This window comes from Clostridium sp. SHJSY1, from assembly GCF_031626875.1.
Lineage (GTDB): Bacteria > Bacillota > Clostridia > Clostridiales > Clostridiaceae > Clostridium.
On record NZ_JANDMF010000001.1, the window covers coordinates 115344 to 173014 of the forward strand.

The window sequence follows — 57671 nt, forward strand, 5'->3', positions numbered from 1 at the left end:
TTTTTCTTTTTCAATTCTTGATTATAAAAATAAAAACGGGCTTAAAGCCCGTTTTTACTTTTATTTATATTATTCTGCAGATGCTAATCTCTTGTAACTTTCTAGTCTTTCTATTGCATCTTGATGAGTCTTTTCAAATAATGCTTCTGCTGCTTCTGGGAATGCTTTAGCTAATGAAGAATATCTAACTTCACCCATTAAGAATTCCTTGAAGTCTGCTGTTGGTTCCTTAGAATCTAATGAGAATGGGTTCTTAGTTCCCTTTAATTCTGGATTGAATCTGTACATTTGCCAGTATCCACATTCAGTAGCTCTCTTAGCTTCTAATTGGCTGTTACCCATACCAAGTTTTAATCCATGGTTGATACATGGAGAATAACCTATGATTAATGATGGTCCCTTGTAAGCTTCTGCTTCTGCTATAGCCTTAAGAGCTTGGTTCTTATCTGCTCCCATATTAACTTGAGCAACATATACATATCCATAGCTCATTGCCATCATACCAAGATCTTTCTTCTTAGTCTTCTTACCACTTGCAGCAAACTTAGCTATTGCAGCAGTTGGAGTAGATTTAGAAGATTGTCCACCTGTATTTGAGTAAACTTCTGTATCAAATACGAATATATTTACATCTTCTCCTGATGCTAATACGTGGTCAACTCCACCGTATCCGATATCGTAAGCCCATCCGTCTCCTCCAAAGATCCATTGAGATCTCTTAACGAAGAAGTCTTTTTCTTTTAATATTTCCTTAGCTTCTGGAGTATTAACAGCTTCTAAAGCAGCTTCTAATCTTTCAGCTCTAGTTCTAGTTCCTTCACCATTGTCGATGTTAGCTAACCAATCTTCAACAGCAGCCTTAGCTTCACCATCTAAACCAGCAGCTAATGCTTTTTCACAGTTTTCTGCTACTCTTAATCTTATAGACTTAACTCCTAAGTACATTCCTAATCCATATTCTGCATTATCTTCGAATAATGAGTTAGCCCAAGCTGGACCATGTCCATTATGGTTCTTTGTATATGGAGTTGAAGGAGCAGATCCTCCCCAAATTGATGAACATCCTGTTGCATTAGCAATCATCATTCTGTCACCAAATAATTGAGTTATAAGTTTAGCATATGCAGTTTCTCCACATCCTGCACAAGCTCCTGAGAATTCAAGTAATGGTTGTTCAAATTGACTTCCTTTTACTGTATTCTTGTTCATTGGATTTGCTTTAGTTTTTACTTCATCTATAGCATAATCCCAAGCTTCCATTTGAGCCGCTTGTGTATCTTGTGGTTTCATAACTAATGCTTTTCCTGGAGCTGGACATACTTGAGCACAGTTTCCACAACCTGAACAGTCTAATGGAGTAACTGCCATGAAGTATTGTAATGGCTCTTCAGTCTTTAATGCCTTAGCTGGAACAGCCTTTAATGATTCAGGAGCATTCTTAGCTTCTTCATCAGTTAATAATACAGGTCTGATTGCAGCATGTGGACATACGAATGAACATTGGTTACATTGTATACACTTGTCTGATTGCCATTCTGGTACATTAACAGCGATTCCTCTCTTTTCGAAAGCTGCAGTACCTGCTTCGAAAGTACCATCTTCCATACCTACAAAAGTAGAAACTGGAAGAGCATCTCCTTCTTGTCTGTTCATTGGAATAACTATATTCTTAACGAAGTCTGACTTCTTCTTAGTATCAACAACTTCTTTATCTACAGCTGTTTTCCAAGATTCTGGTATATTAATTTCAATGATTGATTCAACACCTCTATCAATAGCAGCGTTGTTCATATCAACAACTTTTTGTCCCTTCTTACCGTATGAAGAAACAACGGCGTCTTTTAAGTATTTTATTGCATCTTCTAATGGAATAATCTTAGCTAACTTGAAGAATGCTGATTGCATTATCATGTTAATTCTTCCACCAAGTCCAATTTCTTGAGCTATAGCAACAGCATTTAATGTGTAGAACTTAATGTTGTTGTTTGCTATGAAGTTCTTATATGATGCTGGTAACTTTTCTTCTAAATCTTCTGGAGTCCAGATAGTATTTAATAAGAAAGTTGAACCTGCCTTTAATCCATCAAGTACATTGTATTTGTGGATATATGATTGGTTAGAACATGAAACGAAGTCAGCCTTATTAATTAAGTATGGTGACTTAATTGCTTTCTTACCAAATCTTAAGTGAGATACTGTGATTCCTCCTGATTTCTTTGAATCATAGAAGAAGTATCCTTGAGCATACATATCTGTATGGTCTCCAATGATTTTTATAGCACTCTTGTTAGCACCAACAGTACCATCTGATCCTAATCCCCAGAACTTACAAGCTGTAGTTCCTTCTGGTGTAGCATCTATATCTTCATGTACTTCTAATGATGTATTTGTAACGTCATCAACTATACCAATTGTAAATCCATTCTTTGGTTCTTCTTTTGCTAAGTTTTCATAAACTGCAGCAATATGTCCTGGATTTGGGTCCTTAGAACCTAATCCAAATCTACCACCAACGATTAATGGAGCATTTTCTTTTCCATAAAATGCATTCTTAACGTCTAAGTATAATGGTTCTCCAGCAGAACCTGGTTCTTTAGTTCTATCTAAAACAGCAATTCTCTTAGCTGTGCTTGGAATAGCATTTAAGAATTTTTCAGTTGAGAAAGGTCTGAATAATCTTACCTTAATAACACCAACTTTTTGTCCGTTAGCATTTAAATAATCAATTGTTTCTTCACATACGTCTGTAGCAGAACCCATAGCTATTATTACTCTATCAGCATCTGGTGCTCCATAGTAATCGAAACAGTGATATTCTCTTCCTGTTAATTTAGTAATTTCAGCCATATATCCTTCAACGATTTCAGGAACTGAATCATAGAACTTATTAACAGATTCTCTTTCTTGGAAGTAAATATCAGCATTTTGTGCTGTACCTCTTGTTACAGGATGATTTGGATTTAAAGCTCTAGCTCTGAAAGCATCTAATGCTTCATAATCAACTAACTTAGCTAATTCATCATATTCTAAAACTTCAATCTTTTGAATTTCATGAGATGTTCTAAATCCATCAAAGAAATTACAGAAAGGAATTCTTGACTTAATTGCAGTTAAATGTGCAACTGGAGCTAAGTCCATAACTTCTTGAACTGATCCTTCTGCAAGCATTGCAAAACCAGTTTGTCTTGCAGCCATAACGTCTTGATGATCACCAAATATGTTAAGTGATGAAGTTGCAAGTGCTCTTGCTGATACGTGGAATACTGATGGAAGCATTTCTCCTGCTATCTTATACATGTTAGGAATCATTAATAATAATCCTTGTGAAGCAGTGAAAGTTGTTGTTAATGCTCCTGCTTGTAATGAACCATGTACTGCACCAGCAGCTCCTGCTTCTGATTGCATTTCCATTACTCTTACTGGTTGTCCAAAAATATTCTTTCTTCCTTGAGCTACCCATTCATCAACGTGTTCAGCCATTGGTGAAGATGGTGTTATAGGATAGATTGCTGTAGCTTCTGTAAATGCATAAGCAATATGAGCTGCTGCAGTATTTCCATCCATAGTTTTCATTTTTCTCATCGCGTAGACCCCTCTTTCAAAATTTAGAATTAATTCACAATATAACATTCAATTTTAAATATAATTAAACATATTAATCATAACGCTATTGTGAAATTTTTAACGTTTAGTTAATTTGATATTATAAACCTACCAATTACATTATATATCACTGATTTTATTTTGCAAGGTTATTTGTTAATCAAAGACAAATTAGGAATAATGTAAATTTTCAGTCATTTTACTTCTTAGTATCTATAACTGACATAATAACTTGAATTACAGCATCATTTCCAACATTATCTTTTCCCTTACTCATATTCCTAACCAACTCTTTTCTCTTTTCTTTAAGTTCTTTTACCTTTCCAATAAATGTATCTTTAGTTATATCTTCTTCTTCTATGACTAAAGAATATCCTTCTTTTTCAAAAGACTGTGCATTTAAAATTTGATCCCCTCTACTAGCCTTTTTTGATAAAGGAATTAAAAGTGTTGGTTTTTTTAATGCTAAAAATTCAAATATAGAATTAGCCCCTGCTCTAGATACTATGTAATCTGCTGATTTCATCAAGTGAGGAAGTTCTTCACTAACATATTCAAATTGGACATAACCATTTACATCCTTTAAATTTTCATCTTTATTTCCTTTACCACAAATATGAATAATATCATATGACTTTAATAACTCTTGTAAGTTTTCTCTAATCACATCATTTACAATCTTTGAACCTAGGCTTCCTCCCATGATAAAGATCACTTCTTTATTACCTTCAAAGCCGCATATTTCCAAACCTTTTAATTTTGATCCATTAAATATTTCATCTCTTATTGGGCTTCCTGTTAATACCCCTTTATCACCTTTTATATATTTTAAACTTTCTCTAAAAGTAACACAAAGCTTATTACAAAAAGGAGCTGATAATTTATTTGCAAGTCCTGGAGTAATATCTGATTCATGTGCAACTACAGGAATTCCTTTCATAGATGCAGCTATAACTACTGGAACAGCTACAAAGCCACCTTTTGAAAATATTACATCTGGTTTTTCCTTTGATAATATTTTCCTTGCATCAAAAACACCTTTTATTACTTTGAATGGATCTGACATATTTTTAAAATCAAAATATCTTCTTAATTTACCTGAAGAAATTTCAAAATAAGGTATATTATTTTTTGTGACTATTTCCTTCTCTATACCATCTTTACTTCCTATATATTTAATTTCAAAATCATTTTTTTCTAAACTAGGTATCAGCGCTAAATTAGGTGTAACATGTCCTGCTGTACCTCCACCAGTCATGATTATTTTATACTTACTCAAAACTATCACTCCTTAAAATCAACTCATTCTGTAACGATTTTCATATTTTCTTTAGTAATTAATGAAATATTTCTCCCTTCTATGTAAATATATACTATACTAAGTTTTATAAAAGACTTTATTTTCTCTAAATTATATTATGATATCTATTACATTTTAACTATCATATAATATTATATTTGTAAAAAATAAAATTTCAAATTTAAAATTGTATATTATAGAAATATTTTCATAAAAATCATAAAAATCTATGTAGATAATTGAACTTTTTTACTCTCTTTATTGATTATTATCCCCATGACTTCTAATGAATTTATAATTTCTACTTAATTTTCTACTAAATTTCAAAAAATTATAATCTATAAAAAAAAGTATATCATTCACACTAAATAATGTAGCTTAAATAATATACTATATATTCAAAATTAATATCTTATTTTAAAATTTGAATAATCATCCTTTTCAAACACGGAAGGCTAAATAGTTTCCTATGTAACCCTGAAAGCAATCAATTTTGCTTTGGCTCAATATCATAGAGTTCTCTCCTTAGATATTTTTGCACGGATATTATTCAATTATAACTATTTATTCCAACCAAAAAGCATTTTTAAAAAGTTATAAAGTACAAATGAAATAAATGCTGTAGTTATATAAAGTTGAATTCCTGATACTTCTTTAATAATACTCCCAACTATTTCATGTCCTTGTACAGTTAAAAATGATGATACCTTAGTTGAAGCTACTGTACCAATTGCCATCGAGAACGTAATACCTGCAAAACCTGGATAAAATGAATACGAAAAGAATTTTGGTATTTTTATAATTACAAATATTACTGCTGAAAATACACATGCATATAGTAAATATATTATTATTAGATTAGGTTCTTTAAAATAATTTAAATATCCAATTACACACAAACTTGATGGTGCAACTAAAATTGCTTGAGTATGATAAAATATATCTTTAATTGGCGCTGTTATTAACCTATATATCATAAATGGAATTATAAGCAAAAAAACAACTATTCCATAATATACAATTATTTTTCCTACTATTGGTTCATTCATAGGTACTCCAATAGATGTAGATACCATTATTCCATTATAAGTAACAAACCAACTAGGAACAAAAGTATCTTTATTTATACCTTTAATAACATTTTTGTATGTAAAGACTAAAATATGTATAACATGAATAACAATTCCACTAAACCACATAGTCTTTCCTACAACTGGATTATAATCAAAATAGTAACTTCCTAAAATCATTAAAATCATGCAAAAAGCAGCATACAAACTAGCTGGTACAGTATTAGTATATTCATTTTTGCATGTATTAAAATAAAATATAATTTTTATTATATATATTATTAAAACAATTGTTGCTGCCCACATTGAAGCATGTCTTATCCAAGTGTATCCTAAATTAAAATATACATTTGATAGAGATGCAGTCCCTAAAATTGCTGGAAGAATTGGAACAGGCAAGTTTTCTAATCTTTGAAAAAGTGATTTTTTTTCCATCTAATATCTCCTTATCTTCTATCCTATATTTATGTTATTTAAAGCTTATTGCTCCCATTGGACACTTCTCAACACACATAGGATTAGGTTCATTATTTTCTGTTCTATGGACACACATATTGCATTTCATAATTTCCTTTTGTTTAATAGAATCACTTTTCAGTGCATCAAAAGGGCAGGCCTCTATGCATTTATTACAACTTACACAAAGTCCTTTGTTGTATTCAACCAACCCATTTTCCTTATTTTTAGACATTGCCCCATTAATACATACATCAACACATTTAGGCTTATCACAATGGTGACAAAAAATAAGCTTAACATTATTTTCACTATCTCTAACTATACGATTTCTTGAATCACAACTTTCATTACTAACCATACAAGCTGTAACACAAGTTAAACATCCTACACATTTACTTTTATTCGCTTTTATTCTCTTCATAAATTATCTCCTCCAACTTGAATTTTAGAAATATTAATTGGAGTTGTCTTATATGAAGGCTCTTTAGAATATGAATCATATAAAGATGGTGTTAAATTATTGCACTCCAAATAGTGAATAGGTGCATAAAGTTCATCATACTTAACATTATCTGTAACTTTAACTTTAAAATCAGAAAAATTACCATTAACAGAAGAAACTTTAATTTTTTCATTTTCTTTAACATCAATTTCCTCTGCAAGTTTAGTATTTATATAAATGTATGCATCCTTAATGTTAATATCTTCAACAACAGCTATTTCTCTTGTACGTGTTTGTGTATGCCATTGTCCAATGCTTCCTCTTCCTGTATTTAAAATATATGGAAATTCTTTCGTAACTGCCAATGGATTTTTACGAACTTCTTCAAATACAAATTTAGCTTTTTGGGAAGGTGTGTAGTACTTATTATCTTCATACAATCTTCTCTCATCTTCTTTAAGCATTTCTCCTTCTCTAAAAGGCCATTGAATTCCATTAGAATTTACTAATCCATCATATGTAACACCTGTCATATCACAAGGCATATTTCTAGAACATTCTCTCATTAAATTAAAAGCATCCCTAGGAGTTTTCCACTTTTCTAGAAGTTCTCCCATTCCTAATGCCTGTCCAATTCCATAAATAACCTCATAATCACTTCTTTCATTTGGAGATTTTTCTAGTACTGGACGTAAAGCAGATATTCGTCTTTCTGTATTTATTAAATTTCCTTCTTTCTTAATTCCTGAAACTACTGGAAGATACATATCACAATCTTGAGAACTATCAGTATTACCATAAATATCTTGGACCACAAAAAATTCCAACTTTTCCATAGCCTCTTTAAACTTACTATTATTTGTCCATGAATGACGTGGATTTGTACAAATAACCCACAATCCTTTTATTTCTCCAGATATAATTTTTTCAATAATTGCGTTGTAGGTTAATGTTGGTTTATTGGCAAGAATGGATTCATTAACTCCAAGAACTTCAGCTATTCTTTCACGTCTAACCATATTATCAAAATCTCCCCCACCAAAAAGAGATGCTGTATTACTATATGCTCTTGATCCCATTGCATTGCATTGTCCTGTAAGAGAATTTGCTCCAGTGCCTGGTTTTCCAATATTTCCTGTCATTAATGCTAAATTAATTATAGCTTGAGCTGTTCTAACAGCTTCATATCCTTGATTAACACCCATTGTCCACCAAAAAGAAACTCTTTTTCCCTTATGAATTAATTCTACAAGTTCTAAAATTGCTGATTCACTAACACCAGTTTCTTTACTTGCAGTTTCTATATCGTACTGTTTAACAAATTCCTTAAAATCTTCAAATCCTTCTGTATAGTTACTTATGTACTCATTATCTATGTATCCTTTACTAATAAGACTATTAGCTATGGAATAAAGCAATATTAAATCTGTTTTTCCTTTTATGCCATACCAGTAATCAGCATTTTGTGCTGTTTCTGATTTTCTTGGATCTATAACTATTAATTTTTTATTTTTATTATTTTTTATCCTATCCCAAAATACAGGATGTGCTATTACAGGATTAGCACCAATTAATATTATAGTATCAGATAATTCTGCATCCTTTAATGTATACGGAGGGGCATCAAACCCAAAACTTTGTTTATGAGCAACTACCGATGTAGACATACATAATCTTGTATTTCCATCAACATTAGTTTTCAAATAATTCCTCATTACATGTCCAAATAAAGCAAACTCTTCTAGAACTAACTGACCAGTACTAATAGCTGCAATACTTTCTTTCCCATGCTTTTCTTGTAAATCTAAAAATTTATCTGCAACTACTTTATATGCATCATTCCAAGAAATCCTTTTAAATGTACCATCTTTCTCCCTAATCCTAGGTAATGTAGATTCTTTTTGTACTGTTTGTTGCTTATCTAATGATAATCCTTTTATACAAGCAAACCCATCATTTACTGGATATTTTTTTGTTGGCAAAATTTTAATTATTTTATTCCCTTCAGCATAAAAATCTAAATTGCAAGCTAAGGCACAATAATTACAAGTTGATTGAACCTTTTTCATACTATCCCTCTTTCCTAAATAAGTGTGTTGTTAGTATTTTTTAATTTATCACCTCTTCTGTTTGATAATTTTTTCACTTACTATGGTTTAGTTGTAAAAATTAGCTTTTACTAATAGAATAATTAAAATACAAACCAAACACCGTGATATTAATCACGAAATTGTACAAATAAAGAACTACTTATTAGTTTATTTTTCAGTAAAATATAGTTAAATGACAAAAAGTTAACAAAAAAGAGATATTTTCAATATTAAAAACATCTCTTTTTAAATATTAGATTCTCATATTTTTTATGTTTAATTGAATATTTCTTTTCCCCATAAACTCATTTATTCCAGGATAATATACTATATCCATTTTGAAGTTTGAATAGCCATCATCTAGAAGTTTTAAAAATTTTTCTTCTCCAAATCTATTTATAAACTCCTCTTTAAAATATTCATATTTATCAAAATTTACTCCTTCTATATAAGTATTAGTTCCAGGCATGGTAAATCTAAACTTCATAAAGTTCTTTTCTTTTCCCATAAAAAACACCCTACTTACTACTAAATCTTTTACTGCAAATAGAGGACTATTATTTCCTTTTCCAAAAGGCCTTAATTTCTCTATGCTTTCTATTAACTCTTCATCTATCTTATTTAATGGTAACGGCGAATCAATACGAGTCACTGGAACTATATCATCATTCTTTAAAGGGCATTTTTGTATTAAAGCTTTTTTTAGTAATGGTATATTTTTTTCTTGAACAGAAAGCCCTGCTGCCATAGGATGTCCTCCAAACTTTTCTATAAATTCTTTACATTTATTAAGTTCTTCAAACATATTATATCCTTCAATACTTCTAGCAGACCCTTTTGGCATATCTTTTCCTTTTGTTAAAATAATAGTTGGCAAATTATACTTCTCTCTAACTCTTCCTGCTACTATTCCTGCTATACTTTCATGAATCTCTCCATCATATACAAGTATAACTTTTTCTTCTTTATTAAAATTTTTCTCTATGACTTCCATTACTCTTTCTACACTTTCAGATGTTAACTCTTGCCTTATCTTATTTAATTCATAAAGCTTTTTAGCTAATTCTACTGCTCTTTCTTCATCTTTAGTAATCAAAAGTTCCACTGATAAATCTGCTGTTTCTAACCTTCCAGTGGCATTAATAGTTGGTCCAATAACAAAACCAAAATGATATTCATTTATTTCTCTATTTTCAAGTGATGTTTCTTTTATTAATGCCTTAAGTCCTTTGTTATGAGTTTCATTTATTTGCTTAAGGCCTTCCTTTAGTATTATTCTGTTTTCTCCCAAAATTTCTACCACATCACAAACAGTAGCTATAGCTGCATACTGATAGAGTTCTTTATAATCTTCTAAATCTTTTCCCATTTCTGAAAGTAGTCTCAATGCAAATTTTAAAGCTATGCCAGCCCCACAAAGTTCTTTAAATTTATAATTGCAATCATGTTGTTTTGGGTTTACTAAAGCATCTGCCTCTGGAACTATAAATACTCTATTATCCCCCTCTTCTATGTAAGGAATATCATGGTGATCAGTAACTACAACTTTAAGCCCTAACCCCTTAGCTACCTTCACTTGTTCTATAGCAGAAATACCATTATCACAAGTCAAAATAACCTCTGCACCTTCTTCTTTGAGTTTTCTTATTCTATCACTATTTATTCCATAACCTTCTTCTTCTCTATTTGGAATATAATAAGTAAAATTAGCACCTAATTCTTCAAGAGTTTTATATAAGATAGTTGTGCTACATACTCCATCACAATCATAGTCTCCATATATCACAATTTTCTCTCTTGCTAAAATAGCATCTTTTATAATAGATACTCCCTCTCTCATACCTTTCATTGTATTCTCATCTAGTAAATCATTTAAGCTACCATTTAAGAAAAGTGTTGCATCTTCTTTTGAGGCTATTCCTCTATTTGCAAGTAATCTTAATATTAATGGATGTAATTCAATTTCACTTTTTAATATTTCAAATTCTTTTTTTCTATTAATAATCATCCATTTTTCTTTCATTTTACTCATCCTCACTGTTAGATATATAAAAGAAAATAACAAGTCAATACTGTTACTGACTTATTATTTTCTAAAACATATCTTATTTTATTTATATAACATACCACTACTTATTTCTTTATATTTATCATTTCCTAACATCTCTAATAGCTTATATGCAAATTCCATTGCTGTTGCAGGCCCTCTGCTTGTTATTATATTTTTATCTACAACAACTCTATCCTCTTTATAATTACATCCTTTTAGTTCTTCTTCAAAGCCTGGATAAGAAGTTATATTCTTACCATCTATTATTTGGGCTGTACCTAGTACTATTGGAGCTGCACATATGGCTGATACTAACTTATCATTTTCATAAAAATATTTAACAGTTTCAATAACTTTATCATTATTTTGTAAATTTCTCGCTCCTGGCATTCCTCCTGGAAGAACTATTAAATCATAATCCTTTATATCCTCATCTAATGTTTTATCACATTTAACCTCAATATTATGAGCTCCCAAAACATTTATTTTTTCTACTCCAATCATATGGCAGGTAACTCCAGCCCTTCTCATAATGTCAACTACTGTTAAAGCTTCAATTTCCTCAAAGCCTTCTGCTAAGAATACAGCAACCTTCTTCATCTCTATCCCTCCTAAAATTTTATTATATTAGACTTACATTTTTTATTTCATCATCTAATTGCACTATCATTATACTACATCCTCTTCCCGCCCTGTTTTGTAGTTTAATATCTGATAATAGAACCTCATTAGTTTCCTTATTTTTAGTGGATATTTGTAATTTATATTTATCTAACGAAGTTATTGCAATCTCTCCATCTTCTGTTTGTTTCATATTTATGAATGATTTTGCATATATTATCTCATCATCATCTTTAAGGCTTATTCCAGTAACTCCTGAAGCAATTCTTCCCATAACACTTACATTGTTAACTGGGAACTTAATAGCCATCCCCTTTTTAGTAAACATAACTAAATGACCAAGGGTATGATTAGATATATCTACAGAAACCACTTCATCATCTTTATATTTAAATTTGTACCCTTGTTGAATTAAATAATCACCGTTAAATTCTTTTAAATATGTTTTCTTAACAAGTCCTTTTTTAGTAATTGTATATACTGCAAGATTTTCATCATATTCTTTAAATGAATATAATGCAATGACTTTTTCACCTTTTTCAAGTCCATCTACTAAGTTGCTTAATGGTATTTCGTCTTTTATTGCTTCCTGTATTACAAATCCTTGAATTTTTATAGCATTTCCCTTATTCGTAAACATTATAATACTACTGTTTGAATCTGTATTTGCCTTTAAACAATCATTTTTGCTTGATTTTGAAAAACTCTTCAAATTTCCTTTTGCTGTAATACCAATTGTATATTCAACAAATTCCATACTATCAACATATTCTGCACTTATGATTTCATCTCTTGTTGAAAGGTTAAATAGCTGAAGGCCTAATATATTTCGTGGATAATCCTCTAATTTGGGAACTTCTAATGTAAATTCCAATCCTAGTTTTGTAACTACCTTTAAGTATTTTTTATCTTCTGCTTCAAATTCAATTTTTATTACCTTTTCATTAGCTCTAAGTTTACTTGCTTGAATTTTTGAATAGCTACTTTCAAATTTATCTAAAGAACTCTTCTTTATACTTCCCCTATTGGTAATAATTATAATAGATTTATCAGTTGGAAGTTTATCCATAGACATTACTTCAACTATAGATTCATCATCTAAATTTAGAGATTTTATTACAATATCTATTCTCTCTCCCTTTTCTTTCCATCTACCTTCCGGTATGTTTATCCCTCTAACTTTATACATATTTCCTTTGTCAGTAAATAAATGCAGATTATCTTTTGTATTGGATTTTATAAGATATTTAAGTTCATCCCCTTCTCTATATTCTATATCTTCTGGATTTGAATTAGATCTTATATAATTCTTTTGAGGTATCCTTTTTATAAATCCATCTTTTGATAGAGTTATCATAACATCTTCTACTACTAATAACTCTTCCACATCTATCTTAGCTTCACTATCATCTTCAATTATCATAGTCCTTCTTGGATTTTGATATTTCTCAGTTATCTCTTTAAGTTCTTTTTTTATAACCTTTAGAAGTTCTTTATTATCTGATAATATCTTTTTAAGTCTTTTTATAATTTTCTCCAACTCTTTATATTCTTTTTGGAATATTGTTATTTCAAGACCTGTTAATCTATAAAGCATCAACTCTAAAATAGCTGTTGCTTGTGCTTCTGTAAAATCAAATTTTTCTATTAAATTTATTGATGCATCTTTCTTTGATTTAGATTCTCTTATAGTTGATATAACTTCATCTAATATATTTATAGCTTTAATGAATCCTTCAACTATATGAAATCTCTTTTCTGCTACTTCAAGCTCTCTAGTACTTCTACGTGTAACTATTTCCTTTTGATGATTAACATAATGAGTTATTATAGTTTTTAGTCCCATTGTTTGAGGCTTTCCATCAGCCAACGCCACCATATTAAAACTTATGTTACATTGAAGATCTGTTTTCTTAAATAAATATTTTAAAACTTTATCTGCAGTCTCTTCATCAACTGACTTTTTAAATTCAATTACTGCACGAATACCACTTCTATCTGATTCATCTCTAATATCTGTTATTGACTCTAATGCTTTTGCATGTCTCTTATCTCCAGTCATTTCTGAAATTGTTTGAAGTAATCTTGCTTTGTTCCTCTTGTAAGGAAATTCAGTAATTACAATTCCAAGCCTTCCATTTTCTAATTGTTCAATCGAAGTTTTCGCTCTACAAGTAACTTTTCCTTCCCCAGTTTCATAGGAAGACAATAAAGAATTTTGACCAATTAAAATACCTCCTGTTGGTAGATCCGGTCCTTTAATATAATCCATTAATTCTTTAGTTGTTATATCATGATTATCTATATATGCTAAAACCCCTTCAGTAACTTCTCCTAAGTTATGAGGTGGTATATTAGTTGCAAGTCCTACTGCAATACCAAATGTTCCATTTACTAAAAGATTAGGATATCTACCAGGTAATACTTTAGGTTCCATCTCACTATCTGAATAGTTTGGAACCATATCCACTGTATTTTTATCTATATCTCTTATCATTTCCATTGCTATATTTGAAAGTCTAGCTTCTGTATATCTCATTGCAGCTGCACTATCACCATCAATTGATCCCCAGTTACCATGCCCATCCATTAAAGGTTCTCTAGTTGAAAAATCTTGGGCAAGTATTGCCATTGCATCATATACTGAAGAATCTCCATGAGGATGGAATTTACCTAAAATATCTCCAACTATTCTGGCTGATTTATAATAAGGTCTATCTGGATAAGCTTTAAGTAAATAAGCTCCATATAATATTCTTCTATGAACAGGCTTTAATCCATCTCTTACATCTGGTAAAGCTCTTTCTTTCGCGACTTCTATTGCATAAGGTAAGTAATTGTCTGGCATTGCCTCTTCTAGTGGTATCCTAACAATATTGTTATCCTTAGGAATTTTAGTAACTTTCTTTGCCATATTCTGCTCCTTTCTTCCTAGAATTCACCATACTTGTACATATAATTTTTTCTAGGCTCAACAATATCACCCATAAGCAGTGATACCATTCTTTCTGCTTTTGCTGCATCTTCTATAGTAACTTGGAATAAAGTTCTAGTTTCTGGATTTAAAGTAGTATCCCACAATTGGTCTGGATTCATCTCTCCAAGTCCCTTATATCTTTGTATAAGAGCACCTTTACCAATTTTCTTTTTAACCTTTTCTAGATCTTCATCACTATAAGCATACTCATGAATTTCTTTGCCTTTTACAGTTTTATATACCTTATAGAGTGGTGGTTGTGCCAAATATAGATGTCCATTTGCTATTAATGGTCTCATATATCTATAAACATATGTCATCCATAAAGTTCTAATATGATACCCATCAACATCCGCATCACTCATTATTATTATTTTGTCATATCTTAAATCTTCTTCTTTGTAATTATCTAATGTTCCTGTACCTAACGCTGTATTAAATATTTTAAGTTCTTCTGAAGCAAGAACATTTTCAAGCTTTTGCTTTTCTGTATTCATTATCTTACCTTTTGATGGCATTATAGTTTGGAATCTTCTATCTCTTGCTTGTTTGGCCGAACCTCCAGCTGAATCTCCCTCAACTACTATAAACTCATTAACAGTATTGTCTTTATATGTACAAACTGCTACTTTACCAGCTAGTGGTGCTGTACCTTTTCCTATTTTCTTCTTTTCTGCTTCATTAATCTTCTTTATCTTTTCTCTTCTTTGAGCAGCTTGAAGTGCATTATTAATTATGCTTGTTGCTAATTCTTTATTGTCTTCAATCCATTCTAAAAGTTTTGTATATGCTAAGTCATTCATCATAGTATAAGCTTCATTATTTCCAAGCTTTGTTTTAGTTTGACCTTCAAAAACTGGATTAGTTATTTTTATTCTAACGATGGCAGTCATTCCTTCTCTTAAATCGTCACCTTCAAACTCTTTATCTTTCTCTTTTATAAGTCCAAGTTTTCTTGCTCCTTCTTTAAAAGCTCTAGTCATACCAGTCTTAAAACCTGTTTCATGAGTACCTGCTTCTGTTGTTGGTATATTATTAACATAACTTGCTATATTATCTGTTGTAGAATCTGTAAATTGAATACATACTTCTCCATACATCTGAAGATTATTTACAGTTCTATCTCCTTCAAAAAGTATTGGTGTTTCATGAATAGGAGTTTTGCTTTCATTTAAATAATCTATAAAATCTAAAAGTCCTCTTTCAGAATAATATTCCTTTTCAATCTCTTCTTCTTTTCTTTTATCTATAAGCTTAAGTTTTATACCTTTATTCTGGAACGCAAGTTCTTGTAATCTTTCATCAATTACATCAAATTTGAATTCAGTTGTTGAAAAAACCTCTTTGTCAGGCATGAAAGTTATCTTTGAACCTGTTTCTTTTGTTTCACCTATTACTTCTAATTTAGTAACAGGAGTACCTGGCATATCTTTTTTCAAACTTTTATCATATGCATATTCAAATCTTTGACGATATATATTACCATTTTGGTGCACTTCAACTTCTACCCATTTTGAAAGTGCATTGACAACAGCAGCACCTACACCGTGAAGTCCTCCTGATGTTTTGTAGTTTTTATTATCAAACTTTCCTCCAGTATGAAGCTCTGTAAATACCATTTCTACACCACTTTTTTTCTTAATTGGATGTATACCTGTAGGTATTCCTCTTCCATTGTCCATTACTGTAACACTTTTATCTTTATTTAAAATAACTTTAGCTATATCTCCATATCCATTAGTTATTTCATCTATAGCATTATCTAGTATTTCCCACACACAATGATGTAACCCTTTTGAACTAGTTGACCCTATATACATACCAGGTCTTACTCTAACTGGTTCTAATTTTTCTAAAGACGTTAAATCTGTTACATCATACGTCAAATTAATATCCTTTCCCATAACTGTCCTCCAATTTATCTAATGTAAATATTTATCAGTGGCTTTATAGTCTCTAACATAAAATATACTTTTTTTTAGACTGTATGTCAAAATAATTAAGGCGAAGCAATCTAAATAATCATTGCCTCGCCTTTTTATTATATACAATTAAACATCATATATCTCTACATTTCTTACATGTTTTGTTGGGTTCCATTCTTTATTGTTCTTTCTTAGTATTCCTTGTACTGTAATAGGTATCCATGTTAATGTATATATTCCATACAATAAGAATCTAATAAAAAATAATAAAGATTTCTTTCCTAAAATGATTAATGTCATTAAAATGAACGCTCCATAGAATGCTAAATCAACACCAAATACATATGCACCTTGTACCTCTAGATATTTAACTATTAACGGTAACACAAAAATATGGGATGAAAATAACACCATCATAGCAAAAAATCCTTTTGATATTTTCTTATCTAAAATAAGAACAAGCGGTGTCACTATAAACTGTATTAATGCAAATACTTGAAATCCTATATTATTAAAAATATCATTAACCACAAAAATATCACGAGCAGCGCCAATATTACCTCGCATGAAAGTCAAAACAGCTGCTATACCTATAAGCAGTGTTGCAAATGGTTGTAATACATATAATCCAGCATCAAATATGTACCATTTCCTTTCTACAATAGCCTTCTTAAAAAGCTTCATACAATAACGTGATGCTACATCTGTAAAACCTTGCATCCATCTTCTTCTTTGTATCCAAGATTGCTTTAATCCCAATGGTTTTTCATCATAAATCTTTGCATCATGTGCCCATCCTACTTTTTCACCATTCAATACTAATTTACATGTAAATTCTAAGTCTTCTGTTAAACAAGTTGCACCCCAACCTAACTCTTTAAGTGTTTCAGTTGCTATTGCAAATCCTGTTCCTCCTATTTGATTAGATAATCCTATATTATTTCTAGCAAGTTGGAACATTCTATTTTGTGACCAAAACGCTATTGAATATGATGTTGCAATCCATGAATCATTAGGATTTTTGCTATCTATATAACCTTGTACAACTTTGTATCCTTGATTCATTTTTGAATTGATTTCTTTTAAAAAATCTGTATGAACTAAATTATCAGCATCAAATATTGATATTGCATCATACTTCTTATTCATTTTAAATAGTTTACCAAACATCCACTCTAAGGCATAACCTTTTCCTTTATTATCCTTATTAAATCTTTCGCATACAGTAACGCCTTCATATTTTCTTGCTATCTCTGCTGTTTTATCTGTACAATTGTCAGCAATAATATAAATATCAAATAATTCCTTAGGATAATCCTGTTTCTGCATACTTTCAATTAACTGTCCAATTACTACCTCCTCATTATGCGCCGCAACTATCATGGCAAATTTATGGTTAGGTGTATAATCTTTAGTTTCCTTTTTTCTATACAATCCAAGTAAACCTAATATGGCATAATACAACGTAAGCACAAACACAAAAATTTGGAATATAGCTGTAATTGTATTTATAAAATCTCCCATCTTCTTTCACTCCTAATTATTTAATATGACTTAAATTTCATATATTGTTTTTATCCTATTTATGTCATTGTACATCCTTATTAATATAGTGCAAATAGTAAAAAAAATCAAGTAATTAAATCTTAATTTAAAATTAAACTTTTCTTATTATTGTTAGTTTACCTAATATTCCTATCTATATTAATATTATTTCTGGCAGCCTATCTATATTAAAGCATTTTTCTGTTTTTTATGTAAGATATACTATCTAATATATTTGTTGCATACTTGTTACAACTTAATTTTTTTCAATTTAATTATTTGTCATTGATATATCCTTATAATATATATACATAACTTAAATTATATATTCCTTTAACTATAAAATATACAAGAAAACTTTTACAACCCATTCTATCATTTTAGTTTTTATACTTAATTTATTTTTTTATTAAACATATACCAGCAACTATTAATCCACCTATAAAGCCACCTACATGTGCATAATTATCAATATTAGATAAAACTGCAGTTCCTAAATATAGATTAAATGCTATTGTTATTATAATATTCCCAATAACGCCCTTATCCATTCTCTCTCTTTCTTTTATTGCAAATGCTAGTATAGCACCTAAAAGACCAAATATCGCTCCAGAAGCTCCTACCGATAATGAATTAGGTGATAAATAATAACTAAATAAACTTGCTGTTAAGCCTGAAATTATATAAATAATAAGATATTTATATCTTCCATAAATTTCTTCTATTTGTGTTCCAATTGAATATAATGAATACATATTAACTGCAATGTGAATAAGTCCACCATGTAAAAACATACAAGTGAATAATCTCCACCATTGTCCTTGGTTAATTAAAGGTGTATATTTTGCACCTAATATAGCCAATGTATAATCATCAATGCTTAAGTTTTTCACAAAATTTGTTGTCATCAATGCACTTATAATAAATACAACTATATTAATAGCAATTAATGAAACAGTAACAGTATACTTGCTAACATTTCTTATACCTGAATTTTTATTTCTTCTAATAATTTCAGCTGAAATATTTCCAAAGACCTCTAATCCTAAATCACAATAAATTATTCTAGGATTATTAATATCTACAACTACCTTAGAGTAGTTTTTATTATAATCATAAAAACTATTTCCATCACTTAGTACTATAACACTTAATCTAAAATCCAATCCTTTTCCTAGTAAATATTCTCTAGCTTCTTTTTCATCTACATCTGCATTACTATTATCAGTAATAATTACAGCAAGTATTCCTTCTGAAAAGTTTTTAAGTCCAATCCAAATCTCTTTTTTACTATAAATATTTTTACATTGATCCATATAAAAACCTTCATGCCTAGTTAAATATGTAAAAATATTCTTCATATATTTATCCATTTATGCGACCAACTTCCTAAAAATAAAATATTGGATTAATTAAACCATAATAATAAGATTTAATCAATCCAATATTAATTTATAATTGTTCTAACATATCTAACAACTTATTAAATCTATCTAAAGTAGCTTCTATTGGTTTAGGTGTTGTCATGTCAACTCCTGCATCCTTTAATATATCTATAGGATATTTACTTCCACCACTGCTCAAAAATCCTATATATTTATTTACAGCATCTTCTTCTCCATTTATTATAGATTTTGCAAATGCTGATGCTGCAGCATATCCAGTAGCATATTGATATACATAAAAATCAGAATAGAAATGTGGTATTCTTGCCCATTCACTATCTATCTCTTCATCTACTATCATATCTTCCCCAAAATATGTTTGATTAAGTTCATGCCATTTTCTATTGTAATCATCAGCTGTTAGTGGATTTCCATCACTTAAAGCATTATGAGTAAATAATTCAAATTCAGCAAACATCAACTGTCTAAATACTGTAGTTCTTATCTGTTCTAATTCTTGATTAATTAAAAATAACTTCTTATTTTTATCTCGTTCTTTTTCAATTAAATGATTAATTAGCAATGCTTCATTTGTGGTAGACGCTACTTCTGCACAGAATAATGTATATCCTGAATAATAAAATGGTTGCACTTTTCTAGAGTAATATGAATGAATTGAATGACCCATTTCATGAACTAAAGTTGATACATCATTTAATTCATAGTTATAATTTAATAAAACATATGGCATAGTATCATATGCTCCCCAAGAATATGCTCCACCTCTTTTACCTTTGTTTTGATATATGTCTACCCAACCACTTTTTATACCTTCTTTAAATATATTCATATACTCATTTCCTAGCGGTTTTAATCCTTCTTCCGCTATTTGTACTGCTTCTTCAAAAGGTATATCTTCCTTCTCCACTTCAATTATAGGCACATAAAGATCGTACATATGCATCTCTTCTAACCCAAGAAGTTTCTTTTTTACTCTTACATATCTATGAAGCGAAGAAACATTGTTGTTTATAGTTTCAATAGCTTTTTCATAAACTGATAAAGGAATATCGTTTGGACCTAGCGAAGCCGCTAATGGTGAATCATATTTTCTAACTTTTGCACTAAAATTAAAAGTTTTTACAGATGCAGTTAATGATGTAGCAAATGTATTTTCTAGTTTCTTATATTCTTTAAATAACTTTTTAAAAGCATCTTTACGAATCTCTCTATCCTTACTCCTAATAAATGAGGAATAATTACCCTCAGTTAATTCAACTTCATCTCCATCTTCATCTTTTATATTTTCAAAAGTCATATCAGCATTTGTAAGCATATTATGAATGCTTGCTGGAGCATCTAAACAATCTGAAGCTAAAGCTAATAATTCTTCCATTTCTTTTGTTAATATGTGTTTCTTTTCTTTCAAAATATCTTTTAACATAAATTCATATAATTTAAATCTTTCATCACTATTGACTAAATCTTCTATAAATCCATCTTTTAAAGCAAGAATTTCCGGAACAAAGTATGCACTATAACTTCCTAGTTCAGCCATATATGAATCTATTTTATTCATAACACTCTGTGTATTTTGATTTGTAGTATCTTCATCACACTTCATATGTGCATAAACATAAAGTTTTTCAACTTTTCTGGAAATCTTTTCATTTAACTCAAGATATTTTAATATTTCTTCCTTATCTTGAAGTTTTCCTGAAAAGTCCTTAATCTTTGGACTTTCTTCCTTTAAATTTTGAAAATCTCTTTCCCACTCATCCTGATTTTCATAAATCTTATCTAGTTTCCACTTAGCTTCCTCAGGTATTTCTTCTCTCTTCTTTAATACTTTCTCATTCATTTTGGCGCCTTTATGGCTCCCTCCCTTCTATTCTTTATATTCTTCTTCCCTTCCACTAATCGCTTTAAAAACATTCGTCATCTGTTCTTCTATAATACCTACAACTTTATCTATAGTTTCTTTCATTTCTTCACGTTTATCACTATATTGAAATTTTACTATGAATGTTGGATTATATTCTTCTAAATCTTCATCTATTCTAAATCCAACTTCTTCAAATGCATTTTTATTAAACAAATCATATATTGCAGAGTATTCCCATTCTTCTACATCTTTATTTGTATCAAAATATAAATTAACTTCATCTTCTATGACAAATAACTTTTTTATGTATAAAGCTCCTTCATTAACCTCAAAACTTCCTAATTCTCTTGTTATATACCCTGTTTCTTTATCCTTTTCCATTAAAACTAAACTTGAAAAATCCATATTATTCATCCTTTCTCAGTAAGGGACATGAAAATAAATAACAGTTCCAAATTTGCCATGAATATTTTTCATCAGACAATCTGCGCTGACACAGCATGATGGAAAATAGTCTGGCGGATTGACCTGTTATTTTTTTGATTGTCCCTAATATCATTATTGACGTCTATTATCATTATAGAATTTTTTAACTCTTTTAATCAATAGGTGCTTTTTAAAATTGTAAATAAACATTACATATTTATTTAATTGTAAATTTATGGTAATATTTTCTTGAAGTAATTAGGAGGTGTTAAAATGGTCAAAAGAAAGAAAATAAAAAACAAAAGTGAACTCAACAGAATTATGCGATTAAAAAAAACACGAAAAAAAAGAATACGTGCACTTATATTATTAATTGCTGTTATTTTATTATCTACTTATTTACTACGTACATTATATATAAAAAACAAAAGTAAAGACCTTCAATATGCAGTTGAACATTCTCTAACTTCTGGTGACTCTAAAGAAAGACTACTTAGAGTTGATAATATTTCTCTAATATTTGATGATAATAAAAAGGCAATAGTTGAAGTTTCTGGACTTAGCAAAAGTGAACCTCACTCTTCAACAAAAATAAAAGGTACTTTTAAAAGAGGTATGTTAAATTCTTGGGAGTTAGAGGAATCAAAAAAAATTGAAAATGAAACTTAGCAGTTGCAAATTATTTGCATGTAAGTATATAATATAAGTTAGATTATTACGGGAGCTGATTTTGTGATTAAAATTGCTAATATGAATTTTAGCTATGACAAGTCCCAACTACTTTTGAATGATATAAATCTGCATATACCAAAAGGTGTGTATCTTTCAATAGTTGGAGAAAATGGTAGCTGCAAAACCACATTAATTAAACTTATTTTAGGATTACTTACTCCTATTTCTGGTTGTATTGAAGTAAATACTAAAAAAATTTCTTATGTTCCTCAAAGGGTGGATGGATTTAATTCTGACTTTCCTATTTCTGTATTTGAAATATTAAAAGCACATGCTAAAGCACTACATCTTGATGTATCTGAGTCTGTTCTTGATGTATTAAAAAAAGTTAATATGGAACCTTTTAGAGACAACCTTATTGGAAATCTCTCTGGTGGCCAACAACAAAGAATTTTTATAGCTAGAGCACTTATGGGAAATCCTGACTTGATAATACTTGATGAACCATCAACTGGTGTTGATTTTAAAAATCAACAAGAAATTTATTCTATATTAAACTATATCAATAAAGACCTTGGAACAACAATTATTTCTATTGAACACAATATGGATGTAGCTTTAAAATACTCTTCTCATATATTAAAAGTTAAAGAAGGAAAGGTATTTCTTAAAACATGTGAAGAATTTGTAAATGAAACGCCTTTAAGAGGTGCTTGAGATGTTTCAATATGATTTTATGACAAATGCAATTATAGCCGGTGCAATAGTTTCGATTTTATGCCCTATTATTGGTTTATTTATTGTTCTAAGACGTAACTCAATGCTAGGAGACACCTTATCACACTCCTCATTTGCTGGAGTTGCAATAGGCCTAGTTATGGGTGTTAACCCAATTTTATCAGCATTTATTTTTACAACATTATGTGCTGTTCTTATTGAAAGCTTAAGAGGATATTTTAAACAGTATGCTGAACTTGTAATGTCAATAATGCTTACATTAAGTCTGGGAATAGCAATTATATTAATAAGTTCTGGAAAGACTACAACAAAAGTGAACTCAATACTTTTTGGTAGTATTTTAACAATTTCAACTCAAGATTTATTAATAATTTCTATTTCTGGATTAATTTGTTTAATATTATTAGCTATAATATATAACAAATTAATATATGTCATATTTGATGAAGAAGGAGCAAAAACTGCTGGAATTAATGTTAAACTCATTAATTATTTATTCACTATTTTAGTTGGAGCTACAATATCTTTATCTATTCAAATTATGGGTATTCTTGTTATATCTTCTATGATGGTAGTACCAGTAGCAACTGCTATTCAACTTAAAAAGAATTTTAGCAAAACATTAGTCTTTTCAGTTTTATTTGGATTTATAGATATAATGTCTGGATTAATTATTTCTTATTATTTTAATAGTGCCCCTGGGGGAACAATAGCTGTAATGTCTGTAGTAATTTTACTATTAGTTTTAATTATAAAAAACTTTAAAAAAGGAGTAAAATCTAAATAAAATATTTAGATTTTACTCCTTTTTTTCATGTTTACTACATTCTTCACATATACCTGTCATCACCAAATTATGCTTAGTCAAAGTAAATCCAGTTTCACTTTGAACTATCTCTTCTATTTGTCTCATTGGGCAAGGAACCTGAACTTCCTTGTTGCAAATAGTACATTTTAGTAAATGTTTATGTTCTTCTCCTTTAAGTCTATATGAACATATTCCTTCTTTTAATGCAAATTTATCTATTATTTCTTTTTCTTCAAAAAGCTCTAATGCTCTATAAACTGTACTTAAATTAATATCAACTCCATTATTTTTACACTCTTCAAATATAGCATCTGCTCCCATACTTTTATTAGCTTTAGTTAAAACTTCTAAAATGGCTATTCTGCCTTTTGTTACTTTAAGCCCATATCTTTTTAAAAAGTCATTAAACATTATAATTTCACCTACAATTCAAATTGTATAATTCTAACTTCATTATAGCATAATATCTTTATAAGTATCCTTAAAAAAATATCATTTTAATTGAAAATAATATAAGTGAAAATCCTCCAAATAAGCTTGCATACTTTTTAACAAAATTAATTCTACTAATATATCCACTGATAAAAAGTCCTATAGTGCAAATTAATAAAGTTATTAATCCTATCAATATAGTATATACAAATAATATAAATATTTTTTGTATATCATTAAAAATAGTAAATCCAATTACCATAGCATCAATACTTACAGAAATTCCCAGAATTATAATTGCAGCTTTTTTAGCAAGTATTGATTCATCACTTTTTTTCAATCCATCTATTATAATAAGTATTCCTACAATTCCTATTACCACTCCTCCTACTACACTTGAAATAGGAAATATATAATTATTAAAAAAGTAACCTGATATCCCACCTATAAAAGCTAATAAAAATTGAAAAAACGCAAATGAAATTATATATTTTTGCTTGTCTATATTTTTTATATTTCTATTTATTCCCACTCCTAAAGTGACTCCAAAAGCATCCATAGCCAATGCAACACCTATAACAATTACCTCTGACACAACCATCTCTAACCACCTATACATATTTTTCACTCTATTAATAATAGTTTCATTTTAAAATTTTTATGCTTTTTTTTAAAACTCTTTATTAATACTCATTTTTGTTGTATAGTATTAAATAGAGTAGACATTTAAAATATATTGTATATCACATTTAGATGTATAATATAAATATTTAATGTAAAAGGAGCCTGTTATGCCAAATTGTATAATTGCACAATCTGGTGGACCTACTGCTGTAATTAATTCAAGCGTAGTAGGCCTACTAAAAGAAAATCAAAAATCAAACAAATTCGAAAAAGTTTATGGTGGATTAAATGGAATAGAAGGTATTTTAAATGAAAATATCATAGATTTAACAGCTATAAGTATGGAAGATATAGCTAGATTTCAATATACACCTTCATCAGGTCTTGGATCTTGTAGATATAAAATGAAGGATATATCAACATCTACTGAAGAATATGATAAGCTTTTAGATATATTAAAGAAATTAGATATTACAACTTTTTTCTATATTGGTGGTAATGATTCAATGGACACTACTGCAAAACTTGGAAAATACGCAAAAGAAAACTCTCTTGATATAACTTTTATTGGAATTCCTAAAACTATTGATAATGATCTAATGCATACAGATCACACTCCTGGTTTTGGAAGTGCTGCAAAATTTATTGCTACAACTACTTTAGAAGCATATTTTGACTCTTCAGTATATATCAACAACGGAATCTTTATCCTTGAGACTATGGGAAGAGATGCCGGATGGCTTGCAGCTTCAGCTTGCATGGCACAATATAATGGTAAACCTGTTGCTGACTTTATATACTTACCAGAAAAACCTTTTGACATAATAGAGTTTATAGAAGATGTTAGAGCAAAATTTCAAGAACAAAATCAAGTTTTTATAGTTGTTTCTGAAGGATTAAGAAATTCAGTTGGTAGATTTGTAACAGAATTTGATTGTGTTTCTCAAGATACATTTGGACATGCTCAACTAGGTGGTGTAAGCAACTTTTTAAGACAAACTATTTTAGATGCTGGTATATCTACAAGAGTAAAGGCTCTTGAGCTTGGAATACTACAAAGATGTGCAATGCATTCAGCATCTCAAACAGATATAGATGAAGCTTTTAATGCAGGAGCTGAAGCTTTAAGATCTTCAGAACCTGAAAATAACGGGTGCATGGTATCTATAAAAAGAGAATCAAATGATTCATATAAAGTTTCATATGAATTGGTTCCAGCTGATACTGTTGCAAATAATGTAAAATATTTTCCTGTTGATTGGATTAACGAAAAAGGAAATCATATTAACGAAGAGGCCTATGAATATTTTAAACCATTACTTGAAGGAGTTCCTACTTTGTACACATTTAACAATGTTCCACAGTATAAAGTATTTACTAAATAAACCACATATAATTACCAATAAAGATGAGGCTATCCTGCCTCATCTTTATCTAATTCCTCATATTCATATACAAAAGCAGGTAAAATACTATAACTAATTGTAATCCAAATAGCTTCAATTATAAGTTTATTAATAATATCAACAGGTATTATTATAATCAATAGAAAGAACATAAGAAAAATTGATAACATTAAAAGTTTACTTATTATTGTTGCTACCAAAGTTCTTCCACAGTTTGGACAAATAATTTTATCCATAGAATTCTGCCTTAATATATATGATGAATTTATTTCAAATTTGCATCTATCACATACCTTGCCCAATTTCACAGTATCCCCCATACATTACTTGCTTTTTTTAATTATCCTTTCTATACATTCTAAAAAATAGTCTACTTCTGCTTCTTGATTATAAATTCCAAAACTTACTCTTATCATTCCAGGCATATGCTCATTAACATCATGAATAAATGCACTTGCAGATTTTTCACTTATATGCATAAGCCTCCTACAATATGGATGTGCACAAAACCAGCCTTGTCGTACTGAAATTCCATAATATTTTGCCAAAGTCTCTGCAACATCTTGATGATACATAGATTTTATATTAAATACCCCTATTCCCAACCTATCTTCTCTATTTACAACATCTCCATAATTTATAATTCCAGGTATAGAGTTTAGTCCATCTAATAATTTATCTCTTAGTTTTACTTCACTTTCATGAATATTTTTGAATTCTATTTCATCCAATTTACTTAAAGCATTAGATATTGCAATTGCTCCAAAAAAATTTGGAGTTCCTGCTTCTTCCTTTTCAGGACTTTCTAAATATTCAATCTCATTATCCATGACAAATTTAACTGTACCACCTCCTTCATTATCAGGTAAACTTTTATCAAAAACTTCTTTTAAACCTATTATTACTCCTACCCCAAAAGGAGCATAAAGTTTATGTCCTGAAAAAACTAAAAAATCTATACATTCTTCTTCTGTGTTTCCTGACATATCTACTTTTAAATGAGGTATTAGCTGAGCACCATCTACAATTATTTTTGCATCATATTTATGTGCTATCTTAGCTATTGCATGAATATCATTTATATATCCTGTTACGTTTGAAGCTCCTGTTACAGTAATATACTTAACTTTCCCTTTATGATAAACTAATTTTTTTTCAATATCCTCAAGTTTTAATCTACCTAACTTATCTACCTCTATATAATCTATATTCCACCTTCTTCGCCATGGCAAATCATTTGAATGATGTTCCATTCTAGTTGAAAGTATAATATCATCATTCTTATTTTTTAATAATCTTGATAATCTATTTATACCACTTGTTGTATTACTAACATATATTACAGTATATTTATCTTTATCTTTTATATTAAAAAAATCCATAATATAATTTTTAGATTCATAATATAGCCTTGTAGTTATCTCTGCTTTATGGCCAGCACCTCTACCTATAGACCCATAATAATCACTTAATCCTATCATAGTTTCCAATATATTTTTAAATGGTGGAGTTGTAGCCGCATTATCAAAATTTATTGCTCTTATTTTTTTACCATCAACTATATTTACTTTTGAATCTATTCCTAAAAATAACTCATTAATTTTTTCATCCATATGCATCTCCCCCCAATAATATTGTATTCATATAATTCATTTAAGTTCTATGTTCTAGTCACTAACAAAAAAACATATTATTAAAGGTAACAACTATATATATGATTCATATAGTTATAATAAAGTATTTTTTTGGAGGAACATAATGCGACCAGATCAAAAATATATGCCGAACTTTTCCAGACATGATGAAGACGATGATTATGATAAAGACAAAAATGATAATGAGGATATTAACTTAGTTCCATTTAATACACAATTGCCTTATAATGTTCTCACAACTGGTTGGATTCCTGTATTCATTTTTGATAATTCTAAAAATCAAAGCAATATTTCAACTTCTATGTCTGCAACTATTCCTAATAGTCCTATGGGAATTTCTAATCCATTTGGACCACAATTTAATTTTCCAAATCTCTCTAACATAGGTGGAAATAATCTTAATCCTCAAAAACCTAACTATTCGTATGCCCCTATGGGATCTCCTGATGCTGGAAATCAGTTTACAACACCTTACTATACTCCAGCAGGTACTCCTGGATATAACCCTTGGAGCAATATACCTACTGATGACACCATTACTCCTAATAGCAACTTAACTAGTACTCCTATGGAATTATCTGATGACTTTAACACTACAGGTGTTACTCCTCCTGGTGGTTCAACTAATAATCCTTTTGGTGGATTCTCAGGTAGCTTTGAAGGAACAATCACAGGACTTGGTATGAATACTCCTCAAGGTAGCACTCCTGGCGGATTGGGGATGAGTACCCCATTTGGTAATAATTCTGGAGGATTGGGAGGAACTAATAATAACCCTATAACAACTCCTCTTAATGAAAACTTAACACCATATAATCTTAATCAAAATAATTATGGAACTCCACGACAAGATATTGATATTACTGAAATTATTAAAAATTTTGATCTTGATTTAAATGAAGACTTAGATTTAAGTAGAGTTAATTCCGATAAAAGAATAGACGATATATTTTCTAGCATTACTCAAAAACATGAAGAAGTTGTCTCTCTACTAAGAGCATATAATATTCCATTCCCTATAATTAAACTTCTCATTAGAAAAATAATAAAACTTACACTTGCTCATGGTAAAAGAGAAGACGAATAATAAAGAGAAGTAGTCCAATTAAAATTACTTGGACTACTTCTCTCTATTTTAGCCTATCATAGCTAAAATTTTATTAAATAAAACTGGCTTTATCACATCTATTTCTTCAGGTTCTCCCAAAACTATTGAACTATAACACACACTACCTGCTAATTCAAATATCATAAATAATGTTAATTCAGCTTCAATTTCTTCCATTCCCCTTTTTATTAAATTCTCAATAAAAAAATTAACTACTTCTTCAACTTCTCTATTTTCATCTGGATTCCTTAGTGCTCTTTTGAATAATCCTGCAGATAAATTTTTATTTATTAACTTTAACATTAATCTATTTTCTTTAAAATAATTAATTACATAATCAATAAAAAATATTGTTCTATCTTCAAAGGACTCTATTCCTTGCTCTTCAGTTTTAATCATAGCTTCTTTTACTACTTGACTACTCTTTTTTAATATCAATTTATTTATAATATCGTACTTGTCCTTAAAATATAAATAAAATGTTCCTTTTGCCACTCCAGCCTTTTTTACTATTTCATCTATAGCTGTATTATTTGCTCCTTTAGTTGTGAATAATTCATAAGCTGCTGTATATAATTCATCTTCTTTCTTTTTCTTTTTTTCTATTATCTTACTAATAATTTTTTTTTCTTTAGGCATTTTTTCCTCCTACTTTCACTGTTTGTCACTCACTTGCTATACTCTTACTCATTAATTAGTTAATTATTCTAATTTCTTAGAAATTGCTATGACAACAGTTAAATAGTATAATTAACTAAGATATCTGGGTAAAATTTATTTACTTAATTATAGTTTACCCAAAATTTAGCCGGAGGAAAAGTAAATGATTGTTTTAAGTTGTAAAAATATTAGCAAAAGCTACGGAATAGATGAAATTCTTAAAGATGTAAACATATCTATCAATGAAGGCGATAAAGTAGGTATTATCGGAGCTAATGGTGAAGGTAAATCTACTCTATTTAAAATTATTTCTAGGCAAATCAGTTATGATAATGGAGAAATATTCATTGATAAAAATAGAACTGTGGGATATCTTGCCCAACACTTAAACCTTGAAACAGAAAATACTATATATGATGAAATGCTATCAGTATTCTCTGACCTTACAAATTTAGAAGAAAAAATTATATCCTTAGAAAGTAAAATGAACGAACCATATAGTGAAGACAAGGCAGATTATCACAATAAAATAATTAAAGATTATACAACAGCTCAAGAGCTATATTCTAATAGAGGTGGTTATACATATAAAGGAGAAATTAGTAGAGTTCTTAAAGGATTAGGTTTTCTTGAAGAAGATTTTGATAAACAAATTATAAAATTAAGTGGTGGACAAAAAACTAGAGTTGCTCTTTGTAAATTACTTCTTCTATCACCTGATATTTTGCTCTTAGACGAGCCTACTAACCATTTGGACCTTGAAGCTATTGAATGGCTTGAAGAATATTTAAAATCATATAAAGGTACTGTATTAGTTATATCACATGATAGATTTTTTCTTGACTCTGTAACTAACAGAACTTTTCAAGTTATTAATGGTCATGTTAATACATATAATGCACCTTACACTAAGTATTTAGACCTTAGAAAAAAAGATTATGAAACACAATTAAAAGCTTATAACCTTCAACAATCTGAAATTAAAAGGCAAGAAGCAATAATAGAAAAGTTTAGATCTTTTAATAGAGAAAAAAGTATAAAAGCTGCTGAAAGTAGAGAAAAAGTTTTAGATAGGATGGAAAGAATTGATACTCCAGATAAAGAGAGAGATGCATCTAAAATTAAATTTGAAACCTCTGTAAAAAGCGGATTTGATGTCTTACATATAGAAAATTTAAGTAAAAGTTTTGAAACTAAACATTTGTTCTCTAATGTCTCTTTAGATTTGAAAAGAGGCGAAAAATTAGCTTTAATCGGTGAAAATGGCAGAGGTAAAACAACGTTATTTAATATTATAATGAATAAAGTAAAGCCTGATAAAGGAGTAAAAACATTAGGCGTAAATGTGAATTTAGGATACTATGACCAAGAACAATCTAATTTATCAGAAAATAAAACAATTCTTGATGAAGTATGGGATGACTTTCCTGAATTAACAACTTCTCAAATACGTGGAGTCTTAGGGTCATTTTTATTTACTGGAGATGATGTTTTTAAAACTATTGACAAATTAAGTGGTGGAGAGAAATGTAGGATAAATTTATTAAAATTAATGCTTTCAAAATCTAATCTTCTACTACTAGATGAACCTACAAATCATCTTGATATTATGTCAAGAGAAGCTTTAGAAGATGCTATTTTAAGCTATGATGGTACTTTAATTGTAATATCTCATGATAGATATTTTTTAAATAAAGTAATAAGCAAAATCATTGAATTAGAAGAAGATGGTTTATCTGAATATCTAGGTAATTATAATTACTATGTTGAAAAGAAAGCAAATCCTCAAAGATTTGATACCTTAGAAGCAATAGCTGGTGGAAAAACCAAAACTCAAATCAAAGAAGATAAAAAGAAAAAACGTGAAGCTGAAAAAGAGGAAAAGGCAAAAAAATTAAAAATAAAAAAGTTAGAAGAAGATATAAGTAAAGCAGAAACTGCACTTACTGAACTTCAAGAATCTTTATGCTTAGAAGAAATTTATTCAAATCCTAAGGAAAGTGAAAGGGTTAATAAAGAAATTAAGCAAGTTGAAGGCACTATTGAAGAGCTTTATTCAGTTTGGGAAGAACTTAATGAAGAGATTTAATTCACAAAAACTGGATTTGAATTCAAATCCAGTTTTTGTAAATGACAATCTACTATTTTATCCCAGTGGTACCAAATCCTCCACGATCAGCATTACCAAAAGACTCTACTTCTTCAAACTCTATCTCTGGCATAACTTCCATTATTCTAAATTGACCTATTTTATCACCTTTTTTTATCCAGGATCCCTCTATTTCTATCCCATCAGAAGATTTCTCTTTATGTTTACCTTCTAGGCAAAATATAGGCATATGCCACTGATCATTATCTCCTATGTATGTATCATCAACAACACCTACAGAATTAGTTTGTATTATTCCCCATGTTTTAAATGTTGAACTTCTAGGTGCCAAGTGAGCTTCCCAGCTCTTAGGCAATTCTAATGCAAATCCTAATGGAATCATTGCTCTTTCAGATAATTTTACAAATATATCTTTATTGGCATATACATCAATCCAATTTCCTTTTGTGATTTTTTTTAATTTTGTTGCATCTTCAAAATATTTAATTCTTATTTTCATATTGAATATCTTCCATTCTTTTTTTATTTATACTTTTGTATATTTATTTTATTATTATAACAAAAATTTAACTATATGATAATAACCACTATATTCTAATATTAAAAAAAGGTCTATTTTTCATAAACCTTTTTTTAAATCTCTATTTAATAGTATTGATTTTGTTTTATTGTATTTATAACATATATTGTACTTTCTCTATTAAACTTATCTATTTTAACTTCATTCCATTTAATATATGAAGGTTTTTCAAAATAAGTTTTATCAATAAATTCTATAATCCTATAATTACCCTCTTCTACATCACAAAATACAACTTTCCCTTCATCATCTGTTTCTCTTGACTCTACCAGAATAGGGCATAAACCATTAATTTTATAAAGATTTATTCTTACTCCTTTCAATTTTGGATTTTCTCCATCTTTTAAAATTGAGTATACTGTTATTTCTCCACCTTTTTCCTTTATTTCTTTCTTCTTTCTTTTCTCTTTTTTCTCTTTTTTCTCTTCTTTTTCTTCTTTGTTATAATAGCTGCACCCTTTTATATATTCACTCCACTCATCTTTGCAATTATCCCACTTGTCATCATCAAAATCAAAAGATGCAAAATGGTTATCACTCTTATCTTTAGGACTTTCTTCTTCTCGACTTAAATCATTCTCAGAATCATATTGTTTTTCATCATCAGAATCCTCTATATTTCCAAATACACAACTTTCCGATCCACAAGTATAATTTTTATTTGTCCCATCTGCATAAGTTATTTCAAAATTGACGATTAAATCATCCGACTTAGGAATCTCATCTTTTGGAGCATTCTTCCCAATATATTCATTCATAAACTTCTCTATTACAGGGTCATTTTTCTCCATATTTGTAAAATATGCACTTTGAATTTTATCATCTTTCACCAAAAAAACCTCCTTAGTATTCTTCAATACTAAAATATGAGAAATAAAGAACATATGTGATTTTTCTTTGAATAAAAAATCCTTTTTGAAACATACTAAATTGGACAAAGATTTTAATATGAAGGTGATAAAATGTTAAAAAAATTTATTAAACTAACTACTGCTATTTCTACTATAATTTTAACATTCAACCTAACCACAATTAATGTTTTTTCTGATGAAAGTAATTCAAAAACAATATATCTTACTTTTGATGATGGACCAGCTAAAAAAATAACTGAAGAAACTTTAGATATTTTAAAAAAGGAAGATGTTCCTGCCACATTCTTTATAATAGGTGATCAAATTAAAGGTCAAGAAAAATTACTCATGCGTATGAAAGACGAAGGTCATTCCGTAGGATTGCATAGTATGAGTCATGATAGATGCAAATTATATTCAGGTAATAATAATTTTTTGAAAGAAATGCTTGAAGAGAGGGATTCTATAAAGGAAGTTATAGGCATTGATTGCAATATTTTAAGATTTCCTTTTGGTTGTAATAATAGAACTTTTCATTTAACTCCTGATTTAGTTGATATAATTCATAAAAATAATCTTAAAATTTATGATTGGAATGTTGATACAACTGATGGAGCAAATGTTGGGGCCTCTCCTTATAAATATGTAAAAAATGCTAAAAGTAATAAAGAAACAGTTTTTCTTTTAATGCATTGTGGTTATATTAACAAAACTTCTCCAAAAGCTCTTCCTGAAATTATAAAATATTATAAAGATAAAGGTTATAAATTTAAAGCAATTACTGATGAAACAGATGAAATTTTTCATTATATATCAAAATAACTAATAAAACAGCGCTAATTTATTTTAACGCTGTTTATCTTTTCAATTCATATTAAATCTTGTCTGTTTTATAGCCCTCTCTACAACTTTAAATATTATAACACCAACAACTACATTAACAAGAGCAGTTGGTATTACTATAGCTATTATAGGAACCATTATAGATCCTGATATTCCATAGATTGTTGCTAGTGATACAAGGAACGTTAATCCACTTATCATTGTACCTAAAAGTAATGCTATTATTACTTGTATATTCTTATTTAATTTTTCTCTAAGTGGTAATAATACTAAATACATAGCATTACACGTTACTAGCTTATCTATGACGTTAGGTAATTGCCCACCTGGAGTTTTTGTGGTCATTGCTGTAAAAATACCAATTATAATACCTGTAATAATAGTTGTTTTGTAATCTTTGTTTAATAACATTATTATAAACAACATTGCAACTGCAAAATCTGGTTGTGCTGGTAGTCCAATATTCGGTGCTGCTATGTGTAATAGTACGCCTATTGCTATTAAGATTGCATTAATAATCATTTTTTTTGTATTCATTTCTATTTCCCCCAATTAATTAATTTTTTTTATAAAAAAAACTCCATCCTATAATAATATAGGACGGAGATATCCGCGGTACCACCTAAATTGCACATAACATGCCTCTCTTCAAGTACTAACATACTCTATTTGCTATAACGTGCAACCCCCGGCTAAACTACTCTCAAAAAAGATTTCATATTGCTCTTCAAAGGCCCATTCACCATTAGCATAAGTACTGAAATTCCACCATCTTCAGCTCTCTAAAACCTTGCACCTGGATACTATCCCTTTTCATCAGATTTAATAACTATGTTATAATATATTCTATTCATTTTATAAAATTTTGTCAATACAATTCATTATTTTTTTGCTAGTAATTTTTAGTTTGTATAATATTTTTATCACTTATTTGATTTTTTTAATAATAAATTTATAAAACAAAACTTTATTTGCAGTATATAATTTATTCTTCAGTTTTTTTACTTTCTTTTTTATCTTTAGCTAATGATAAAACTAAAGCTGTTGTTGCTCCTAAAAAAAGTAGTAATTTCCCAGTCTTCTTCAAATTCATTATATTACCTCCATAATTATTATAAACTTTAGTATATTATACATTATAGTCACATATATATACTAGATGTATCAGTAATATTTATATTTTTCCAATTTACAAAGTATATTTATAAAAGAAATGATACATTTTTTTTATTACCAATAAATATAAACTAAAATTTATTTAAATTGATTTGTTTTTTTGTCATATGTATAACCTGTACTTTCTAATTTTTCTAATACTTCTTCTTTTGAAATTCCTATATCATCACATAAATCTTCTAAAGAGTTAAAATAATCTCTAAGTTTTAAATTTAATATGCTTAATAACATATCAGTATCCATAGAAATTAACATATCTCTATCCACAACATTCACTCCTTAACATCTTCAATTCTAATTATTCTTTATCTTCATCATAAAAATCTAAAAATGAATATTTAACTTCATCTTTTTCCCATCCAAGTATTGAATCCATGCTCACATTAGCTGCTGACTTGAATATTGACTTATCTACACCATCAAATTTTGTTTTAAGTTCTTTTATAAGTTCTTTTATCTCATATCTTTTATTTCCAATTTTCTTCGCTGCAATCATACATGCACAATTCAAAGGCCAGATTCCACTATAATTTATAAATCTTTTTATAGATTCTTCCTCAACATAATACAATGGTCTTATAAGCTCTAAATTTTCAAAGTTTTTAGCCTTAAGTTTTGGAAGCATAGTTTTAAAATTTCCACCATAAAGGACATTTAACAAAGTTGTTTCTATAACATCATTATAATGATGCCCTAAAGCCAACTTATTACATCCAAGCTCTTGAGCTTTTGCATATAACGATCCTCTTCTCATTCTTGCACACAAATAACATGGATAATCCTGTGCCATTTTATCCACTACTCCAAATATTCCTGATTCATATATATGTGCATCTATATTTAAATACTCTAAGTTATCTTTTAAAAGTTCTTTTATTTGCGGATGATATCCTGGATCCATTGCTATGAACTCTAAATCAAACTTTACTTGCCCATGTTTTTGTAACTCTTGAAATAACTTTGCCATAAGTATACTATCTTTTCCACCTGAGATAGCAACTGCAATCTTATCTCCTTCTTCAACAAGATTATAATCCTTAACTGCTTTTACAAATTTAGACCAAATTGTTTTTCTATATCTTTTTACTATACTTCTTTCTATTTCTTTTAAGGGTTTCTTTTCTTCTTCTGGAATTAATCTTTCACACCCTTGACCTGCTATATTACTCATATTAACACCTCATTTTTATATTAAACATAACTATATCACACTAATTTATTTTATAAAATTTATTAATAAGACTTCTTTTTACTTAATCTAAAAGATTTACTAGCATATTTCATAAATTTTGATTCAAATTTATAATAACTTATTAATGACAAAATAACTGTTACAAATGATACAGAAATTATCATAACTACACTTCTATTAACTATATTACCTAAAATATTAAACTTTTTGAATATACCTGTTAATAAAAAATGTACTACTGGATGTAAAAGATACACCCCATATGTAGCTATCCCAAATAATTCAAATGGCCTTCCAATAACTTTTGGAATATCTATTTTTAACTTATAAAATTCAACAACAATTACAAAACATAATAATGAAAATATCACTCTCCACCATAGTGTTGTTATAACTATTTGATTTCCTATTAAAGGAATAAAACAAAATAACCCCAAAGCAATGAATAATATAATATCATTCAAATATTTATTAATTTCAATATTTTTCAAATTATAATATATTGCAATTCCTCCAATGTAAAAGAAAAGATTGTTAAAAGTATTTTTACAATATCCTTTGTTTTATTCCAAATATCTAATTTAGCTTACTACATCATATCAATTTTCAATGAACATTATATCATTATATATTACAATTCACAATTTACAATAAATAATCCACAATTATTGTTGAAATTTCCAATGTTCTTTTATAGTCTTCTTTTATTTTACAAAATGAAAAATATGATTTCAAAATTCGTTATAAAATAAAAAAAGTGGCTTAGCCACCTTTTTTATCAGAATTGAAAGTTGAGAATGAAAAACAAAAACTCTCACTTCTCTATTATTATAAGCTTTTTTTGATAGTATCAATCAACTCTTCATACTCAGCATCTGTTAAATAAGTCTTTTGATGGTTCATTGTAAATGTTCCACCAAATTCTGGTCCACCTTCATACTTAGGTACAATGTGAAAATGTAGATGCTTCATAGTATCTGCATAAGCTCCATAGTTTACTTTCGCTGGTGAAAAAGCTTTATGAAGTGCTTGTCCAACAGTTGCAATATCTTTAGCAAACCCATTTCTCTCTTCTTCTGTTAATTCGAACATTTCACTTTTATGACCTTTAAATGCTATTAAACATCTACCTCTATGTGTTTGTTCTTTAAATAAATATAATATTGATGATTCTAATTCACAAATTTCAATCATTAAATCTGATAATCTGCTATCTTTTACACAGTAAAAACAATCTTTATCAAAACTCATTTTATATCCTCCTCATTAAGTCAAATTTTATTTAATCTGTAATAATCTTATTATACTACTTTGTAACACAGTATTCCACAATGTGTATTTTTTAACAATATAATTCATACAATCATTATCACTTTTTCTAATTTATTGTATAATTATAATAGATATAATTTATAAGGAGTATTTGCAATGTTACCATTTATATTTTTCATATTAATGCTAATTCTACTTTTCCCTCTAGGGTACTTCAATATATTTCCAATGGGTCATTATGAAGTATTTTTTAAAACCTTATGTAGTTTATGCTTTGTCTTTTGTTCTTATTTTAGTTTTAAAAAATCTCATGGAAACAAAACATATTTTACTCTAATGTTTTTGGGATTAATATTTTGCTTATTTGGAGATATTTTTTTAGCTTTTTCTGGCAATGAATTTTTTCTTTTAGGTGTATGTAGTTTTGCTTTCGCTCATATTTTTTTTATTTCAGGATTTATATATCTAACAGCATTTACCTTTAAGGATTTTTTATTATATATTTTTCTTATAACTTTATCTATATCCTTTATTTTGCTTAAGGATGGGTTTGTTTTTAAAGATATGTTAACACTTGTCCTAATATATGCTTCTATACTTGTTTTTATGGTTACAAAAGCACTTTCTTTATTAAAATTGCGAAAGGAAAATAAGATTTTTACTTTTCTCACTATAACAGGTGCCATATTATTCTTTATTTCTGATTTTATTTTGCTATTCCTTGTTTTCTATAACGATTGTCCTATTATATTTAGTTATGTTAATCTTTTTGTTTATTATTTAGGGCAAGGATTACTGGCACTTAGCTTTATAAAATGTTTTAAAAGTAAAAAGAAACAAAGAGCTTAGATTAATTATTTCTAAGCTCTCTGTTTCTTATAATTTAATTTTCTTCACCTATTTCAATAATAACTTTCTTATTAATGCAATTTACTCTACACTTACCACCTTTTTTTAGTTTACCAAATAACATTTCATCAACTAATAAAGGTTTTATCTCTGTATCTATAACTCTATTAATTTCTCTAGCCCCATATTCTTCACTAGTTCCTTTTTCTTCAATAAAATCAGAACATGCTTTTGATAAAGATAATTCAATTCCTTTATTTTTTAGTTTCTCACTTAATATTTTGAATTGCTTTTCCACAATCTTTATTGCCATACTCTTATTCAATCCATTAAATATAACTCCCTTAGTTAATCTATTCCTAAACTCAGGAGTAAATGTTCTTTTTACTTCATCATTTATTACATCTGTATTAATATGTCTTTCTCCAAATCCTATAAGAGATTTATTAAGTTTACTTGCTCCTGCATTAGAGGTCATTATTAATATTACATTTCTAAAATCAGTTTTTCTCCCCTTATTATCTGTAAGCGTTGCATAGTCCATAACTTGAAGTAAAATATTAAAAATATCACCATGAGCTTTTTCAATTTCATCTAAAAGTAATACTGAATGAGGATTTTTTCTAACAGCATCAGTTAACAATCCCCCTTCTTCATAACCTACATATCCTGCTGGAGCTCCAATAAGCTTTGCTACTGTATGTTTTTCCACATATTCACTCATATCAAACCTTATTAGTTCTATATCTAAAGTTTTGGCTAACTCTTTAGCAATTTCAGTCTTACCAACACCTGTAGGTCCTACAAATAATAAACTTGCAACTGGTTTATTATCATCATTTAATCCTGCTCTAGAAAGCTTAACTGCATTTACAACTTTCTCTATAGCATCATCTTGTCCAAATACTTGTGATTTAAGCTTCTTTTCTAAACTACCTAATTTCTTTACTTCATCACCTTCTACAGTTTGCTTTGGAATATTACATATCTTTGAAAGAACTTCCTCAATAAGCTTCTTATCAACAGTTTGAATCTTTTTATTTAAAGGATTCATAACTCTATAAGCTCCAGCTTCATCAATTAAATCTATAGCTTTATCTGGTAAATATCTCTCATTTATATACTTATCACTAAGGGTGACTGCATGTTCTATTGTTCCTTTACCATATTTAACATTATGGTAATCTTCATAATATTTTTTTAGTCCATTTAAAATTTCAATACTTTCTTCTATTGATGGTTCTTTAACATCTATATTTTGAAATCTTCTAGTTAAACTTTTACTACTTGCAAAATGTTTATTATATTCCTCATAAGTAGTAGCTCCAATAAATCTAATTTTTCCTTCTGTTAAATATGGCTTTAACATGTTAGATGCATCAAAGGAACCTCCTCCTATAGATCCTGCCCCTACAATATTATGAATTTCATCTATATATATGATAGGTTTATCTTCCTTTGCTACCCCATCCATAATCATCTTAAATCTTTTTTCAAAATCTCCTCTATACTGAGTGCCTGCAAGCATTGTCCCTAGATCAATTGAAAACACCTTTGAATTTTTCAGCTTTTCAGGAACTTTTCCTTCATTAATAAGCTTTACTAATCCATTTGTTATAGCAGTTTTTCCAACTCCTGCTTCTCCTATATGGATAGGATTATTCTTATACCTTCTACAAAGTATCTGCATTGTTCTTTCAAGTTCTTTACTTCTACCTATAAGTGGATTTGTTTCTTCAACTCTATCATTAAGACAAGTAATATATTGTTTCCAACTTAAATTTTGCTCTTCACTTAGTTCTGTTTTTTCTATTTCTTCTTTATGTGTATCATCTATCTCACACATTTCATAAAGTAAATTAGTCCATTCTATTCCTTGAGATGATATATAGAAAACAGCAAAACTTTCTTTTAAATTCATTATCCCTGCTAGTATATGTGTAAGCTCAATTTCTTCTTTTCCTGAAGATGCAGCCTGCAAACTACCATAAGACAACACTTCATTTAATCCACTGCTAACTATAGGATCCCCATCTAGAATTTTATCTATATTTTCTTCTAAATAACTTTCTAAATCACTTCTAAGTTTATTTATATCCCCATTACAATTTTTAAAACTTTGTTCAAAGCTATTATTAAATGTAATTGTGTATAAAAAGTGTTCTGGAGTAATATATTCATGGTTTTTATCTTTAGCAAATCTTATCATTTTTCCAAGTAAATCATTTACTACATTAGAATACTTCATTTTTAATCCTCCTATACTTCTTCTACTTTTATTCTAAAAGGATAACCTTCTTGCCTTGACAATGAAATAGCTGTATCTGCTTTTGTCTTTGCTATATCATAAGAATATATCCCAACTACTGCTTTCCCACCTTTATGAACACTCATCATAATTTGTACTGCTTCTTCTTCACTTTTTTTAAATATATTCTCTAATATATAAACTACAAATTCCATAGGTGTAAAATCATCATTATACATTACTACTTTGTATTTTTTAGGCTCCTTCATTTTAACCTTGTTTCTCTCTTTAATTGATGTATTTGTTGCCATTTTGCCTCCCTAAAAACTTTCATATGTTATATTTTATATTATAGCAAAAAAACATTAATAGATTCTTATATATCATATATATTTTAAAATTAATATCTTTACTATTAACGTTTTCTATGTTATCATAGCTATAAAATTTTATTTTTGGAGGAATTAATTAATGGAATTAGAACCCGAGCCGGCAAATATAATGTCGCAAATAATCTTAATAGTCATCTTAACAGCAATTAATGCATTTTTCTCTTCTGCAGAAATGGCTATAGTATCTTTAAACAAAAACAAGATGAAAATGCTTGCAGATGAAGGAAATAAAAAAGCTAAATTTTTACTAAAACTTATGGAAGAACCAACAAGGTTCTTATCAACAGTTCAGGTAGGAATAACACTTGCTGGATTCTTTTCAAGTGCTTCCGCTGCTACAGGAATATCAGGTAGTTTATCCATATATTTAGATAAGCTTAATATCCCGTATAGTGGACAGATATCTTTAGTTGTAGTTACTATACTACTTTCTTATGTAACTTTAGTATTTGGTGAATTATTCCCTAAAAGAATAGCACTACAAAAAGCAGAAGCTATTGCGATGTTTTCTATAATACCTATTGTATACATATCTAAAATAACAGTACCATTTGTAAAGCTGCTTTCAGCGTCAACTGGAATCTTAATTAGATTAACTGGCCTTGAAACAGATGACTTAGATGAAAAGGTATCAAAAGAAGAAATTAAATCAATGATTGAAGTTGGACAAGAACATGGAGTCATTAATGAAACTGAAAAAGAAATGATAAATAGTATATTTGAGTTTGATAACAAATTAGCTGATGAAGTTATGACTCCAAGAACTGAAGTATACTTAATTAATATAGATACTCCAATTAAAGAATATCTAGATGAACTAATACTTGAAAGATATTCAAGAATACCAGTATACGAAGGTGATACTGATAATATAATAGGTATTCTTTATATGAAAGACTTTATAGTTGAAGCAAGAAAACTTGGTTTTGAAAATATAGATATCAGAAGTATCTTACACCAACCTTATTTTGTGCCTGAAACTAAAAATATAGACGAGCTATTTAAAGAATTACAATCATCTAAAAATCATATGGCCATATTAATAGATGAATATGGTGGCTTCTCTGGTATAGTATCTATAGAAGACCTTATTGAAGAGGTTATGGGAGATATAGAAGATGAATATGATGAAGATGAATTAGATATAAAGAAAATTGATAATAATACCTTTTTAATTGATGGTATGCTTTCAATTGAAGATTTTAATGAGCATTTCCATATGAAAATTGAAAATGACAATTTTGATACTATAGGTGGATTTATAATAACTCTTCTTGGACGTATTCCTGAGAGCTTAGATAAAGCTGATATTAAATATGAAAACTTTATCTTTAATATAGAAGAAATTAAAGATAAGAGACTTCAAAAAATAAAACTTCGCATAAAAAAATAAGTTAAATAAACTCTATACATATTACTCTTATTTTTTAATTTGATATTAATTATAGCCTGCACCTTACAACTTAAGGCACAGGCTATTTTTTATCACTTTATTTTAGATAACTTTCTAATGCATTCCTTATATCTATCTTTATCTTTAACAAAATCAAATTTCTTATCTAATGTAATAGATAATTTCAAACTATTTTTAAGATACTCTTCTGATATTATTTTATCTCCAGCTTCCATTGTATTAAAATATTCATTATTTGCTAAACACTTTGATGCTGGCTCCATATGTCTAACTGATTCAACATACTCTTCTAAATACTTTAATGTTAGTTCTTCATTTTTTATTAGTGTATAGGCTTCAAGAAATACTAAATAATTTGTTGGAAGCATAACGTTATCTAAATCAAAAAGTTGAATAATATTTTTACATTTTCCAGCTAACTTTAAAGCAAATTCATAATTCTTTTCTTCAATAGCCAAATTAAACATAGCATGAAGATTCATTAATGTACTATTAATATTTTTGTATAAATTCTTATGTTCTATCTTTCTAGCTTTTTCAAATTCTTTTTCCTTTATATAAATTGAAGCTAATATAATATCTGATTCATACTGTGTTTTAGGAAAAGACTCTAATATCTCTATAGCTTCTTTAGTCTTACCTGTAATATTATATAATGAACTTAAATAAACAAGAGCAGCTTGTTTCACTTCTAAATCTGAACTTTTACTTGCTTCTTCTGATAGTTCTATAGCTCTATTTAAAGATTGATCTTGCAATTTTTCCTCTTGAGACCTAGCTAAATACATGAAAAATAAATGAGCTATCCTTATTTTTAATAGATTATTATTAGGATATTCTCTTAAATAATCTTCACTAAACTTCATGGCTTCACTGTATTTTATACTTTCAAATCTTTCTGCACATTCTTTTGCTATTTTTACTACTTCTTTCTTAGTTAAATCTTTCTGAAAATCTAGTAATTTATCTGTTGATATATTAAAGTACCTAGCAATTATAGGCAAAAGAGTTATATCAGGATATGATATTCCACTTTCCCATTTAGATACTGCTGGAGTGGATACCCCAACTGCCTTTGCCAACTCTTCTTGGGTGATACCTTTTTCTTTTCTTAATGAACTAATTACTTTTCCTATCACTAACTCCATATTTCTACTCCCTATTTTCTATTTAGAGCTCTATGGGATTATTATACATGTTTTTATAAATATGCCCAATAGATAGATAATTAACTTTTACTCATATTATTTAACCAACAGTTAAACACTCAAATGAAATTTCTAGGAATTATTAGCACTATATTCTTGTATGGTAATATTCTATAGAATATATATGGTGATATTCTGAAGAATATGCTGTAAAAATGCGCCTTTACAAGATTTAACCACTTAATTTTCAACTAAAATAACTTTTTATATACAATATCTAAAAATTCTTCATCATTAAAATTCTTGAGATTTTTTGATGTCTCTACTACTCTATTTTGTGATACTAATATAAACTTTCTTTTATTATCTGTTTGATATACTTTAATATTATTCATACCCTGAAATTTCACTTCATTAAGCTTAAGATCTTTCATTTCTTTCTTTTTTACAAGCCTATCATATCGTCTAAGTATAGATGCTTCATAAAATTTAATTACCCAAGGATGATTACTTTCAAAGACATCATAACTTAATTTTTCTTCTCCATTCTCATATGAATAATCTTCTCTTTTAGCTAAGATACTTTCTTGATAAATAAATGGGTTAGTTTTCTCATCTTTGTTTTCTATTCCAAAATCTAATAATGTTAAAGTCTTATTTTCAGTAGTTCCTATTTTTTCATTTATAAACTCATTATTAATTACAAACATTGCCATAAGCATTATGACTACTAAAATAGAAACTAAAAATCCCCCAATAGTTATTCCTATATTGCTTTTTTTTGAAAGTTTACTTATTCTAATAAATACTGCTGTTCCTATATTTATTACAATAGGTACAATAAAGATTAAAAATAATGTTTCTCCACTTGTATTATTTTTCAGTAAATCAAAAATAAAGTAGATGACTATTGAAGAAATTACAATTACTTCAAAAATTAATTTAATTAAACTCTTTATACGAAACTGTTTATATCCACTATACTTAATTGGTTCATCATCTTTTTTTCTTTTCAAATATTTAATTCCCCAAATCAAGAAATTAGTAATTTCTATAATATTAATTCCTAGAAGAAATATCCACATTAATACTGCAAATAAAGCAAAATTAGATGAGAAAGTATAATCTAAACTAATTCCTAATTGAGTATATAAAAAAAATATTCCACATAAAACTATAACAATTTGATTAATTATATTGCTTGAAAAATACTTGTAAATTAACTTGAACTTCTCTTTTTCATCTGTATGAAGAGGAATAATTACTTTATCATCATACTCTGTATAAAATACCTGAAGTTTGCCTACCTCACATACAAAATTCCACCCAGCTGCTGTGCAATATTCTCTATATTCTAAAGCAGCATCACTATTTTTCCTATCAAACATAGAAACTTTCTTTACAACTTCTACTGAATATTTTAATTTTTTAGGCTCAATTCTTTTAAATCTAAAAACAAAACTTGTAGCTGAGACTAATAACCATCCTTTTTCAGCCACCTTTTCTAGATACTCTCCTAAAGCTGCACATTCATATGGCTGATAAAATAGAAATTTAGTTTTTGTATCTTTTCCTATCATAAATCTTCACCTATATACCCTTCCCCATCCTTAACTAAAGTTTTTAATCTCTTATACTCCTCTTGAAGTATATTTCTTCCTTTATCAGTAATAATATAACTTCTCTTTCTTCCTTGTACTTCTGTTTCCCTTATAATATCCTCTGATTCAAATTTTCCAAGGAGAGTATATAATGTCCCTGGTCCAACTTTTACTCTTCCATTTGATATTTTAATTACATCTGCCATAATATCTACTCCACATTTTTCTTCTAATAGTGAAATTAATATATAATACATTGGCTCTGTTAGATTTTGAAATTGCTCTCTTGGCATCTTTTTCACCTCTTTAATATCGATACTCGATATTAGTGATATCAGTATATTATCCTCCATATATTTTGTCAATATAAATCATTAATATATCAAAGTTTTTAGGTTAAAAGGATTTTTTCTTGAATTATTCATAGAATAAAATATAATTGTTATATATCGCTTCTCAAAATATGTTAATAGTTACAAAGAAAGGAGGTATAATATATGCCAATCGAACCTACTATCCTTAATTCTGTTTTATCCATTGTAATTTTATTTTTTATAATTGGAGGTATAAGTGTTATTGAAAAATTTACTTCTAAAAATAAAGAGTTAAACAAAAAATCAGATACCATTCTAAATATAATTTCAAATTTATTAGAAGATAATCAACAATGAAATAATTACAAAAAAAGTCAGCTAAATTGCTGACTCTAAAATTTGCTATCAATCTTTTTGGTTTACTTTGCTAGTATGTTTAGTTTTGCCGTTATTTGATTTTCTTTCTTTCTCTTGTTGGCTTTTGCAACCACAATCCTTCTTTTCACTCACAACATCATCTCCTAACATAAATATCAATATTTATATTATCTTCAATATCTAAATTATAATGCTATGATTTTTTTAATATTATTTATACATACCTCTTAATGATTCTATCTCTTTTGCATATCCATCAAGCTCATTAGGTGTTTCAAGGAAAAATGGCATATGTCTGAGCTTTGGATGGTTTATAATTCTTGTAATTGCCTCTATCCCTATAGATCCTTCTCCAATCTTTTCATGTCTATCTTTATGACTTTCAAATGGATTTTTGCTATCATTTAGATGAATTGCATGTAATCTATTTAATCCTATTATTCTATCAAATTCATCTAAAACAGCATCCAAGCTATTTACTATATCATATCCAGCATCATATACATGACAAGTATCTAAACAAACTCCTAAATGATTATTAAGTTCTACCTTACTTATTATCTCTGCTATCTCCTCAAAATTTCTTCCAATCTCTGTTCCTTTACCAGCCATTGTTTCTAACAATATTTTTGTAGTTTGCTCTGGTTTGATAACAGAATTTAATAAACTAACTATATAATTTATTCCAACATCTACACCTTGCTTAACATGACTTCCTGGATGAAAGTTATATAAATTGTTAGGCAGATATTCCATTCTCTTCAAATCATCTTTCATCATTTCTTTAGCATATTCTCTTGTTCTCTCATCTGCTGAGCATGCATTTAATGTATATGGTGCATGAGCTAATAATTTTGCAAACTTATTTTCTTCTAATATTTTTAAAAGTGCCTCTACATCACTCTTATCTATTTCTTTTGCTTTCCCGCCTCTTGGATTACGAGTGAAAAATTGAAATGTATTTGCTCCTATTTGAATTGCTTCTTTTCCCATATTTTCAAAGCCTTTAGTTGTTGATAAATGACATCCTATATTTAACATTTGTTCCTCCTTAAAAATGAAAATGGAGAATTTTTTATTATTCTCCATTAACTTATCTCTTCTTACCTACTATGATACTATTATATTTTAAACACTTCAATAAACACTTTCTATTTTTTAATAATTATTATCTTCTATTATTGCTATCCATCATAGATTTTAATAAATCCACCATACCTTCTTCTTGCTTCCTAACTTGTACCATAAGAGCTTGAGTCACTTCAAGTAACATACTATTTTTTGCATATTCCATAGATTCCTTTGCCATATCAACATCTATTATTCTTGATAAAGCACTTGTTAAGTTCTCTGAATAATTATCTATATTATCTATTGTATATTCTAATCTATTTTCATAAGCTCCAATTTTTCCTCTTTGAATAGATACTTTATCTATAGCATTTTTTACTGCTGTCATAGCCTTTTCTGCTTCTTCTGGAGTATTTATATTTACCCCATTTAGTCCAAGATTTCCAACATTCATAACTCCAGTATCTATTTCAATAGCTTGCCCTGCATTTGCACCAACTTGAATGTGAAACTTATTACTACCACTACCATCTTTATCTTTAAATAAAGGTATTGTATTAAATTCACTATTATTTCCTATTCCACCAATAGTATCTAATAATTGATTAAATTCTTCAGACATAGCAGCCCTATCAAACTCAGAATAAGTTCCATTAGCACTTTGAACAGATAATTCATTTAATCTTTGCAGTATATTCTGTACACCTTGAAGTTGGCCATCAGCTGTCTGTAGCATAGATACACCATCTTCAGCATTACGTTTTGCCACTTCTAAGCCTCTAATTTGAGCTTTCATTCTTTCAGATATAGCTAATCCAGCTGGATCATCTGCAGCACTATTAATTCTTAGTCCTGAAGAGAGTCTTTGAATTGATCTATTAATCTTATTTTGATGAATATTCATTTGATTACACAGTTTTAAAGCATTTACACCCCAACTTATTTGCATAACTTTTCCTTCTTTTCTTTATTTTTCCCTATATATTCCATTATCGTATAATGCTAAGCTTTCTTTATATAATTATCTAATTTTCTCTCCACATTTTGGACAATAAATAAAATTTTTATCTATTTCAGCCCCACAATTTTTACATCTATTTATAATATCGAAATCATTACTCACTTCAATCATGTCCCAATAAATAATCTCTATATTTTCTTCATTTTCCATAGCCTTTCCTTTTTCCTTTGGAATGCTAAATATCCTATTGCATCTATTACAAATTATATAATAACTTTCATTCCACTTAAAAATCGGAATGAAGAAAAGGTGAAAAAAGCTGTATTTTTTTATTAATCTAACTGTAACTCCTGTTTTACAACATTTGCAAGTTACACTATCTAATGTTTTTATTTCTTTACTTTTATCTTCTATCCCAAATACACCTATAAAGAACAAACTTATTTCACCACCTTTAATACATTATAACCTTATAAAATCTTTTTTGCTATAAATTGCTGTGCCTATCATAAGCTTTAATATTACTATATACATATAATAATTAAAATCTCTTATTTGAGATTAATAATTTTGCTGTTAAAATATTAAATGCAGTAAACATCTATACCAAATGTCTACTGCAATATATTAAATTTAATTCTTTTTAAAAACTTTAAGCCTCTTGTTTATTTTTCTCTTCTAATTCCCTAACTATTTGAGGGTGAATAGAATCTAAATTATAGAATAACAATGATACTATTTGTATTATGCTGCATAACACAGGAACTGTATAGTAAATTAGATTAATATGGTTAACTATACTAGATGAGATATTATTAGCATTATACCCTGCAAAAGCTAATACATATCCAATAACTGCACCACCAATGGCCATACCTACTTTAGTTGCAAAACTATAACCTGCATAAAGAGTTCCTTCTGAACGTTCTCCAAACTTCCATTCATTATAATCAACTGAATCTGCTGTCATTCCAAATACAGATCCTGAACCAATTCCTCCAAAAATATTTCCTATAAAATAAACTCCTATAAATATAGTCATATTATCACTAAAAAATGGCATAATACAAAATGATATACTATAAATAATTAAACTAATTATATTTGCATTTCTATGACCAAATTTCTTAATAAATAATGGGGCAATTGCTGATGAAAAAAATAATGATACATATTGTAATGGTAAAAGTATAGAAACCATAGCTGAATTTTTTAGAACACAGTTACAAAAATATATTGTTATAGCTGTAACTGCACCTATCTTTACAAACATAAACAAAGCAAAAATAATAGTAGTTACCCATGGTACATTTCTCATAGCATTTTTATATGTTTTTATAATATTAGCTTTTGATTTATTTTTTTCAATAGTATTTGACTCAATATAACGTTCTTTACATTTAAACGAAACAGTTAAGTAGCAACAAACACCAATTATTGCATACAAAATAGTTGTAAGGATAAATCCCGTTTTTTCATCTCCTTTTCCTAATACCTTTACAAGAGGCATAGTGCCAGCTGTTACAAATATATTTCCTGCTGCCATTCCAATCATGCGAAAACTAGATAACTGAGCTTTTTCATTAGTATCTCTTGTCATTAATGGCATTAAAGCCCCGTAAGGAATATTTACCACAGAATAAACTATTCCAATAACTATATAAGTAATATATTCATATATTATTTTCCCTGTATTAGATATATTAAAAGAAGTAAATGTTAATACTAAAATTATAGCAAGGGGTATTATTCCAAAAAGAATATATGGACGAGTTCTTCCATACTTTGTATTTGTTCTATCAACAAAACCACCAATTACAGGATCTATAAAGGCATCTAAAATTCTTGCAAATAGAAATAATGTTGCAGTTGCTGCTACTGGTATCAGAGCAACATCAGTATAATAATAAAGAAGAAAGCTTCCAATAAATCCCCATATTAAATTTGATGCAAAATCCCCCAATCCATAACTTAATTTTTCTGACTTTTTCAATTTAACCTCATTATTATTTTGTATTTTAACATCACCTAAAGTTTCTAGTTTCATATATTTTCTCCCTTCTATCCTAAATAGATAATATATATTGAATCTTGATAATTAATTTCTTGTATCACTTTCTGTTGTAAAATTATTATTGACTAAGTATAATAATATTGTAAATTGCATACTGATAATCTTTATTTAATGATGGTCTGGAAACTTTCTATTAAATTTGGAATATCAGTATGTGTACAATATATCTTGTACACTTTTGTTTAAACTCTTAAACATTATTCTTAATCCCTCCTCTATCCTTCATTATTCATTGTCAATAGGTTAATCCGAACGCGTGGTTACGTTTACTTGATCTACAAATTAAAATTTGTATTCATAATTTTAATTTAATTCTTATGTTTATGCTATTATTATATCCTCCACCTATTGTAAACGCCTTCATATAGTTAGCTATTTCTATTCATTTTCTTATACTTATGTAGCATTTCTCTAATAACCTTACATAAAAATTAAAAAACCAATCTTAAATATTAACTTAATTAACAAATATCTATTAAAAAGAAAAGGAGTAAACTTTTATAAAAATCTACTCCTTTTAATTCTAACGCTTCAATTCTGTAATTTTACTCTCCATATCCTTTATATTTTTCAAGTAATTCTTGTTTATTTGGAATTTGTCCAGGTCCAACAGCTTTTGTGGAAATTTCAACCTGATGTTCTAATTTCCCATCATAGAATAAACGTGATCTCTTTTGCTCAACTTCACTAAAGTTAATCCTAATTTTTCCATCCCCTAAAGTTAACTCTCCACTAATTCCACAAACAGGGCACTCTACTTGATTTTTATTGTGCATTATAGTAAGCATATCACAATGACATACTGGACAAACGCCTTCATCAGCACCTCTCCATTTCTTCATTTCTTCTTCTGTTTCGCAATTTATAGCATCTTCTATATTTTGTCCCATTACTACCATACGATCCATTACTTCTTGATTTCCAACTACATGCTCATGAGCCATAGCCCCAAAGTATTCATACTTATCCACTACATTAATCCCCATAGACATTGTAAATTCATACATAGTTGGCATAGCAAATGATAGCCAGTTTTGTGTCATAGCACCTCCAACTGTAATAAGGGCTGCCACCCTTGGTTTAAATGATCTTTCATCTGGTAATTGTTCTGGGTTCTTACCCATTTCTATACCTTTCTTTTTTGCTTCTGTTCTAAATGCAATGTCATGTGAAGGCCCTAATCTATCACATACAGTTTTAAACTTTCCTGTTGGTGATAATACATATGTAGGAGATCCTACAATAACTGCATCACATTCCATAAGTGCCTCATCTATAATGTACATTTCATCCTTTAAGTGGCACTTTCCATTTCCACCATGCAATAAACTTACTACACAACCTATACAGCCTGTACAATCTTGAATATTTAAATCATCAGCACGAATAAATTTTACTTCAGTACCTACATTTTCACATTCCATTAGTGCAGTTTTTATCATAACTTCAGTATTGCTCATTTTTCTTCCAAATGAAATACCTAATACTTTCTTTTTACTCATGAATTTTAATCTCCTTTTTTTCACATGCTAGTAATTACTTTTACTAGCACATTAAATGTTTATTTTATTGTAACTGTTCTAGTCCTTTCCCCTTCAAAAGGTACTGGAATATATGCAACTCTTATAACCGTAGTTAGTTTAACATCATGCTCTCCTTTAGAAAGTCCCCCTTCTTTTTCAACAAATACAGTAGCTTCTTCACCATATTCCCATTTATAAGTAGTAACTGTTTCCATTTCATTTAGAGTAAAATAATCCTCTCCATTAGGACTAAATTTGATGCTTTCTCTTGGCACTTCAACTCCATCTACCTCTACTTTTATATTATGGACCATGGATAATGGTATTCCTCTATAATAAGTTATTAATGTCTTCATTTGAAATCCCTTAACTTTTCCATTTTTATCTGATACGTTTTTGCAAGTATTTTCGCTAAATACATAATTATCAAACATACTTTTTTCCTCCTATCTTCCTAACTTATCAATATATTTTTTTAACATTTCTTGATGTTTTTTTACTTGTTCAAGTTCTTTAACTTCTTCACCATCAAGAGTAAATCTATTTCCTTCATATTCAGTTGAAATATATCCTTCATATCCCTTTTCATCTAAATATTTAATTAATTCTCCATATGGTATTGAATATTCTACACCATCATCTGTCATTTCATATACTTTCCCATGAATATGCTTAATATAAGCTATATGTTCATCTAAAATGCTAAAATCACTAGCTTCATAACCATCAGCAAATATAGTGTACATATGGTCAATCTCATTTTTACATAAATCAGTTAACTCTTTTGGCCTACCACCTTGCTTTGTAAAAAATTGTTTTGGATCAGTTCCATTAGCAAAAATATCATCTATATATTTAATAACATCGTCATTTACCCCTAAGCTTCTGAAGTAACTTGTTGCTACTCTTGGATGTCTTCTACAGAATATTCCTGTGTCAACAACAATACCAATGTATGGTGAATTTGTTTTATGAATAACATCAATGAATGCTTTTGTCATTGGGTGATCAAAGCTCATTCCCCCATGAATTTCTATAGCTAGCGTCACATTATATTTTTCTGCATAAGGCAAAGCTGGTTCAATAATTTCTGGAGGTGTCATTGATACAAGTCTAACCAATTTAAATCCTAAACGATTAGCTAATTTAATTTCCTCAATTAATGCATCTGTAGCTTCTTTAGTTGTTAATGTCCTATTTTTATAAAGACATGTATTTATAAAAATATCATTACAAACTGGTTTCACTTTATATTTAGACATAAGTCTGTCCCATTCTTTTAATGATTCTTCTGATGGATGAGGAGTTCCTTTAAGCATTTGGTCACTTATAAACTCCATTTCTGCCCCAATTTCCTTTAAAAACTTAAATATATCCTCTAAATTCATTTTTCCTCTGGCATATTGATCTTGTAAACTATAAAAACTTACTGAACGTTTAATATTTGACATAATTTTTTCTTCCTTTCTCATCTAAATTTTATTCAAAATCTATTGATCTTCCTGTTGCAGCTGACTCTCTTACTGCTTCCATAACAGCTAATACTCTTCTTACCTCAGGTGCTTTTATAATCAATTCTTCTTTACCTTCTAATACATTTAAATAATTTTCAAAGAACATAATATGAGCAACATTTACCTTTGGTAGTTCTTCTGTTATTAATACCCCTTCTGGTGGTGGTCCGAATGAACGAGTTGGCCCTGAAGCTGTCATAGTAGTTTTTCCTGGAACATTTTTAAGAAGTCTTGTTGTTCTGGCAATTTTTCCTTCTGGTTCAAAACCGTCACTATACATACTTCCAGTATCTCCACCTATAAACCAATGTCTTTCAAACCACTTTGGTTTGTCTGCTAAAAAATATGTTCCAAGCTCAATTTCTCCTGTTACTCCATTTTCAAATTTAAATAGAATTTTAAAGTAATCATCAACTTCTTCATTAATGACATTTCTTAAATCAGCAAATATAGTCTTTACTTTACTATCAACCATATAAAGAATTTGATCTATTAAATGAACTCCCCAATCATATAACATTCCACCACCATATTTTTTATAAACATGCCAATCATGCATATTTCCATTTATTCCATATAGCATTGACTGGATAGTAAATACATTTCCTAAAGCTTTTTTATCATAAACTTCTTTTGCTGTTCTAAAATCTTCATCAAATCTACGTTGTTGATGTACTGTAAATAATACTCCTGCATCTTTTACTACAGCTATCATTTCATCATACTCTTTAACGTTCATTGCTGCTGGTTTTTCACAAATTATGTTCTTACCTGCCTTTGCAGCCTTGATTACGACTTCCTTATGAACATGGTTACTTACTGAAATAATTACTGTATTGATTTCTTCTATTTTTAATAACTCATCTACACTAGTAGTTTTTATAACTCCTTCAGTAATTGCATCTGACATTCTTTTTTCTTCTATATCACATAGAGCTGTTACATTTGTAGCTTTTAATGAATTTAATGTTTTTTCATGTATGTGTCCCATAAATCCAAAACCAATTATCCCGAAATTAACTTTCATTTGTATTTCCTCCTTATCTAAATCACAAAATTCCTTAAATATTTTGCTGTTAAAATTACTGATTTTTTAGCTTCTTCAATTGATCCTTCAAATGCTTTGTCTTCTACTTCTATACATGTATAACCCTTGTACCCTATATCAGTTAAAGCCGAAACATATTTTCCCCAGTCTACGTCTCCAAGACCTGGAAGCTTTGGTGACATATATTGAAGTGGTGTAGCCATTATTCCTACATCATCTAATCTATCTTTAAATATTTTTATGTCCTTATAGTGAACATGGAATATCTTATCCTTGAATTCATATATTGGCTTAATATAGTCAATTTGTTGCCATACAAAATGAGATGGATCATAGTTAATTCCAAAATTATTACTATCTAATATCTTAAATACTTCTTTCCAAATAGCTGGTGTTGTCATTAAGTTTTGTCCACCTGGCCATTCATCATTTGTAAATAACATTGGGCAATTTTCAATAGCTATCTTTACGCCTTTTTCTTCTGCATATTTTACAATTGGAGGCCATACTTCTTTTACTATTTCTAAATTTTCCTCAAGAGTTTTATTAGGAATTCTCCCAAGAAAAGTTGTAATCATATTTACACCAAGCTTTCCACTTGCATCTATTAACTTGTACAAATGATTAACATAAACTTTTCTTTTTTCTAAATCTGAGTCTAAAGTATTTGGATAATATCCAAGTGCTGATATTTCCACACCTTTTTCCTTGCAGTAATTATTAATATATTTTACTTTTTCCTCATCTAACTCTGATATATCTATATGTGATACCCCTGCATATCTTCTTTCAGCCTTTCCTTTTGGCCAGCAGCAAACTTCTAAACATTCTAAATTATTTTCAGCTGCAAAATCTACTAATTCTTCAAAGTTTAGTTCACCAAGAATAGCACTGTTTAATCCTAATTTCATTTTTTCATCTCCTTATAAGTCTATATTTATTGTTAATCTTTATTTTTTTGTTCCTTGATACATTCTTATTGTACCTTTTCCCTCTATGTAAACGCATTCTCTTAATTAGTCAGTTATATCTATATTGTTGTTTTAATATATATAATTTTCATATCTTATAAAAAAAGATTAATAAATTAAATCAAAATATTAACCTTTTTTAATTTTATATGTCTAAAGCCAACCTCATTACACCATAAATTCCTGCTTTTGAAACTCCTCCTATAACAATCACTTCCAGATCACATACACATGAAATAATAGCTAAATCACTACCAAGCTTTTCCCCTAAATCTTCAACTAATTAAGCTTATTTTTATTTTTTTGCTATATCTATACCAAATCCATACTTTCTCATTTAAATTTCTCCTTCTATATCTTTTTATTTTTCAAAAATAGTAAATTTATAGTTCTATTAACAAAGGGAACTGATAAATAAAACACCTTATCAGTTCCCTTTGAATATCAAATACATATGAATTCTTATAGTTCTACTGGCTTGCCAGTCTCTGCTGACTTGTAAATTGCTTCTAAGATTTGTGTTACAACAAAAGCTTGTTCTGGCTTAACTAATGGTTCTGTATCATTTAATATACAATCAATCCATTGAATAGCCTCTGCATCACGTTGTTCTAATTGTCCTGCTCCTTCAAATCCAAATACTCCATCTGCATCTGAAGGTTGAGATTGAACTAATTTACCATGGGCTACTTTATTAAATACAACATATCCTTGATCTGCAAAAGCTAGCCCAAACATTTCTGCTCCAGCATCAGTGCCACATAATGTTACTTGTGCTTCTTTTGGATTAATCATATTTAATGCCCATGCAGCTTCTAAATATATAGTTGCTCCATTTTCCATTTTAATAAATCCAAATGCAGAATCTTCTGTTTCAAAAGTTTCTGGATTCCATGGTCCAAACATATTTCCTTCTGGTTTGTCCTTTAGTTTTTGAAAAACTGATCCGAATACAGTTTTTGGTTTATAATTATTCATGAACCATAATGTTAAATCTAATGCATGAGTTCCAATATCTATTAATGGACCTCCACCTTGCTTAGACTTATCTGGAAATACTCCCCATGTAGGAACCCCTCTACGTCTTATAGCATGAGCTTTTGCCATGTATATTTCACCTAATTCTCCATTTTCACAAGCTTCTTTTGTTTCAAGTGAATCAGAACGGAAACGATTTTGATAACCAATTGTTAATTTCTTGCCTGTTCTCTTAGCTGCATCTAACATCTTTTGTGCTTCTGCACTATTTATAGCCATCGGCTTTTCACACATAACATGTTTACCAGCTTCTAAAGATGCCACTGTAATTTCTGCATGAGATACATTTGGTGTTAATACATGAATCACATCGATAGTCTCATCTTTGATTAACTCCTTATAATTAAGGTATACTTTTGCAGCTTCTGTACCAAATTCTTTTGCAGCTTTTACAGCTCTCTCTTCAGCAATATCGCAAAATGCAACTAATTCTACTTTATCTGTAAGTTTTGACAATGCTGGAAAATGCTTTTGATTTGCAATTCCTCCACACCCAATAAATCCAATCTTTAATTTTTTCATCTTAACTACCTCTCTTCTTATTTATAGTAAATTTATAATTTTTAATTTAGGGATTTGATTTAGTCTTCTTTGAACATCTTTATTGTACCTTTTCACCTTTTGTAAACGCATTCTTTTAATTATTCATTTCTATTCATATTATTGATTAAATAGCTAAAATTTTTTAATAAACAAAATTATATTAATAAAGTGAATTAAATTTTTAATATCTTTTTAAAAATACCTATAGAGAACTCTTAGAATACGTTTTATACTTATTTATAAATCTATATTTTGAAACTAAATTTTTTAACCAATAAAAAAATAGCTGGTAAAATAACCAACTATCTTTTAACAATGAATTTTCCTTTAAATCTTTAATAAAGTTCTTAACTATATTCAAATGTAATCTCAAAAAAATTAACTTCATGTGGTGAAAGGTGACTTTCTAAGTTTAACATCCCTTCGCTTTCTATATAAAAAACTGTTTGTTTAGGTACACAAATCTGTTTCAAATAATCAATTTCATCTTTCTTAATATTATAAATGGCACTCATATTTAGCCACTCATCAAAAACACTTCCATGTTCCCTATTTAAAACATATTCCTTTACTCTATAACGACCATTTTTTGTTCCATTAAGATTAATAGATATATTCAAATTTTTTTGATTTTCATAGATATTGTAATATTGCTCCAACTTTACTGGTGTTTCCTCAC

General features: G+C 28.7%; 50 protein-coding genes, 1 pseudogene, 1 riboswitch and 1 other annotated feature (1 of these 53 only partly in view). Of the genes and pseudogenes, 10 read left to right on the top strand and 41 right to left on the bottom strand.

Features of this window, described 5'->3' with window-relative positions:
* Window positions 1–69 precede the first annotated feature (69 nt).
* The 13 genes from nifJ to NNC19_RS00615 all read right to left on the bottom strand — a co-directional run bounded on the left by nifJ (window position 70) and on the right by NNC19_RS00615 (window position 21757).
* Window positions 70–3582 (bottom strand): pyruvate:ferredoxin (flavodoxin) oxidoreductase, encoded by a 3513-nt coding sequence (gene nifJ, locus NNC19_RS00555; RefSeq protein ID WP_310936632.1) that lies wholly within the window; start codon window positions 3580–3582, stop codon window positions 70–72.
* Between the two features lie 220 nt (window positions 3583–3802).
* Window positions 3803–4861 (bottom strand): undecaprenyldiphospho-muramoylpentapeptide beta-N-acetylglucosaminyltransferase, encoded by a 1059-nt coding sequence (locus NNC19_RS00560; protein WP_396136387.1) that lies wholly within the window; start codon window positions 4859–4861, stop codon window positions 3803–3805.
* A gap of 460 nt (window positions 4862–5321) precedes the next feature.
* A riboswitch (molybdenum cofactor riboswitch) is annotated at window positions 5322–5460 on the bottom strand.
* A 3-nt stretch (window positions 5461–5463) separates the two neighbouring features.
* Window positions 5464–6408: a TDT family transporter gene (locus NNC19_RS00565; RefSeq protein WP_310936634.1), complete on the bottom strand. Its 945-nt coding sequence runs from the start codon at window positions 6406–6408 to the stop codon at window positions 5464–5466.
* A 34-nt stretch (window positions 6409–6442) separates the two neighbouring features.
* Entirely contained in the window at window positions 6443–6853 is a 411-nt protein-coding gene (locus NNC19_RS00570) for a 4Fe-4S dicluster domain-containing protein (RefSeq protein WP_310936635.1), read from the bottom strand.
* Entirely contained in the window at window positions 6850–8943 is a 2094-nt protein-coding gene (locus NNC19_RS00575; RefSeq protein ID WP_310936636.1) for a molybdopterin oxidoreductase family protein, read from the bottom strand. The genes NNC19_RS00570 and NNC19_RS00575 overlap by 4 nt, the downstream gene beginning before the upstream one ends.
* Window positions 8944–9217: 274 nt before the next feature.
* Window positions 9218–10987, bottom strand: a complete 1770-nt coding sequence (gene recJ / locus NNC19_RS00580) for a single-stranded-DNA-specific exonuclease RecJ (RefSeq protein WP_310936637.1) — start codon at window positions 10985–10987, stop codon at window positions 9218–9220.
* 87 nt (window positions 10988–11074) lie between these two features.
* Window positions 11075–11614 carry a DJ-1 family glyoxalase III gene (locus tag NNC19_RS00585; protein WP_310936638.1) on the bottom strand — a complete coding sequence of 180 codons (540 nt, stop codon included), beginning with the start codon at window positions 11612–11614 and terminating at the stop codon, window positions 11075–11077.
* A 22-nt stretch (window positions 11615–11636) separates the two neighbouring features.
* Window positions 11637–14549 carry a DNA topoisomerase IV subunit A gene (locus tag NNC19_RS00590; protein ID WP_310936639.1) on the bottom strand — a complete coding sequence of 971 codons (2913 nt, stop codon included), beginning with the start codon at window positions 14547–14549 and terminating at the stop codon, window positions 11637–11639.
* A gap of 17 nt (window positions 14550–14566) precedes the next feature.
* On the bottom strand, window positions 14567–16516 hold the full coding sequence (locus tag NNC19_RS00595) for a DNA topoisomerase IV subunit B (protein ID WP_310936640.1): 1950 nt from the start codon (window positions 16514–16516) through the stop codon (window positions 14567–14569).
* Window positions 16517–16663: 147 nt separating this feature from the next.
* Window positions 16664–18061, bottom strand: coding sequence for a glycosyltransferase family 2 protein (locus NNC19_RS00600; protein WP_310936641.1), 1398 nt, complete (start codon window positions 18059–18061; stop codon window positions 16664–16666).
* 419 nt (window positions 18062–18480) lie between these two features.
* Window positions 18481–19398, bottom strand: coding sequence for a rhomboid family intramembrane serine protease (locus NNC19_RS00605; protein WP_310936642.1), 918 nt, complete (start codon window positions 19396–19398; stop codon window positions 18481–18483).
* A 136-nt stretch (window positions 19399–19534) separates the two neighbouring features.
* Window positions 19535–21328, bottom strand: a complete 1794-nt coding sequence (gene pepF, locus NNC19_RS00610) for an oligoendopeptidase F (RefSeq protein WP_310936643.1) — start codon at window positions 21326–21328, stop codon at window positions 19535–19537.
* Between the two features lie 27 nt (window positions 21329–21355).
* Entirely contained in the window at window positions 21356–21757 is a 402-nt protein-coding gene (locus NNC19_RS00615) for a DUF6762 family protein (protein WP_310936644.1), read from the bottom strand.
* A gap of 294 nt (window positions 21758–22051) precedes the next feature.
* Here NNC19_RS00615 and NNC19_RS00620 point away from each other — a divergent pair, with 294 nt between their 5' ends.
* The 3 genes from NNC19_RS00620 to NNC19_RS00630 all read left to right on the top strand — a co-directional run bounded on the left by NNC19_RS00620 (window position 22052) and on the right by NNC19_RS00630 (window position 23975).
* Window positions 22052–22447, top strand: coding sequence for a hypothetical protein (locus NNC19_RS00620; RefSeq protein WP_310936645.1), 396 nt, complete (start codon window positions 22052–22054; stop codon window positions 22445–22447).
* Between the two features lie 63 nt (window positions 22448–22510).
* Complete coding sequence (locus NNC19_RS00625) at window positions 22511–23167, top strand: metal ABC transporter ATP-binding protein (protein WP_310936646.1); 657 nt, start codon at window positions 22511–22513, stop codon at window positions 23165–23167.
* Window position 23168: 1 nt separating this feature from the next.
* Complete coding sequence (locus NNC19_RS00630) at window positions 23169–23975, top strand: metal ABC transporter permease (protein WP_310936647.1); 807 nt, start codon at window positions 23169–23171, stop codon at window positions 23973–23975.
* Between the two features lie 12 nt (window positions 23976–23987).
* Here the strand turns inward: NNC19_RS00630 and NNC19_RS00635 are convergent, their stop codons facing one another.
* Together NNC19_RS00635 and NNC19_RS00640 are read right to left on the bottom strand one after the other, a co-directional pair.
* Entirely contained in the window at window positions 23988–24407 is a 420-nt protein-coding gene (locus tag NNC19_RS00635; RefSeq protein ID WP_396136383.1) for a Fur family transcriptional regulator, read from the bottom strand.
* A 70-nt stretch (window positions 24408–24477) separates the two neighbouring features.
* Window positions 24478–25029 (bottom strand): manganese efflux pump, encoded by a 552-nt coding sequence (locus NNC19_RS00640; RefSeq protein WP_310936648.1) that lies wholly within the window; start codon window positions 25027–25029, stop codon window positions 24478–24480.
* Between the two features lie 190 nt (window positions 25030–25219).
* On the opposite strand from NNC19_RS00640, the gene NNC19_RS00645 reads away from it, so the two are divergent.
* The gene (locus NNC19_RS00645) at window positions 25220–26437 is read left to right on the top strand and encodes a 6-phosphofructokinase (protein ID WP_310936649.1); all 1218 of its coding nucleotides are present in this window, start codon (window positions 25220–25222) and stop codon (window positions 26435–26437) included.
* Window positions 26438–26466: 29 nt separating this feature from the next.
* Here the strand turns inward: NNC19_RS00645 and NNC19_RS00650 are convergent, their stop codons facing one another.
* Together NNC19_RS00650 and NNC19_RS00655 are read right to left on the bottom strand one after the other, a co-directional pair.
* A complete protein-coding gene (locus tag NNC19_RS00650; RefSeq protein WP_310936650.1) occupies window positions 26467–26766 on the bottom strand; it encodes a hypothetical protein in 300 nt (99 codons plus the stop codon).
* A 15-nt stretch (window positions 26767–26781) separates the two neighbouring features.
* Window positions 26782–28077 (bottom strand): aminotransferase class V-fold PLP-dependent enzyme, encoded by a 1296-nt coding sequence (locus NNC19_RS00655; protein WP_310936651.1) that lies wholly within the window; start codon window positions 28075–28077, stop codon window positions 26782–26784.
* Between the two features lie 139 nt (window positions 28078–28216).
* Between NNC19_RS00655 and NNC19_RS00660 the strand changes: the two genes are divergently transcribed.
* Window positions 28217–29200: a hypothetical protein gene (locus tag NNC19_RS00660; protein WP_310936652.1), complete on the top strand. Its 984-nt coding sequence runs from the start codon at window positions 28217–28219 to the stop codon at window positions 29198–29200.
* A 48-nt stretch (window positions 29201–29248) separates the two neighbouring features.
* Here NNC19_RS00660 and NNC19_RS00665 read toward each other — a convergent pair whose 3' ends face one another.
* Window positions 29249–29860 carry a TetR/AcrR family transcriptional regulator gene (locus NNC19_RS00665; RefSeq protein ID WP_310936653.1) on the bottom strand — a complete coding sequence of 204 codons (612 nt, stop codon included), beginning with the start codon at window positions 29858–29860 and terminating at the stop codon, window positions 29249–29251.
* Between the two features lie 184 nt (window positions 29861–30044).
* Between NNC19_RS00665 and NNC19_RS00670 the strand changes: the two genes are divergently transcribed.
* The gene (locus NNC19_RS00670) at window positions 30045–31970 is read left to right on the top strand and encodes an ABC-F family ATP-binding cassette domain-containing protein (RefSeq protein ID WP_310936654.1); all 1926 of its coding nucleotides are present in this window, start codon (window positions 30045–30047) and stop codon (window positions 31968–31970) included.
* 52 nt (window positions 31971–32022) lie between these two features.
* Here the strand turns inward: NNC19_RS00670 and NNC19_RS00675 are convergent, their stop codons facing one another.
* On the bottom strand, window positions 32023–32490 hold the full coding sequence (locus NNC19_RS00675; protein ID WP_310936655.1) for a deoxyuridine 5'-triphosphate nucleotidohydrolase: 468 nt from the start codon (window positions 32488–32490) through the stop codon (window positions 32023–32025).
* A 146-nt stretch (window positions 32491–32636) separates the two neighbouring features.
* Entirely contained in the window at window positions 32637–33401 is a 765-nt protein-coding gene (locus NNC19_RS00680) for a SpaA isopeptide-forming pilin-related protein (protein ID WP_310936656.1), read from the bottom strand.
* Between the two features lie 132 nt (window positions 33402–33533).
* Between NNC19_RS00680 and NNC19_RS00685 the strand changes: the two genes are divergently transcribed.
* On the top strand, window positions 33534–34244 hold the full coding sequence (locus NNC19_RS00685; protein WP_310936657.1) for a polysaccharide deacetylase family protein: 711 nt from the start codon (window positions 33534–33536) through the stop codon (window positions 34242–34244).
* Window positions 34245–34286: 42 nt separating this feature from the next.
* Here the strand turns inward: NNC19_RS00685 and NNC19_RS00690 are convergent, their stop codons facing one another.
* The 5 genes and pseudogenes from NNC19_RS00690 to NNC19_RS00710 form a co-directional block, all read right to left on the bottom strand.
* Window positions 34287–34802 (bottom strand): tryptophan transporter, encoded by a 516-nt coding sequence (locus NNC19_RS00690; protein ID WP_310936658.1) that lies wholly within the window; start codon window positions 34800–34802, stop codon window positions 34287–34289.
* A gap of 56 nt (window positions 34803–34858) precedes the next feature.
* Window positions 34859–35091: a binding site (T-box leader), on the bottom strand.
* Window positions 35092–35519: 428 nt separating this feature from the next.
* Window positions 35520–35708 (bottom strand): DUF4250 domain-containing protein, encoded by a 189-nt coding sequence (locus tag NNC19_RS00695; RefSeq protein ID WP_396136384.1) that lies wholly within the window; start codon window positions 35706–35708, stop codon window positions 35520–35522.
* 31 nt (window positions 35709–35739) lie between these two features.
* Window positions 35740–36612 carry an ATP-binding protein gene (locus tag NNC19_RS00700; protein ID WP_310936659.1) on the bottom strand — a complete coding sequence of 291 codons (873 nt, stop codon included), beginning with the start codon at window positions 36610–36612 and terminating at the stop codon, window positions 35740–35742.
* A 62-nt stretch (window positions 36613–36674) separates the two neighbouring features.
* Window positions 36675–37166: pseudogene (locus NNC19_RS00705) on the bottom strand (acyltransferase); the annotation flags it as partial.
* 295 nt (window positions 37167–37461) lie between these two features.
* On the bottom strand, window positions 37462–37884 hold the full coding sequence (locus NNC19_RS00710; protein WP_310936661.1) for an HIT family protein: 423 nt from the start codon (window positions 37882–37884) through the stop codon (window positions 37462–37464).
* A 249-nt stretch (window positions 37885–38133) separates the two neighbouring features.
* Between NNC19_RS00710 and NNC19_RS23480 the strand changes: the two genes are divergently transcribed.
* On the top strand, window positions 38134–38754 hold the full coding sequence (locus NNC19_RS23480; RefSeq protein ID WP_396136388.1) for a lysoplasmalogenase family protein: 621 nt from the start codon (window positions 38134–38136) through the stop codon (window positions 38752–38754).
* Window positions 38755–38788: 34 nt separating this feature from the next.
* Here the strand turns inward: NNC19_RS23480 and clpA are convergent, their stop codons facing one another.
* Together clpA and NNC19_RS00725 are read right to left on the bottom strand one after the other, a co-directional pair.
* Entirely contained in the window at window positions 38789–41002 is a 2214-nt protein-coding gene (gene clpA, locus NNC19_RS00720; protein WP_310936663.1) for an ATP-dependent Clp protease ATP-binding subunit ClpA, read from the bottom strand.
* Between the two features lie 11 nt (window positions 41003–41013).
* Entirely contained in the window at window positions 41014–41313 is a 300-nt protein-coding gene (locus NNC19_RS00725; protein ID WP_310936664.1) for an ATP-dependent Clp protease adaptor ClpS, read from the bottom strand.
* Window positions 41314–41473: 160 nt separating this feature from the next.
* Between NNC19_RS00725 and NNC19_RS00730 the strand changes: the two genes are divergently transcribed.
* Entirely contained in the window at window positions 41474–42787 is a 1314-nt protein-coding gene (locus tag NNC19_RS00730; protein WP_310936665.1) for a hemolysin family protein, read from the top strand.
* Between the two features lie 92 nt (window positions 42788–42879).
* Here the strand turns inward: NNC19_RS00730 and NNC19_RS00735 are convergent, their stop codons facing one another.
* From NNC19_RS00735 to NNC19_RS00745, 3 genes are all read right to left on the bottom strand, one after another.
* The gene (locus NNC19_RS00735; protein ID WP_310936666.1) at window positions 42880–43956 is read right to left on the bottom strand and encodes a helix-turn-helix transcriptional regulator; all 1077 of its coding nucleotides are present in this window, start codon (window positions 43954–43956) and stop codon (window positions 42880–42882) included.
* A 251-nt stretch (window positions 43957–44207) separates the two neighbouring features.
* Window positions 44208–45536: a DUF2812 domain-containing protein gene (locus NNC19_RS00740; protein ID WP_310936667.1), complete on the bottom strand. Its 1329-nt coding sequence runs from the start codon at window positions 45534–45536 to the stop codon at window positions 44208–44210.
* Complete coding sequence (locus NNC19_RS00745; RefSeq protein ID WP_310936668.1) at window positions 45533–45850, bottom strand: PadR family transcriptional regulator; 318 nt, start codon at window positions 45848–45850, stop codon at window positions 45533–45535. The genes NNC19_RS00740 and NNC19_RS00745 overlap by 4 nt, the downstream gene beginning before the upstream one ends.
* A gap of 204 nt (window positions 45851–46054) precedes the next feature.
* On the opposite strand from NNC19_RS00745, the gene NNC19_RS00750 reads away from it, so the two are divergent.
* Window positions 46055–46228, top strand: a complete 174-nt coding sequence (locus NNC19_RS00750) for a hypothetical protein (protein WP_310936669.1) — start codon at window positions 46055–46057, stop codon at window positions 46226–46228.
* A gap of 231 nt (window positions 46229–46459) precedes the next feature.
* Here NNC19_RS00750 and NNC19_RS00755 read toward each other — a convergent pair whose 3' ends face one another.
* From NNC19_RS00755 to NNC19_RS00805, 11 genes are all read right to left on the bottom strand, one after another.
* Complete coding sequence (locus tag NNC19_RS00755; protein WP_310936670.1) at window positions 46460–47290, bottom strand: deoxyribonuclease IV; 831 nt, start codon at window positions 47288–47290, stop codon at window positions 46460–46462.
* A gap of 127 nt (window positions 47291–47417) precedes the next feature.
* On the bottom strand, window positions 47418–48269 hold the full coding sequence (locus NNC19_RS00760) for a flagellin (RefSeq protein ID WP_310936671.1): 852 nt from the start codon (window positions 48267–48269) through the stop codon (window positions 47418–47420).
* A gap of 72 nt (window positions 48270–48341) precedes the next feature.
* Window positions 48342–48719, bottom strand: a complete 378-nt coding sequence (locus NNC19_RS00765; protein ID WP_310936672.1) for a zinc ribbon domain-containing protein — start codon at window positions 48717–48719, stop codon at window positions 48342–48344.
* Between the two features lie 214 nt (window positions 48720–48933).
* A complete protein-coding gene (locus NNC19_RS00770; RefSeq protein ID WP_310936673.1) occupies window positions 48934–50328 on the bottom strand; it encodes a glycoside-pentoside-hexuronide (GPH):cation symporter in 1395 nt (464 codons plus the stop codon).
* A 572-nt stretch (window positions 50329–50900) separates the two neighbouring features.
* Window positions 50901–51857 carry a flavodoxin family protein gene (locus tag NNC19_RS00775; protein ID WP_310936674.1) on the bottom strand — a complete coding sequence of 319 codons (957 nt, stop codon included), beginning with the start codon at window positions 51855–51857 and terminating at the stop codon, window positions 50901–50903.
* 59 nt (window positions 51858–51916) lie between these two features.
* The gene (locus NNC19_RS00780; protein ID WP_310936675.1) at window positions 51917–52312 is read right to left on the bottom strand and encodes a DUF6379 domain-containing protein; all 396 of its coding nucleotides are present in this window, start codon (window positions 52310–52312) and stop codon (window positions 51917–51919) included.
* 12 nt (window positions 52313–52324) lie between these two features.
* Window positions 52325–53329 (bottom strand): TIM barrel protein, encoded by a 1005-nt coding sequence (locus NNC19_RS00785; protein WP_310936676.1) that lies wholly within the window; start codon window positions 53327–53329, stop codon window positions 52325–52327.
* Window positions 53330–53357: 28 nt separating this feature from the next.
* Entirely contained in the window at window positions 53358–54419 is a 1062-nt protein-coding gene (locus NNC19_RS00790) for a Gfo/Idh/MocA family oxidoreductase (protein WP_310936677.1), read from the bottom strand.
* A gap of 17 nt (window positions 54420–54436) precedes the next feature.
* Window positions 54437–55351 (bottom strand): sugar phosphate isomerase/epimerase, encoded by a 915-nt coding sequence (locus NNC19_RS00795; RefSeq protein ID WP_310936678.1) that lies wholly within the window; start codon window positions 55349–55351, stop codon window positions 54437–54439.
* 522 nt (window positions 55352–55873) lie between these two features.
* Complete coding sequence (locus NNC19_RS00800; RefSeq protein ID WP_310936679.1) at window positions 55874–56971, bottom strand: Gfo/Idh/MocA family oxidoreductase; 1098 nt, start codon at window positions 56969–56971, stop codon at window positions 55874–55876.
* A 368-nt stretch (window positions 56972–57339) separates the two neighbouring features.
* Window positions 57340–57671 carry the final stretch of a GH39 family glycosyl hydrolase gene (locus tag NNC19_RS00805; RefSeq protein ID WP_310936680.1) on the bottom strand. 2215 nt of this gene lie beyond the right edge of the window, so 332 of the gene's 2547 nt are visible here — the last part of the coding sequence; its start codon lies beyond the right edge, outside the window — the gene reads right to left on this strand; its stop codon occupies window positions 57340–57342.

Coding starts and splice junctions, on each gene's coding strand:
- NNC19_RS00565 (WP_310936634.1), bottom strand. CDS start 6,408: ATGGAAAAAAAATCACTTTTTCAAAGATTAGAAAACTTGCCTGTTCCA.
- NNC19_RS00795 (WP_310936678.1), bottom strand. CDS start 55,351: ATGAAATTAGGATTAAACAGTGCTATTCTTGGTGAACTAAACTTTGAA.
- NNC19_RS00595 (WP_310936640.1), bottom strand. CDS start 16,516: ATGGGAAAGGATATTAATTTGACGTATGATGTAACAGATTTAACGTCT.
- NNC19_RS00600 (WP_310936641.1), bottom strand. CDS start 18,061: ATGGGAGATTTTATAAATACAATTACAGCTATATTCCAAATTTTTGTG.
- NNC19_RS00800 (WP_310936679.1), bottom strand. CDS start 56,971: ATGAAAAAATTAAAGATTGGATTTATTGGGTGTGGAGGAATTGCAAAT.
- NNC19_RS00590 (WP_310936639.1), bottom strand. CDS start 14,549: ATGGCAAAGAAAGTTACTAAAATTCCTAAGGATAACAATATTGTTAGG.
- NNC19_RS00620 (WP_310936645.1), top strand. CDS start 22,052: ATGGTCAAAAGAAAGAAAATAAAAAACAAAAGTGAACTCAACAGAATT.
- NNC19_RS00790 (WP_310936677.1), bottom strand. CDS start 54,419: ATGAAAGTTAATTTCGGGATAATTGGTTTTGGATTTATGGGACACATA.
- NNC19_RS00775 (WP_310936674.1), bottom strand. CDS start 51,857: ATGAGTAAAAAGAAAGTATTAGGTATTTCATTTGGAAGAAAAATGAGC.
- NNC19_RS00745 (WP_310936668.1), bottom strand. CDS start 45,850: ATGCCAAGAGAGCAATTTCAAAATCTAACAGAGCCAATGTATTATATA.
- NNC19_RS00685 (WP_310936657.1), top strand. CDS start 33,534: ATGTTAAAAAAATTTATTAAACTAACTACTGCTATTTCTACTATAATT.
- NNC19_RS00710 (WP_310936661.1), bottom strand. CDS start 37,884: ATGAGTTTTGATAAAGATTGTTTTTACTGTGTAAAAGATAGCAGATTA.
- NNC19_RS00630 (WP_310936647.1), top strand. CDS start 23,169: ATGTTTCAATATGATTTTATGACAAATGCAATTATAGCCGGTGCAATA.
- NNC19_RS00735 (WP_310936666.1), bottom strand. CDS start 43,956: ATGGAGTTAGTGATAGGAAAAGTAATTAGTTCATTAAGAAAAGAAAAA.
- NNC19_RS00645 (WP_310936649.1), top strand. CDS start 25,220: ATGCCAAATTGTATAATTGCACAATCTGGTGGACCTACTGCTGTAATT.
- NNC19_RS00670 (WP_310936654.1), top strand. CDS start 30,045: ATGATTGTTTTAAGTTGTAAAAATATTAGCAAAAGCTACGGAATAGAT.
- NNC19_RS00740 (WP_310936667.1), bottom strand. CDS start 45,536: ATGATAGGAAAAGATACAAAAACTAAATTTCTATTTTATCAGCCATAT.
- NNC19_RS00700 (WP_310936659.1), bottom strand. CDS start 36,612: ATGAGTAATATAGCAGGTCAAGGGTGTGAAAGATTAATTCCAGAAGAA.
- NNC19_RS00760 (WP_310936671.1), bottom strand. CDS start 48,269: ATGCAAATAAGTTGGGGTGTAAATGCTTTAAAACTGTGTAATCAAATG.
- NNC19_RS00635 (WP_396136383.1), bottom strand. CDS start 24,407: ATGTTTAATGACTTTTTAAAAAGATATGGGCTTAAAGTAACAAAAGGC.
- NNC19_RS00675 (WP_310936655.1), bottom strand. CDS start 32,490: ATGAAAATAAGAATTAAATATTTTGAAGATGCAACAAAATTAAAAAAA.
- NNC19_RS00725 (WP_310936664.1), bottom strand. CDS start 41,313: ATGGCAACAAATACATCAATTAAAGAGAGAAACAAGGTTAAAATGAAG.
- NNC19_RS00575 (WP_310936636.1), bottom strand. CDS start 8,943: ATGAAAAAGGTTCAATCAACTTGTAATTATTGTGCCTTAGCTTGCAAT.
- NNC19_RS00605 (WP_310936642.1), bottom strand. CDS start 19,398: ATGGATCAATGTAAAAATATTTATAGTAAAAAAGAGATTTGGATTGGA.
- NNC19_RS00665 (WP_310936653.1), bottom strand. CDS start 29,860: ATGCCTAAAGAAAAAAAAATTATTAGTAAGATAATAGAAAAAAAGAAA.
- NNC19_RS00750 (WP_310936669.1), top strand. CDS start 46,055: ATGCCAATCGAACCTACTATCCTTAATTCTGTTTTATCCATTGTAATT.
- NNC19_RS00560 (WP_396136387.1), bottom strand. CDS start 4,861: ATGACTGGTGGAGGTACAGCAGGACATGTTACACCTAATTTAGCGCTG.
- NNC19_RS00770 (WP_310936673.1), bottom strand. CDS start 50,328: ATGAAACTAGAAACTTTAGGTGATGTTAAAATACAAAATAATAATGAG.
- NNC19_RS23480 (WP_396136388.1), top strand. CDS start 38,134: ATGGGTCATTATGAAGTATTTTTTAAAACCTTATGTAGTTTATGCTTT.
- NNC19_RS00785 (WP_310936676.1), bottom strand. CDS start 53,329: ATGTCAAATATTAAACGTTCAGTAAGTTTTTATAGTTTACAAGATCAA.
- NNC19_RS00585 (WP_310936638.1), bottom strand. CDS start 11,614: ATGAAGAAGGTTGCTGTATTCTTAGCAGAAGGCTTTGAGGAAATTGAA.
- NNC19_RS00690 (WP_310936658.1), bottom strand. CDS start 34,802: ATGAATACAAAAAAAATGATTATTAATGCAATCTTAATAGCAATAGGC.
- pepF (WP_310936643.1), bottom strand. CDS start 21,328: ATGAATGAGAAAGTATTAAAGAAGAGAGAAGAAATACCTGAGGAAGCT.
- NNC19_RS00655 (WP_310936651.1), bottom strand. CDS start 28,077: ATGCATATGGATGAAAAAATTAATGAGTTATTTTTAGGAATAGATTCA.
- nifJ (WP_310936632.1), bottom strand. CDS start 3,582: ATGAGAAAAATGAAAACTATGGATGGAAATACTGCAGCAGCTCATATT.
- NNC19_RS00640 (WP_310936648.1), bottom strand. CDS start 25,029: ATGGTTGTGTCAGAGGTAATTGTTATAGGTGTTGCATTGGCTATGGAT.
- recJ (WP_310936637.1), bottom strand. CDS start 10,987: ATGAAAGAAAAATGGATGATTATTAATAGAAAAAAAGAATTTGAAATA.
- NNC19_RS00780 (WP_310936675.1), bottom strand. CDS start 52,312: ATGTTTGATAATTATGTATTTAGCGAAAATACTTGCAAAAACGTATCA.
- NNC19_RS00660 (WP_310936652.1), top strand. CDS start 28,217: ATGCGACCAGATCAAAAATATATGCCGAACTTTTCCAGACATGATGAA.
- NNC19_RS00615 (WP_310936644.1), bottom strand. CDS start 21,757: ATGGATTTTTCAAGTTTAGTTTTAATGGAAAAGGATAAAGAAACAGGG.
- NNC19_RS00730 (WP_310936665.1), top strand. CDS start 41,474: ATGGAATTAGAACCCGAGCCGGCAAATATAATGTCGCAAATAATCTTA.
- NNC19_RS00570 (WP_310936635.1), bottom strand. CDS start 6,853: ATGAAGAGAATAAAAGCGAATAAAAGTAAATGTGTAGGATGTTTAACT.
- clpA (WP_310936663.1), bottom strand. CDS start 41,002: ATGAAGTATTCTAATGTAGTAAATGATTTACTTGGAAAAATGATAAGA.
- NNC19_RS00755 (WP_310936670.1), bottom strand. CDS start 47,290: ATGTTAAATATAGGATGTCATTTATCAACAACTAAAGGCTTTGAAAAT.